This window comes from Streptomyces sp. NPDC052020 (genome assembly GCF_040680575.1).
GTDB lineage: Bacteria > Actinomycetota > Actinomycetes > Streptomycetales > Streptomycetaceae > Streptomyces.
This window is the reverse complement of sequence record NZ_JBFAWY010000034.1, coordinates 1-55,163: the sequence shown is the minus strand read 5'-3', so window position 1 is coordinate 55,163 and position 55,163 is coordinate 1. Positions and strand designations below refer to the sequence as shown.

The following is a 55,163-nucleotide window of genomic DNA, read 5'->3' as shown; positions in this document are numbered from 1 at the left end:
ACGTTCACGGGGACGTGCACCGGCGCCTGAACGACATTGCCGGACACGACACCCGGGGAGTGCACGGCGGCACCGTGGGCACCGGCGTCGGCGACGGCCATGCCCGCGCCCGTGAGAACCAGGCCACCCGTGGCAACCGCGGCAGCGACGACCTTCTTGATCATTATTCCTCCTCGTTGGCACGCGATCCCAATGTTTCGGATCACATGACGAGTAACGAAGAGGGAGTAATCGAGCTACGAGCTTATGGTCGCATTCACCCGTCCCAGTCGGGCTCCGCACGCCCGAGCGAATTGTGAAGTCTCGTTTCAGCGGGCCAAACCGGGACGGGTCGCTTCAGGACGCGTCGATGAACCGGTCCAGCACCCGCACGCCGAACTTCAGGCCCTCCACGGGAACCCGCTCGTCGACGCCGTGGAACATGCCCGCGAAGTCCAGCTCCGGCGGCAGCTTCAGCGGCGCGAAGCCGAAGCAGCGGATGCCGAGGTCGTCGAAGGACTTGGCGTCGGTGCCGCCGGAGAGCATGTACGGCACGGCCCGCGCGATGGGGTCCTCGGCGCGCAGCGCGCTCTGCATGGCGTCGACGAGCTTGCCGTCGAAGCCGGTCTCCAGCGCCTTGTCGGCGTGCACGTCCTCCCGCTTCACCCGCGGGCCGAGGATCCGGTCGAGGTCGGCGAGGAACTCCTCCTCGTAGCCGGGCAGGAAGCGGCCGTCGACATGGGCGGTGGCCTGGCCGGGGATGACGTTGACCTTGTAGCCGGCGCCGAGCATGGTGGGCGCCGCCGAGTTGCGCAGCGTGGTGCCGATCATGCGGGCGATGCCGCCGAGCTTGGCGAGGGTCTCGTCCATGTTCTCGGGGTCGAGTTCGGTGCCCAGCGCGTCGGACAGCTCGTCCAGGAAGGCCCGTACGGTCTTGGTGACCCGCACCGGCCACGTGTGGCGGCCGAGCCGGGCGACGGCGTCGCACAGCTCCGTGATCGCGTTGTCGTCGTTGGTCATCGAGCCGTGGCCGGCCGTGCCGTCGACGGTGAGCCGCATCCAGTGCATGCCCTTCTCGGCGGTCTCGACGAGGTAGAGGCGCAGTTTCTCGTTGACGGTGAAGGAGAAGCCGCCGACCTCGCCGATCGCCTCGCTCACCCCCTCGAACAGCTCCGGGTGCCGGTGCACCAGGTGCTTGGCGCCGTACGTGCCGCCCGCCTCCTCGTCCGCGAGGAAGGCCAGCACGATGTCCCGGGGCGGCTTGCGTCCGCTGCGCAGCCGGTCGCGCACGACCGCCAGGGTCATCGCGTCCATGTCCTTCATGTCGACGGCCCCGCGGCCCCACACGCACCCGTCGGCGATCTCGCCGGAGAAGGGGTGGTGGGTCCAGTCGTCCGCGTTGGCGGGGACGACGTCGGTGTGGCCGTGGATGAGCAGGGCGGGCCGGGACGGGTCCTCCCCCTCGATCCGGGCCACCGTCGAGGCGCGTCCCGGGTGGGACTCGAAGATCTGCGGTTCGAGCCCCACCTCGGCGAGCTTCTCGGCGACGTACTCCGCCGCCTTGCGCTCGCCCGGACCCGAGTGGTCGCCGTAGTTGCTGGTGTCGATCCGGATCAGCTCGCGGCAGAGGTCCACGACCTCGTCCTCGCCGGTGACGCCCCTGGCCGTGCCCGTCTCGCTCACGTGCTTCCTCCCGCTGTCACTGCTGGTGGGTCCCCCTCATCCTCCCTCTCCCGCCGGTGGGGCCCAAGACCGGTCCCGGCCCGTCACACGCCGTTCACGTCCGGACGGGGGTGATCGGACACCCCCGAAAGCCTGGTAATGTTTACGTCGTCGCCGCGGGGAACACCCCGCACGACAGACACCTTGTCCGGGTGGCGGAATGGCAGACGCGCTAGCTTGAGGTGCTAGTGCCCTTTATCGGGCGTGGGGGTTCAAGTCCCCCCTCGGACACCACGGGAAGGGCCCCTGCGACGCGGGGGCCCTTCCGCTTGTCCGGACGGCGGCCGCGAGCAGGCAGAATGGCGGCATGACCACGCGTTCCTGCCCGTGCGGGCTGCCCGAGGCGTACGAGAGGTGCTGTGGCCGCCATCACCGCGGCGCGGCGCCCGCACCGACCGCCGAGGCGCTGATGCGGTCGCGCTACAGCGCGTTCGTCAAGCGTGACGAGGCGTACCTGCTGCGCACCTGGCACCCCCGCACGCGGCCGGCGCGGGTCGACTTCGACCCGGGGACGCGGTGGACCGGGCTGGAGATCCTGGACACCGGCGGCGGATCGGCGTTCCACACCACCGGGACCGTGACCTTCCGGGCCTCGTTCCGGGGCGGCGCGCTGCACGAGCGCAGCCGGTTCGAGCGGGTCGACGGGGCGTGGGTGTACGTCGACGGGGACTTCCTGGACTGACGCTCCCCCGGCCGGTCCCCGGTCCGCCGCCCGCCCGGCCGCCGGGGCGGCGGCGCTACGGCGCCAGGATGTCGAGCTCTTGCAGCGCTCCCACGGTGATCTCCCGGGTGAGCCGTTCGGCGAGGCCGGCGTCGCCCTCGCGGACCGCCTCGGCGACCTTCACATGGAGGGTGACGGCGGACGGGTCGGGGTCGTGGAACATCACGTCGTGGTGGGTGCGGCCGGCGAGGACCTCGGCGACGACGTCGCCGAGGCGGGCGAACATCTCGTTGCCGGAGGCGTTGAGGATCACGCGGTGGAAGCCGATGTCGTGGAAGAGGTACTGCTCCAGCCGGTGACCGCGTGAGTTGGCGACCATGCCGAGCGCGCACTCGGTCAGCTTCGCGCACTGCTCGGCCGTGGCGTTGCGCGCCGCCAGGCCCGCCGCGACCGGCTCGACCGCCGAGCGCAGCACGGTCAGGGAGCGGAGCTGGTGCGGGCGGTCGGCGCCGGCCAGGCGCCAGCGGATCACCTGAGGGTCGTACACGTTCCACTCGGCCTTGGGGCGGACGGTCACGCCCACGCGGCGGCGCGATTCGACCAGATGCATCGATTCCAGGACGCGCACGGCCTCGCGCATCACGGAGCGCGACACGTCGAAACGCTGTGCCAGCTCGTCCGTCCGCAGGACGCTGCCCGGAGGGTACTCCCCCGCGGTGATCTCGGGGCCGAGGGTGTCCAGTACGCGGCCGTGCAGCCCCCGGCCCATGGTGCTCATGCACTCAGCGTACGGGGCACGTCACGGGATCAAAAAATCAGACTTATACATCACACCCTCTTGAATTTGTCCTACCTAATAGGTTTCAGTTGCGTCGACATCACGTGTCAACGAAGACAGCAGACAGCGAGAGCACGATGCATCAACCGCACACCCCCCACGTCGTCGTGGTCATGGGCGTCGCGGGCACGGGCAAGACCACCATCGGTCCTCTGCTCGCGGCCCGGCTCGGCGTCCCCTACGCCGAGGGCGACGACTTCCACCCGGCCGCCAACATCGCCAAGATGTCGGCCGGCACCCCGCTCACCGACGACGACCGCTGGCCGTGGCTGGACGCCATCGGCGCCTGGGCGCACGGGCGGGCGGGCCTCGGCGGAGTGGTGAGCAGCTCCGCGCTCAAGCGGTCGTACCGCGACCGGCTGCGGGCCGCGGCTCCCGGTCTCGTCTTCGTGCACCTCACGGGCAGCCGCGAGCTGATCGAGGACCGGATGTCCCAGCGGCAGGGGCACTTCATGCCGACCGCCCTGCTCGACTCCCAGTTCGCCACGCTCCAGCCGCTTCAGCCGGACGAGGCGGGCGTGGCCGTGGACGTCGCGGGCAGCCCCGAGGAGATCACCGAGCGTGCCGTGCGGGCGCTGAGGGCCCTCCCCGGACCCACCCGCTAGCTCTCGCCCCGGCTCCCCCCCATCCCCGTGCCGGGGCCGCACCGCGACCGGTGCCACGGCCCTGTCACCCCCCTTCCCCCCCCGACTCCCCATCACCTCTAGGAACCACCGTGACCAGACTCAGCGTCGAGATGCTGGCAGCGGAGACCGCCGAGCCCATCACCTCGGCCGGCCACGCCCAGCTGGGCGTGGCCGTGCTCTTGGGCATCGCCGTCATCGTCCTGCTCATCACCAAGTTCAAGCTGCACGCCTTCCTGGCGCTGACCATCGGGTCACTGGCCCTCGGCGCGTTCGCCGGGGCGCCGCTCGACAAGGTGATCACCAGCTTCACCAGCGGCCTCGGCTCGACCGTCGCCGGGGTGGGCGTCCTGATCGCCCTGGGCGCGATCCTCGGCAAGATGCTCGCCGACTCCGGCGGCGCGGACCAGATCGTGGACACGATCCTCGCCAGGGCGAGCAAGCGGTCGATGCCCTGGGCGATGGTGCTCATCGCCTCCGTCGTCGGTCTGCCGCTGTTCTTCGAGGTCGGCATCGTGCTGCTGATCCCGGTGGTCCTGATGGTCGCCAAGCGCGGCAACTACTCCCTGATGCGCATCGGCGTCCCGGCGCTCGCGGGTCTGTCCGTGATGCACGGCCTGGTCCCGCCGCACCCCGGCCCGCTGGTCGCCATCGACGCGGTCAAGGCCAACCTGGGCGTCACCCTGGCGCTGGGCGTGCTGGTCGCCATCCCGACGGTGGTCATCGCCGGTCCGGTGTTCTCGAAGGTCGCGGCCCGCTGGGTCGACGTCCCCGCCCCGGACCGCATGATCCCGCAGCGCGCCTCCGAGGAGCTCGAGCGGCGCCCCGGCTTCGGTGCCACCCTGGCCACCGTCCTGCTGCCGGTCGTCCTGATGCTCGCCAAGGCGCTGGTCGACATCATCGTCGACGACCCCGGCCATCTGATCCAGCGCGTCTTCGACGTCGTCGGCTCCCCGCTGATCGCCCTGCTCGCCGCGGTGATCGTGGGCATGTTCACGCTGGGCAGGCCCGCCGGGTTCAGCAAGGAGCGCCTGTCGTCGCTGGTCGAGAAGGGGCTCGCCCCGATCGCGGGCGTGCTGCTGATCGTCGGCGCGGGCGGCGGCTTCAAGCAGACGCTCGTCGACTCCGGCGTGGGCCAGATGATCCTGGAGATCTCCGACGACTGGTCGATCCCGGCGCTGCTGCTGGCCTGGCTGATCGCGGTGGCGATCCGGCTCGCGACCGGTTCGGCGACCGTGGCGACCGTCTCGGCGGCCGGTCTGGTCGCCCCGCTGGCGGCCGACATGTCCACCACGCACGCCGCCCTGCTGGTCCTGGCGATCGGCGCCGGCTCGCTGTTCTTCAGCCATGTCAACGACGCCGGTTTCTGGCTGGTGAAGGAGTACTTCGGCCTGAACGTCGGCCAGACCGTCAAGACCTGGTCGCTCATGGAGACGATCATCTCCGTGGTCGCCGGCGCCCTGGTCCTGCTGCTGTCCCTGATCATCTAGGGACTTTCCTCCGGATCAGACCGCCCCGCCGCCCCCGTCTCCCCGTGACGCCACTGGCCGTCCCGGGGAGACGGGGGCGGTCGCGTGTGGCGGACTCGTCCGGCCGTGCCCCTCCGGCCGGACGGGTGCCGCTCAGGAGCCGGTCCGGGCCGCCTTCTCCATCTGGAACGCCTCGTTGCCGAGCCCGATGCGGGCGTGCCGCTCGGGGGCGCGGGCGCGCAGGACGAGGCCCTGCGCCAGCCCGGCGACGACGGCCAGGCCGATGATGCCGGGGAGCACCCAGCTCAGGGAGGAGCCGGGACCGGCGCCGACCAGCACGTCGAAGTCCTTCACGGTGTAGCCGGCGATCACCAGCAGGGCGATGGCCGCCAGCGAGGACGTCGCGATCCGCACGGCCTGGGCCCGGGCGGCGCCGCGGCGGGCGAAGAAGACCACGACCGACACGGAGGCCGCCGCCATCAGCACGATGACCCCGAGGGCGCCGATGTTGCCGCCCCAGGTGAACAGGTGCAGGACGGGTGCGGTGGGGTCCCCCGCCGGGTTGTCGTCGGCGAGCGCGAAGCCGGTGACGACGGCCGCGGAGACGGCCGTCTGGAGCAGCGAACCGGTGCCCGGGGCGCCGCTGCCGCCGCTGGTCCGGCCGAAGGCGGCGGGCAGCAGGCCCTCGCGGCCCATGGCGAAGGCGTACCGGGCGACGACGTTGTGGAAGCTGAGCAGCGCCGCGAACATGCCGGTGACGAACAGCACGTGCAGGACGTCCGTGAAGGTGCCGCCGAGCCGGGACTCGGTGAGGAAGAACAGCAGCCCGGCGCTCTGCTCCCGCGCGGTGCCGACGATCCGGGAGGGCCCGGCGGCCACGGTCAGCGCCCAGCTGCTGAGCGCGAAGAAGACGGCCACCCCGGCCACCGCGAGGAACATCACGCGCGGCACCAGGACGTGCGGGCGGCTGGTCTCCTCGGCGTACACGGGTGCCTGCTCGAAGCCGAGGAAGGCGGCGATGCAGAAGCACAGCGCGGTGCCCACTCCCGCTCCCGACAGCGTCTGCGGGTCGAACGCGTCCAGCGACAGCCCCTGCGCGCCGGGATCGGCGACGGCGGCGATGTCGAAGAGGACGACGAGAACGACCTCGATGAGCAGCAGGACGCCGAGCACGCGGGCGTTGACGTCGATCTTCAGCCAGCCCAGCGCGCCGACGGCCAGCACGGTCAGCAGCGCCGGTATCCACCAGGCGACCTCGACGCCGGCGTAGGTGGCCAGGAGACCGGAGACCTCGAAGCCGAGGATGCCGTAGATGCCGACCTGGAGGGCGTTGTAGGCGACCAGCGCCACCAGCGCCGCGCTCGCTCCGGCGGTGCCGCCGAGCCCGCGGGAGATGTACGCGTAGAAGGCGCCGGCGTTGTGCACGTGCCGGCTCATCTCGGCGTATCCGACACTGAACAGGATCAGCACCACCCCCAGCACGACGAAGAGCAGCGGCTGGCCGACGATGCCCATCACCGCGTATGTGGTGGGCATGACACCCGCGACCACCATGAGCGGGCCGGTCGCCGCGAGGACGGACAGCAGCAGTCCCCCGGTGCCGAGGCGGTCGGCGCGCAGCGCCCGCTCCTGCCCTTTGAACGTGCTGATGGCGGCGCCGGCGGACCGGCTCGTGGGGGAACTGTCCGTGGTCATCGTCAGACCGTCCTTCTGTGGGATGCGGGGGGTCAGACCGTGCCGAGCGCCCTGGCGCGGGCGGCACGGAAGGCGGTGTGGGCGTCGCGGCCGGGGTACGACCACGGTTCGGGCGTGGCGTGGTCGCCGATCCGGTGGAACAGGGCGGCGGCCTCGGCGGACCGCCCTTCGCAGTACTTGGCGTGGGCGAGGAAATTGAGGTCGATCAGTCGGCGCGGGTGGCCGTCCTGCTCCCATTCCAGCCACCAGTCGAAGGCGGCCTTCAGCACCAGCCGGGCCCGGCGGTCCGCCCAGTGCCCCGAGGCCGCCGGGTCGGCGGACTCGTGCCCGGCGGTGGCCAGCGCGCGGTAGCGCTCGGCGTGCGCGATCACCGGCAGGATCGCCAGCGGGGAGTCGGCGGGGGCCTGCTCGGCGGCCCAGGCGGCGAAGTCGTAGACCTCGTGCAGCGGGTCCGGCCCGGCGTCCGCGCGGCGCTCGGCGAGCCGGGCGACCACCAGGTGGTGGGCGTGATGGTGGTCGGCGTACCGCGCGCGCACCTCCTCGAACAGCCGCACGACATCACGCTCCGGCCCCCGCCCCCGCTCCAGCATGAGCAGCCCTAACCAGGGCGTCGGATCGGCGGGGGCCCGCTCGGCGGCGCTCCGGCACGCCTCCCGGGCGCGCTCCGGTCTCTCCTTGCCGCGCAGCGCGCGCCGCGCCAGGGCCAGCGCGAGCAGGACCGAGGCGTCGGCGGACTCGGGCTCGGCCAGCAGCCACTCGCGGGTCCAGGCGGCGCAGGAGGGCTCCGCGGCCAGGACGGTCACCCGGTGCCCGCGCCGGTCCCAGTCGTCGCCGGTCCGGGCGAGCAGGGAACGGGCGGACTGCCATCGCCCCTGCGTGAGCGCGGTGCGGGCGGCGACGAGCTCGGTGTCGTCGAGAGCCTCGTCGAAGACCTGGGCCGCGCGTCTGCGACCACGGCCTAAAGGAGGCGGGGGTGGGGGCACCGCGGGACTTCCTCACGCGCACTCTTGGGGCCGTCGGCTGCCGGACCGCCATGAACCGATCACGCACAGCAAACCGGGAGCCAAGGCTGCGCGTCAAGGGCTTCAGTTGGCGTTACACGCTTCAACTACCCTGACTCCAGGGGCATTTGTGGCACGGCCCGGGTCCCGCCACCGCCCGTTGTGGTCCACGCCATGGCGCCACGCATCCCGTCCCCGCACCATGGCACTACGGTCACGCCGCACCGCAGGCATGGCCGCGCCGGCCGCCCGGCCGCCCCGGGCGCTCCCACGGCAGACCGGGCACCCCTGGGACCCCGCCGGCGCTCCCGCCCCACCGCCCGCCCGATCATCGAGGTACGCAGCGTGTCGGTTCTGGTTCTGGTCCTCGCGGTGAGCGCCGCGTGCTGCATGGGCCTCGGTTTCGTCCTCCAGCAGAACGCGGCCCAGCGGGCCCCGCTCGGCGACTTCCTCTCGCCCCGCCTGCTGCTGGACCTCATGCGGGTGCCGCGCTGGCTGGGCGGTACGGGGCTGGTGGTGGCCGGGATGGCGCTGGGCGCGGTCGCCCTGGGCCGGGGGGAGCTGTCCCTGGTGGAACCGCTGCTGGCGACGAACCTGCTGTTCGCGCTCGCGCTCTCCCGCAGGCAAACCGGGCGGCCGCTGGGCCGCCAGGGCTGGGCCGGTCTCGCGCTGCTCGCGGGCGGCGTGGCCGCGTTCGTGGTGGCGGGCGAACCGCGCGGCGGCACGGCGGTCACCGATCCGCTGCGGCACTGGCTGATCATCGGTCTGATGACCGGGTCCGCCCTGCTGCTCACGGCGTACGCCAGGCGCCCCCGCCTGAGCTCCGCCCCGGTCCTGCTGGGCCTGGCCGCCGGGCTGCTGTACGGGGTCCAGGACGCCCTCACCCGGGTCAGCGGCGAACGCTTCTCGGCGGGCGGCCTGACCCACCTGCTGACCTCCTGGCAGCCGTACGCCGTGCTGCTCATCGGCGTCACCGCGCTGATCCTCGTACAGAGCGCGTTCGAGACGGCTCCCCTGCGGATGTCGCTGCCCGCCCTGACCGCGGCCCAGCCGCTGGCCGGCATCGCCTGCGGCGTCGGCTTCCTCGGCGACCGGCTGCGCACCGACGCGGGCGCGCTGACCTGGGAAGCGTGCGGTCTGGCGGCCGTCGTCGGGGGCATCGTCCTGCTGGGCCTGCACCCGGCGATGCCCCGGGGCACGGCGCACCGCCCGCCGGCGCGGGACCTCCAGCCGCGCTGACCGCCCCGGCGGGCCCGGTGCTTGGATGGGCGCCATGAGCGCTGACGAGATCCTCGACATCGTCGACGAGAACGACCAGGTCATCGGGCAGTCCCCGCGCGGCGAGGCGTACGCGCGAGGCCTGCGCCACCGCTGTGTCTTCGTACTGGCCCGGGACGCCGGGGGCCGCGTCTTCGTCCACCGCCGGACCGCGACGAAGTTGGTCTTCCCCTCCCTCCACGACATGTTCGTCGGCGGTGTGGTCGGCGCGGGCGAGTCCTACGACGACGCGGCCCTGCGCGAGGCCGAGGAGGAACTGGGCGTGAGCGGGCTGCCGCGTCCGGAGTACCTGTTCACGTTCCTGTACGACGACGGCGCCGGCCGCGCCTGGTGGTCGGCGGTGTACGAGGTCCGCTGCGAGATGCCGGTGCGGCCGCAGGCCGAGGAGGTGGCGTGGTACGACTTCCTCCCCGAGGAGGAGGTCCGGCGGCGGCTCGGGGAGTGGGAGTGGGTGCCGGACGGGCTGGCGGCGTACGAGAGGCTGCGGGCGCATCGGGGGTGATGCCGCCGGGGCGCGTACGGCGGGAAGGGACGTGTCGGGGGTGTCCGCCCGCGGCGGTTGGCGCGTCGCCCCCCGGACTTCCTCGGCCGGCCGATTCCGCGCCGTTCCGAGGACGGAGACCCCCGACGCGGCCCGACCCGCCCGCGACGGGAAGGCGCCACGCGCACCCCACCGGAGCCGCCCGGGCGCCGCGGGCAGGACGGCGCACCCCCCGCCGGGCCGCACAGGCGCCGCAGCGCACCCCACCGGACCGCACACGCACGTCCCAGCGCCCCCGGCCCGGCCGCCCGGCCGAACCGCCCGGGCACAGGCGCGCACTCAGCCGTTAGGGTCGTCAACGTGATCGAATTCGCACGGACCGTCCGGCTGTGGTTCGCGCCCGCCAGGATCCGACGCGAGGGCAGCACGCCCGACTACCGCTTCTCGCTGGCGAACGAGCGCACCTTCCTGGCCTGGCTGCGCACCGCCCTCGCACTGATAGGCGGCGGTTTCGCCGTCGACCAGTTCCTCCCGGACCTCCGCTGGGGCTGGCGCGTCGGCCTCGCCCTGGCGCTGCTCGCCGCCGGTGTGCTGTGCGCCCTGCGCGCGGTGAACCACTGGGTGCGCTGCGAGCGGGCGATGCGCCGGGGCGAGGACCTTCCGGTGTCCCGGTTCCCGGCCCTGCTCAGCGTGGTGATCGCCGTCGTGGCGATCGCCATGGTCGCCGTGGTCCTCCTCGGGTGGGAGGGATGAGCTCCCCGGCCGCCCCGGACCGCGACCCCGGCCTCCAGCCCGAGCGCACCCACCTCGCCTGGCGCCGCACGACCCTGTCGGCCACCGTGGCCGCCGTACTCGCCGTCAGGACCGCGCTGCACACCGGCGCCTCCCCCGCCGGGGCCGTCGCCGCGGCCGCGTGCTGTGTGCTCTGGCTGACCTTCCTCACCCTCGCCCACCGCCGCATCCGCACCCTCGCGTCGGCGGCGAGCCCTCCGGCGCTCTCTCCGGCGCACGCCACCGCCGCGGCTCTCGGCACGGTGGCGATGGCCGTCTGCGGTGCGGTCCTCGTACTCTGACCCCGCGCCGCAGCCACCCGAGCCACCCGGCCGCCCGAGCTATCCGGGCCGTCCTTCGTCCCCGGCCACGGTCACGACGATCTTCCCCCGCGTCCGCCCCTCCTGGTTGCGCCGGTAGGCGTCCGCCGCCCGCTCCAGCGGAAACGTCTCCGACACGTGCACACCCACAACCCCCTGCTCCGCCAGCTCGGACAGCCGCAGCAGGTCCTCGGCGTCGGGGCGCACGAAGCAGTACTGCCCGCCGTACTCGACGACGTCGCCGTCGGCGATCGACGCCAGCCGCCCCTCCGGGGCCAGCAGGTTCGCCGACGTCCGCAGAGCCTCGCCGCCGACCGTGTCGAACACCGCGTCCACCCCCTCGGGCGCCAGCCCCCGCACCCGCTCGGCCAGTCCCTCCCCGTACGTCACCGGCTCGCCGCCCAGTCCCCGCACGAAGTCGTGGTTGCGTTCGCTCGCCGTGCCGATGACCCGGGCGCCCAGGTACCGCCCCAGCTGGACGGCGATCGAACCGACCCCGCCCGCCGCGGCATGCACCAGGACCGTCTCGCCCCGTTTGACCCCGAGGGCCCTGTACAGCACTTGGTAGGCGGTCAGCCCCACCAGGGGCAGTCCGGCCGCCTCCTCGAAGGACAGGTTGCGCGGCTTGCGCGCGAGGGTGCGCACGGGGGCCGCGACGTACTCGGCGAAGGTGCCCCGGGAGAGGAAGTCCTCACGGACGTATCCGATGACCTCGTCTCCCGCCCGGAACTCCGTGACGGCGGCGCCGGGCCGTACCACGACCCCCGAGACGTCCCATCCGGGCACCACCGGGAAGACGGGCTCCAGGACGGCGTCGAGGTAGCCCTCCCGGCACTTCCAGTCCACCGGATTGACGGCCGCCGCCCGTACCCGCACCAGCACCGAGTCGGGCCCGACCCTGGGTTCTCGCACCTCGCCGTACTCCAGCACCTCGGGGCCGCCGTACCGTGCGTAGCTGATCGCCTTCATGGTTCCGACCCTCTGGGGTACCCGGACGCCACGCAACCCAAATGACCCGATGTACGCCTTTCGCGTGTCACCGCCCCCCTTACACCACAACCGGCCCTTACAGACAACCCACTTTCCGACCACCTTTCCAACCCACCCCCTTCCGCTCCGGAGCCCCGGAGGTGAGCGCCATGACCACCGCCCATCAGGAGCACACCGCCCACCCGCACACCCACGGCCGGGACTGCGGGCACGCCCCGGTCCCCCACGGTGACCACACCGACTACGCGCACGACGGCCACCTGCACCGCGAGCACGCCGGGCACTGGGACGAGTGCGAGCCCACGGGCCACGCCTCCCATCAGGGCCACGACCACCAGCACGGCGAGAACTGCGGGCACGCGCGCGTGCAGCACGGCGACCACGTCGACTATCTGCACGACGGCCACCGCCACGCCGCCCACGAGGGCCACTGGGACGACCACTGACACCGGGACACCGGGATACCCACCGACCCCCGGGCCGTCGGCCCGGTCCGGTCACCCCCATCCGGACCGGCCTCCGGCCCGAAGTCGCCACCGCGCAGCTCCCCGCCGCCTCGGCCGGGGAGCTGCCGTCCTATCGTGGCGCCGATCACGTTCCGCCCCGGCACTAGACGGCATACCGACCGGTCGGCATCATGAGCGGGTACTGTCCGTTCGCCGGAAGGCACCGCAGGACCCGTAGGAGCGCCGATGAGCCCCGACCACCCGCCCGGACTCGACCTCGACCGGCTGCGCGGCCTGCTCGACCGCGAGCGTCCCGGTCTGGTGAGCGGCCCGCTGTCCGGCCGGCTGATCGAGGGCGGGCGCTCCAACCTCACGTACGCGGTCTCCGACGGCACGGCGAGGTGGGTGGTACGGCGCCCGCCGCTCGGCCATGTGCTGGCGACCGCGCACGACATGAAGCGCGAGCACCGGGTGATCAGCGCCCTGCACCCGACGGACGTGCCGGTGCCGCGCCCGGTGCTGCTGTGCGAGGACGAGGAGGTGCTCGGGGCGCCCTTCTACGTCATGGAGTTCGTCGAGGGCACGCCGTACCGCACGGCGGACCAGCTCGCCCCGCTGGGCCCCGACCGCACCCGGGGCGCCGTGCTGAATCTGGTGGACACCCTCGTCGAGCTGCACGCCGTGGACCCCGCCGAGGCGGGCCTGGCGGACTTCGGCCGCCCGGAGGGCTTCCTCGACCGGCAGCTGCGCCGCTGGGCCAAGCAGCTGGCCGCCTCCCGCACCCGTGACCTGCACGGCATCGACGAGCTGCACGCCACGCTCGGCCGGGAGCTGCCCCGCTCGGCCGCGCCGGCCGTGGTGCACGGCGACTACCGGCTGGACAACGTGCTGATCGGGCCGGACGACCGGATCAAGGCGATCCTCGACTGGGAGATGTCGACGCTCGGCGACCCGCTGACCGACCTGGGCCTGCTGGTGATGTACAGCGCGCCGCTCGGCCTGCCCGGCTCCCCCGTCTCCACCACCGCCGAGGCGCCCGGGCATCCGGCTCCGGCGGAGCTGATCGAGCGGTACGCCGCCCGCTCGGGACGGGACGTCTCGGCCGTCTCCTGGTACACGGCGTTCGCCTGGTTCAAGCTCGCCGTGATCCTGGAGGGCATCCACTACCGCTACACACAGGGCCAGACGGTGGGCCGCGGCTTCGACCGCATCGGCGACCTCGTCCCGGTCTTCATCGAGCACGGACTGACCACTCTTCACGAAGGCTCCCAGGAGGGCTGATCCGCATGGACTTCGCGTTCGACGCGCGCACCGAGGAACTGCGCGCCAGGCTCCTCGCCTTCATGGACGAGTACGTCCACCCGGCCGAGGCCGTCGCCCACGAGCAGCGGGCGCGGCTGGCGTCGCCGTGGGACACCCCGCCGGTCGTCGAGGAGCTGAAGGCCGAGGCACGCCGCCAGGGCCTGTGGAACCTCTTCCTGCCCGACGCCGAGCACGGCGCCGGCCTCACCAACCTCCAGTACGCGCCGCTCGCGGAGATCACCGGCCGCAGTCCGCAGCTCGCCCCGACCGCCACCAACTGCGCGGCGCCGGACACCGGCAACATGGAGGTGCTCGCGCAGTTCGGCGACGAGCGGCAGCGGAAGCAGTGGCTCCAGCCGCTGCTGAACGGCGAGATCCGTTCCGCGTTCGCGATGACCGAGCCGGACGTGGCCTCCTCCGATGCCACGAACATCACCACGCGCATCGAGCGGGACGGCGACGAGTACGTCATCACCGGCCGCAAGTGGTACATCTCCGGGGCGATGAACCCGGACTGCAGGATCTTCATCGTGATGGGGAAGACGGACCCGGACGGGGCGGACATCCGCCGCCAGCAGTCCATGGTCCTGGTCCCCCGCGACACCCCGGGCGTCACCGTCCAGCGCGCGATGCAGGTCTTCGGCTACGAGGACCACTGGCACGGCGGCCACGCCGAGGTCGTCTTCGACCACGCGCGCGTGCCGGTGTCGAACCTCATCGGCGAGGAGGGCGGCGGCTTCGCCATCGCCCAGGCCCGGCTGGGCCCCGGCCGCATCCACCACTGCATGCGGCTGATCGGCATGGCCGAGCGGGCGATCGAGCTGATGTGCCGGCGGGCGGTGACGCGCACGGCGTTCGGCAAGGCGCTGGCGCAGCAGGGGGTCGTCCACAACTGGATCGCGGACGCGCGGGTGGCGGTCGAGCAGCTGCGCCTGCTGGTCCTGAAGACGGCCTGGATGATGGACACCGTCGGCAACAAGGGCGCCCACACCGAGATCCAGGCCATCAAGATCGCCACGCCGCGCACGGTGGTCGGCATCCTGGACCGGGCGATCCAGCTGCACGGTGCGGGCGGGGTGAGCCAGGACTTCCCGCTGGCCGAGCTGTACGCCGGCGCCCGCACCCTGATGCTCGCCGACGGCCCGGACGAGGTGCACCAGCGGTCGCTGGCGCGCCGGGAGCTGAAGAAGTACCTCTCCTAGTGCCGCGCCAGGCAACGTTCACCCTGTCGCGGCACTGGCTCCCGAGGCTTCACGGCCCCGCGGCACACCGGCCCCGGCAGCGCCCGGAGTCAGTAGCCCCCGGAGTAGTGGTGGTCCGCGCGGGCCAGGGCGCGGACGAAGGAGACGAAACGAAGCCGGAGCGGTGGTCTGCGGTACCCACGCGGTGGTCTGCGGTTCATGCCTCCAGCCTGGACCGCGGCCCGTCCAGCGGTCCAACAGATGGTTTCGCTGGCGTCGATCTTTAAGATAGATGGATGGAGTTGCGCCAGCTCCGCCACTTCATGGCGGTCGTCACCGAGGGGGGCTTCACCGCCGCCGCCCGTGCCGAACTCATCGTCCAGTCGGCGCTCAGCACCTCGATCCGGAATCTGGAACGGGAGCTGGGGGCCGACCTGTTCGATCGCACGGGCCGCCGGGTGGTGCTCACGGAGGCGGGCCGCGCGCTGCTGCCGCAGGCCCGTGCGCTGCTGGCCGGGGCGCAGGCCGCGCGGGACGCGGTCGCGGCCGTGGCGGGCCTGGCCGCCGGCCGGGTGGCCATCGGCACGATCCAGACGCTGACCTGCGTGGACCTGCCCGCCGAGCTGGCCGCGTTCCACCGCCGGTTCCCCGGCGTCCAGGTCTCCGTGCGGGACGCGCCGGTCGGTGAGCTGACCGAGGAGCTGCGCGCGGGCGAGCTGGACCTGGCGTATCTCGCGCCGGACGCGCGGGAGCTGCCCGAGGGGCTGACCGCGTACGCCACCTGGCACGAGGAGCTGGTACTGATCACCGCGCCGGGCCACCCGCTGGCCGAGGCGGGCCGGACGCTCATCCGGGATCTCGCCGAGGAGCCGTTCGTCGACTTCCGCGCGGGGACCGGCCTGGAGACGGCGGTGCGGCGCCTGGCCGCTCACTGCGGCCTGGAGCGCCGTATCACCTGCGACGTCACCCAGATCGGGCTGCTGGTGGATCTGGTGCGCGCCGGGATCGGGGTGGCGTTCGTGCCGCGGCGGATCGGCGAGCGGGCGGGGCTGCCGTGCGTGGAGATCCGCCAGCCCGAGCCGGCCCGCACGGTCGTCCTGGCCGGGCGCGGGCCGCGGCCGCGCAATCCCGCGGCGGCGGCCCTGCTCGATCACCTCACGGGCGCAGCGCCCGCAGCAGCAGATCCGCCAGGTGGTCGGCGACTTCCCGGGGGGTGAGCGGGCCGTCGGGGCGGTACCAGGTGGACAGGTGGTGGACGGAGCCGAAGTGGTAGTCCACCACGAGATCGGCGGGGGTCGCCGTGGAGAAGACGCCGGCCCGCTGGCCCTCCTCGATCAGGGCGCGGAAACGCTCGTGGTAGCGGCGGCGCTCGGCGCGTACCTGCTTGTTCTTCTCCGGGCTGAGGTGGTGCATGGAGCGGAAGAAGATCGACGCGTCGTCGAGGTTCTCGATGGTGGTGACGACGACGTCGGCCGCCGCGTCCCGCAGCCTCTTGCCCACCGGCTCGTCGGCGTCCGCGAAGGTGTCCAGGCGTTCCTGCTGGAGGCGCAGCACGCGCGCGTACACCTCGTGCAGGAGGTCGTCCTTGGAGCCGAAGTAGTGGTAGAGCGCCCCCTTGGTGACGCCGGCCGCCTCCACGATCTCCTGCACGGAGGTGCGGTCGTAGCCCTGCTCGGCGAAGAGCCGGGTGGCGGCGGCCAGGAGCCGCTGCGGCACCGGTGTCCCGTCACCGTCCGTCGTCCTGGGCACTGCCGCCACCTGCCTTTCCGTCCGTTGTGCTGCTAGTTGCCGTGCGACCGGGAACGCAGTTCCCGACGGAGGATCTTGCCACTCGCCGTCTTCGACAGGTCGGGCAGGATCTCCACCTGGCGCGGGTATTTGTAGGCGGCCAGTCTCTCCTTGCAGTACGCGACGATCTCGCCGGGGTCCGCCTCGGCGCCCGGGCGCAGGCTGACGTACGCCTTGACGGTCTCGCCCCGGTACGCGTCGGGCACCCCGACGACCGCGGCCTCGCGCACCGCCGGGTGGGTGTACAGCACGTCCTCGACCTCGCGCGGCCAGACCTTGAAGCCGGCGGCGTTGATCATGTCCTTCTTGCGGTCGACGACGTACAGCCAGCCCCGCTCGTCCATGAAGCCGATGTCGCCGGTGCGCAGTTCGCCGCCGGGGAAGGCCTCGGCGGTGGCGTCGGGGCGGCGCCAGTAGCCGGGCACGACCTGCGGGCCGCTGACGACGATCTCGCCCTGCTCCCCGAAGGGCACCTCCTCGCCCTCGTCGTCGACGATCCGTACGACGGTCTCCGGGCCGGGCAGGCCGACGGCGAGGGTCCCGGTCGCCGGGTCGACGGGCGCCTCCAGGTGGGGCGGGACGGTGGCGCAGGGGGCGGTGCACTCGGTGAGGCCGTAGCCGTTGCGGATGTACGGCCCGAAGCGGGCCCGGAACGTCTCCACCAGGGCGGGCGGCAGCGGGGCGCCGCCGGAGGAGAGCCGGGTGAAGGACGCGAAGCGCTCTCGGGTGGCGGACGGGTGGGCGGCCAGCGCCATGTAGGCGGTGGAGGGGCCGACCGTGTAGTGCGGGCGGTGCTCGGCGAAGGCGTCCAGCACCACACCGGCCTCGAAGCGGTAGGCGAGGACGAGGGTGCCCGCGCTGTTCAGGCACGCGGCGAACTCGCAGACCATGCCGGTGATGTGGAACAGGGGCGCGAGGGCGAAGTAGACCGGGGCCTCGGGCAGGCCGAGCCCGATCCGCTGCCGCTCGGCGTTGTACATGATGTTGCGGTGGGTGTTGGTGGCGCCCTTGGGGGTGCCGCTGGTGCCGGAGGTGTAGCTGATGAGGGCGATGTCGTCGAGGGCCGGTGCGCGGTCCCCGGGGGCGGGGCGGCCCGCGCGGGCGACGGCCGTCAGGTCGTCGGCGTCGGCCGCCCCCGGGAGTCGCTCGAAGGCCAGCACGCGCGTGTCGCCGCGGGTCTGGAAGTCCAGCTCGCAGGCGGTGAGGACGATCCGCACGGGCGAGCCGGCGGCCGTCTCGCGCAGGTACGACTCCCAGGCCCGGTCGGAGCAGACGAGCGCCGCGGCCTCGCCGTCCCGCAGGACGTGGCCCACCTCCCCCGACTTGTACATGGGGTTGACGGGGATGACGATCGCGCCCGCCTTCCAGGCGCCGAGCACGGCGAGCACGAAGTGCGGGGAGTTCTGGAGCAGGACGGCGACCCGGTCGCCGGGCTCCAGGCCGCGGGCGGCGAGGTGCCCGGCGACGGAGTCGCTCAGCTCGTCCGCCTCGCGGTAGGTCAGGCGGCCGTCGAAGTAGGCCAGGCAGGTCCGGTCGGGTACCTCGGCGGCGGCCCGGCGCAGGGCGTGCACCAGGGAGCCGGCGGGCCTGACGGGGGCCTTCTGGGCATCGGTGAGCAGGGCGAGCCAGGGCTTGGCGGCGTAGTGGGAGGCGGTCAACGGGCGTTCGCCTCCTCCCACTGCCGCTGGAGCCGGTTCATGCCGCGCAGCCAGCGCTCGGGCTCGGCGGCCCGGGCCCGGTAGTACTCGGCGACCTCCGGGTGCGGCAGGATCAGGAAGCGGTCGTCCTCGATGCCCCGGAAGAGGGCCTCCGCCACGTCCTCCGGCTCGATCGCGGTGGGCCGCAGCACCAGGTCGCCCGCGCTGCCGCTGGCGGTGAGCATGTCGGTGCGCACGCCCTGCGGGCAGATGGCGTGCACCTTCACCCCGCGGTGGCGGTACGTCAGCGCCAGCCACTCGGCGAAGGCGTAGGCGCCGTGCTTGGTGACGCTGTACGGGGCGGCGCCGAGCATGGTGAGCAGCCCGGCGGCCGAGACGGTGGAGACGAACCGGCCGCCGCCGCGCGCCAGCCAGTCCGGGAGCAGCTGGTGGGCCGCGCGGACGTGGGCCATGACGTTGACGTCCCAGGCCAGCGCCCAGACGGTCTCGTCCGCCGCCTCCGAGCCGCCGGAGCCGACGCCCGCGTTGGCGCAGTAGACGTCGACCGTGCCGCCGAGCGCGGCGCGGGCCTCGTCGACGATCGCCGAGGCGTCGCCGGGGACCGCGATCCCGCCGATCTCGGCGGCGACGGCCTTCGCCTTGTCCGCGTCCAGGTCGTTGACGACGACCCGGGCGCCCTCGGCGGCGAAACGGCGGGCCAGCGCGGCTCCGATGCCGCCTCCCGCTCCGGTGACGACCACTCCGGCATCCTGCACGGCTTCCACCATCGGTCTCCTTCGACGCGACGTCCCATGACGTACGTGACGTGACGCGAACCCTCACGAACCCTCGGCTCTGCTGGAGCGCCAGACTAACCAGTCGGTATGTATGGGGGAAGGGGTCGTCGCGCGCCGGGCTCGTTCCCCCCGGCCGAACCGGGCGCTAGCGTGCGTGGGCATGTCAGCCGCCGCGCTCCCGGAGGTCACCGCATGAAGCTGTCCAGACGGACCCTGCTCGCCACCACGGCCGCGGTGGCGGCCGGCACCGGAACCGGTACCGCCCAGGCGGCCCCCGCGGGCGGCGGGCGGCTGCGCACCGGCTTCGAGCGGCTGGCCGCCGACGGCTACGCCCTGCTGGAGGGGCAGCGGGTCGGCGTCGTCACCAACCCGACCGGGGTCACCCGGGACGTGCGGCACATCGTCGACGTGATGCACGCCGACGACCGCGTGGACCTGGTCGCCGTCTTCGGGCCCGAGCACGGCTTCCGCGGCACCGCGCAGGCGGGCGGGTCCGAGGGCCGCCACGACGACCCGGCGACCGGCCTGCCGGTCTTCGACACGTACATCAAGAGCGGCCGGCCGCTCGCGGACGTCTTCACCGCGTCCGGCGTGGACACGGTCGTCTTCGACATCCAGGACGTGGGCGCCCGCTTCTACACCTACATCTGGACCCTGTACGACTGCATGGAGGCGGCGCGGCTGGCGGGCAAGCGGTTCGTCGTCCTGGACCGGCCCAACCCGGTGACCGGGCGGGCGGCGCTGGGCCCGGTGCTGCGCAAGGAGTTCGCGACCTTCGTCGGGCGGCAGCCGATCGCGCAGGCGCACGGCATGACGGTGGCGGAGCTGGCGCGGCTGTTCAACGGGGAGTACCTCACGGCGCCGGTGCCGCTGGAGACCGTACGGATGTCGGGGTGGCGGCGGTCGGACTTCTACGACGCCTCCGGGCTGCCCTGGGTGCCGCCGAGCCCGAACATGCCGACGCCCGACACCGCGCTGGTCTACCCGGGCACCTGCCTGTTCGAGGGCACGAACCTGTCCGAGGGGCGCGGGACGACCCGGCCGTTCGAACTGCTGGGCGCGGAGGGGATCGACGGCCGGTGGGCGGCGGCGGCCGGCGAGGAGGGCCTGCCCGGTGTGCGCTTCAGGGAGGCGTACTTCACGCCGTCCTTCTCCAAGTTCCAGGGGAAGACCGCCGGGGGCGTGCAGATCCATGTGCACGACCGGGCGGCGTTCGACCCCGTGCGGACCGGGATCGCGCTGCTGGTGACCGCCAAGCGGGTGTGGAGCGGCTTCGCCTGGCGGTCCGACAACTGGATCGACAAGCTCACCGGTTCCACGCGGGTGCGGACGATGATCGACGCGGGGGCCGGCACCGACGCGGTGGTGGCCGCCTGGCAGGAGGAGCTGGCGGCGTTCCGGCGGACGCGCGCGGCGTACCTGCTGTACCGGTGAGGGCGGTGCCGGGCGGGCGCCTGAGCTCCGGTGCCCGCCCGGCGTGCCGTCAGCGGCGTGAGGTGAACTCGACGACCTGCTGGTAGGTCGGCCGGTTCTGCCAGCCGATCCCCGCGTGCCTGATGCCGCCCAGGGTGCGGTGGACGATCGAGTCGGCGCACCACTGGTCGCCCGCCGAGCAGTGCTCGTCGCCGGGATAGACCTGGGCGGCCGTCTTCGCCGCCGCCTCCTTCAGGGTGCCGAGCAGGACGTCCCGGCAGGCGGCGAGGTCCCCGCCGCCGCAGTACGCGCGGGCCAGCGGTCCGCGCACCGGCTCGCCGAGCACCGCCCGGATGTCCTTGTCGACATGGCTCCACCAGCCGTACTGGAAGGCGCTGCCGGCGTGGGCGCCGGTCGGGCCGTGCGCGGCGGACGGGGCCTCGTCGACGGGCAGGTTGCGGGTGAAGGCGGTGTACAGGCCGCTGCCGAGGCCGGGCTGGAACTCGGCCCTCACCAGCAGCGGCCACCAGGCGTCCAGGACGCGGATGGCGTCGGCGTGGGCGTACTTCCTCGAACCGGCCGACGTCTCCGCGCGCTTGGCGCCGGACGTCACCCACGCGCGCAGCCGGTCGACGGCGGCCGCTGCCGCCGGGTCGGTCACCGGCGCGCTGTCGATCACCTTCAGCAGCTTCGGTACGACGCCCTCCGCCCGCAGGTCGGCCAGTCCCGCGTCCGCCATCGCCTTCACCAGCGCGGCCCGGGTCACGCCGCCCTCGGCGACCAGTTCCCGCACCCGGTCGTCGAGCAGGTCGCCGCGGTGGACGGAGCCGTTGCCCCAGGACGCGGCCGTGTAGTCCGCGGCCACCTTGTTGTTCCAGGAAACGTAGTAGTCCTGGTCGCGGGAGTGGGGGTGGGCGGAGGCCGGCGTGTACCGGGCGTCGTTCGTCGCCGGGTCCCAGTCGCGCCACTCGAACTCCGGGGCCGCCCACACCGGGAACTCGGCGTCGACTCCGGCGGCGCGCACCGGGTTGTCGCCGCTGTTGTAGTACGCGGTGTGCTCGGAGTCGGCGTAGAACCAGTTGAAGGTGTAGTTGATGTGCCGGGCCGCGCTCTGGAAGGCGTCGGGGCCCGTGAGGTAGCCGGGGTCGTTGAGCATCTGGAAGCCGATGATCGAGTCGACCTCGTGCAGAAAGGACGAGCGCAGGGTGGTGTAGGCGACCTTCTTGCCGCCGACCGTGGCGCGGGACTCCACCGGTCCGTACTTGGTGCGCCAGGCCCGCATCGTGTAGGAGCCGGCCGCGGTGCCGTCGGCGACGGTCGGCTTCCAGGCGTTCTTCTGCTCGACCTTCTCCATCGGCGTGCAGACGCCTCGGTACAGGTAGTGGTGGTCGTCCTGGCACAGTTCGACGGCGTAGGTGTCGATGACGTCCTGGCCGGAGGTGGTCGCGCTCCACGCGTAGTCCTGGCCGCGGCCGAGTTCGACGTACATGCTCAGGCCAGCGAAGGAGGCGCCCCGGGCGCTGAGGCCGGGGCCCTGGATCTCCTGGAGCATGAGCAGCTGGGGCGCGAAGTAGCCGGTCTGCGGGCCGAACACGGCGATCGGGTGGCCGCTCGCGGTGTGCTCGCCGCTGACGACGAGGGCGTTGGACATGCCGCGCCGGGCCGACCCGGCGGCGGCGCGGGCGGCCTCCTTCGCGGCGTTCCCGGCGCGGGCGGTGGCCGCGCTGCCGGTGCGGTCGAAGACCAGCGGCTCCGGGACGACCGAACCGGCGTCCGGCAGCGCCCGTCCCCGCGGCTCCTCGGGCCGCGAGGCGTACGGGAAGCTGCCGTCGCGGACGGTGAGGACGGCCTCGGGATCGTCGCGCTGGCGGAAGGACTCCCACACCTCGGTGCCCTCCGCCACGCCGTACTTCTCCTGCGCGGCCAGCAGGGACAGCGCGTTGTTCACCTCGCCGCCGCCTCCGGAGCCGAACAGGGCGCCGATGACCGAGGCGAGGGCCACCAGATCGGTGGGCTTGAAGTGTTCGATGGTGCCGGCGTTGGTGAGGGAGTCCTTGTGGCCGGTCAGGACGTACTCGCCGGGGAAGTAGCGGCCCCGGTCGGAGGCGTCGATGTAGGCGTTGATGCCGTCGATGTAGGCGTGGACGTCGGCGAGGGCCTGCCTGCCGCGCTCGCCGTTGGCCGCGACGGCGTGGTCGATCTGGGCCTGGAGGTCCGCCTCGGTGTACGGGGCGTTGCGCCAGAACTGCTGCTCCAGGCCCTGGTTGGCCGGAGCGCCGCCCGCGAAGGACGTCAGCCGGCCGCGCCCGACGTGGCGGAAGACGTCCATCAGCCACAGCCGGTCCTGGGCCGCCGCGTACCCGGCGCCGAACTCGGTGCCGTAGCGGGTGGTGCCGGTGATGTGCGGGACGCCCGTCTTCTTGTCGCGGACGATCGTCACGTCGCCGCGCCCGGCCGGACGGACGGTGGAGGCGATCTGGTCGGCCGGGACGCCGAACGAGGCGTCGTTGAAGAAGGTGTTGACGGTGTCGTTGGTGAGGGACGGGTAGCCCGTGGCGAGCTTCGCGTAGGGGCCGAGCTGGTCCTCGGCGTGCGCGGGCTGGGTGCCGAACGCCTGGTTGAGCAGGATCTGGGCGAGGGTGGCGTTGCCGTTCTGGCCGGGCGGCAGGATGTCGGAGCACCGGCCGCCGCAGTGGTCGGCGGCCGCGGCCGCCGGGGTACCCGGCGCCTCGGTGGCCGTGGTGTCCGCCGGGTCCGCGGCCACCGCCGGGGAAAGCGGTGACAGAAGACCGGCCGTCAGCACGCATACGCTGGCGGCCTTCAGGAACCCGGGGAATCCGCGGGGAGTTCTCAGTCTGTCGAAGGTGGTGCGTGACGTGCGTGGTGGCATGGCGGCTCCTCCCGACGAGGGTGTGCCGGAGGTTACCGCCGGTATCCCCGCGATTGAAGATGAACACGCGTCACTTTTCGGCGTCGGAACAACAGCACACGGTTCGCGTCGGCCGGCGCGCGGGACACCGAGGGTGGCTTATGGGGGCCATCGGAAATCGGATGGAGCCGAATCGCGTGCCGGCACGTCTCTTCGGCGACGTCCGTACGACGACGCCGCATGACCGGAGTACGCAGGTGCAGGTGTGACGGAGGTGCAGGGCGATGGCCGGTTTCCGGAGTCTGGCAAGACAGGTCCGCGACCCACGGTGCGACCTGGCGCTGCGGCGCTACTCGCTGCGCAAGTGCCTTGAGCGGTTCGCCCCTTACGGGCACAGGGCGACCTGGGACCATTTGTGCACCCGATGGGGGTTCGGTCCGGAGGACAGGTCGCCGGATCCGGCGCGGCTCGTGGCCGCGCTGGACGAGTTGGAGGAGGCGCGGTCGGTCTGGCTGGCCTACGAGGTGCAGTTCGCCGAGCGCCGCAAGAAGGAGAAGCACGACGGGCTGCGCAGGCCGGGCAGCGTGGACGACTGGCACCGGCTGACCTGGGGCGGGTTCGGCGTGGCGTGGTGCGACGACCCGCGGCTTCATCCCCGTGAGCCGCTGGCCGAGGTACTGCGCCGGCTGATCGCGGCCCTGGAGCGGGAGCCGGGCACGGTCTGCCCGGTGTGCGAGGGCGAACGGCTCGTGTGGCAGTACGGCCTGGCGCACGAACCCTCCTCGGGGCCGGTCTGCGCCGACTGCGGCATCCTGGTCCCGCGGCCCGTCCTCACGCCCGGGGCACTGGCGGACGCCAGGCGGGGACGGCAGCTCGTGCCGGCCTGAGAGCCGGGGCCGGTGACATGCGCGCCGGGGGTGCGGCCTTCGGGCACCGGAGAGGGTGCGCCGGGGACGCCGCGCCCCTTAGGGAGGCGGCCGGTACGTCCGGGCGCGGGGCCGGTTCCCGCCGCCGCGCGGGCCCCGTTGTCCGCGTGGTCCGTTGTCCCTGTGGTCCGGCATCCTCGAAGGCATGGTGCAGGTGTGTCTCAACGGCGTCCGGACGGCCGCCGACGGTGCGCTGGTCCCGCTCTCGCCGGAGGCGATGGCCGCGTCGGCGGCCGAGGCCGTGGCGGCCGGCGCCACGGACGTCCACGTCCATCCCAGAACCCCTTGCGGGAACGACAGCATGGCGCCTCGCGTGGTCGCGGCGACGCTGGAGGCGATACGGGCCCGGGTGCGGGTGCCGGTCGGCGTGACCACGGGCGCCTGGGCGGAGCCGGACCCGGCAACGCGGCTGGAGCGCGTGCGGGCGTGGACCGTCCTGCCCGACCACGCCTCGGTCAACTGGCACGAGCCGGGCGCCGAGGAACTCGCCGCCGCCCTGATCGAGCGCGGGATCGGGGTGGAGGCCGGCATCTGGTCCGGGACGGACGGCGCGGCCCGCTTCGCGTCGTCCCCGCTCGGGCCGAAGGTGCTGCGCGTGCTGGCGGAGGTCATGGACCCCGACCCGGTGACCGCGCAGGCGTCGGCGCGGGCACTGCTGACCCGCATCGGCGCCGCGCACGGCCGCCCCGTACTGCTGCACGGAGAGGACGGCGGCGCCTGGCCGGTGCTCCGACTGGCGGGCAGACGGGGCCTGGCGACCCGCGTCGGCCTGGAGGACACGCTCCTCATGCCCGACGGCAGCCGGGCGGAGTCGAACGCGCGGCTGGTCGCCGCGGGGCTGGCCGAGTGGCGTGCCGCACGAGGCACCGGGGACTGAGGCACGGGGAGGTGCCCCCGGTCCGGGCCGAAGCCGGTGACGTGACGAGCAGGCCGCCCAGGCGCGGGGCCGGCGTGGCGGCGACGGCGGCTGCGGTGCCGGGCGTGAGAAGCGGGAACACCACTCACGTCCTCAGGCCGGGCAGGTGGGCTCGTCCTCCGGGGCGGAGGGGTCCGCGGTGGGTGAGGTCGCCGTGGGGCTCGGCGAGCCCGGGGGGCAGTCCTGCGGCGTGCCGGGCCCGGCGGTCGGGGTGGCGGGACGGGTGGGGGAACTCGTGGGCGCGGGAACCGGCGTCGGGGTGTCCGACGGGGACGGGCCGGGGGTCTCGCCGGGTGGTTGGGACGGCCCGGGCCCCGTAGCGGACGGGGACGGCCCGGGCGGAGGCGAGGACGGCCCGGTCGGGGGCGAGGACGTCGCCGGAGGGGCCGGCGAGGGAGAGGAGGTGCCCGGGTCGGGGCCGATGATGATTCCGTCCGTGTCGCCTCCGCCGGCCTCGCCGCCCGCCCTCTCGCCGCCATTCCCCCCGTCGGCCGGCCTCGTCGCCGGGGTGTCGCTTCCGGCCCCCGGCGAACGCGGGACGACGCCCTTTCCGTCGGGCACGGTGTGCACACCCCGGCGGTAGAAGTCCAGCCAGCGGAGCACCAGGGCGAGGTACGAGCGCGAGTGGTTGTAACTGAGGATCGCCGCGTCCAGGTCCGCGGCGCGGTCCAGGTTCCGCTCCCCGGCGCACAGGTAGTGCCCGGCCGCCAGGGCCGCGTCGAAGATGTTGTCGGGGTCGCTCCGGCCGTCGCCGTTGCCGTCCGCGCCCCACCGCGCCCACGTGGACGGCAGGAACTGCATGGGTCCCACCGCGCGGTCGTACACGGTGTCGCCGTCGTGGACACCGCCGTCGGTGTCGAGGATCAGGGCGAAGCCGCGACCGTCGAGCGCCGGGCCCGTGATGCGGTCCAGCGTGGTGCCGGACCGGTCCACCGCGCCGCCGCGCGCCTGCCCGGACTCCACCTGGCCGATCGCCGCGAGCAGTTCCCAGGGCAGACCGCACCCGGGGTCCGTCCGCGCCACCGACGTCTGGGCGGCCCGGTAGGCACGCAGCACGGTGCCGGGTATGCCGGCCTCGGCCCGGGCCCTGGTGACCCGACCGACGCGGAGGACGGCGTCCGGGGTGTCCAGCGGCGGGAGTTCGGTGTGGTACGAACCGTCGTCCGGCGGGGCCTGCCCGGCGTACGGGAGGGCCTGGTCCGGGGACGGGGCACGCCGGTCGTCGGCGATCGGGCGGCCCGGTGACTCCTGAGGGAGGCCGGGGGCCTGGGAGGCGGTGAGCGCGGCGACCGCGGTGACGGCGGCGGCGGTGGCCCGCAGGCCCTGCCGGGTACAGGCGGGCATACGTCGGGCGCGGTGTGCGGGCATGGCTGTCACTCCCTGGTCGGATCGGGGGGCGCGTGCGGTGGTAGCCGCGGCCGCGCGGGCCTGCCGGTGGAGACTCAGCGGCCGAAGGTGTCGATGCCCGAGACGAGCCAGCGGCCGTCGCGCACCGCGAGATCGACGGCGAACATCGCCCCGGCGTACGTGCCTTGGTCCGTCGTCTGCTTCTGCTTCTGCTTCTGCTTCGTCCGGCCCTCCTCGTCGGCTCGCTCCTCCTGCCCCCGCCCCTCGCTCCGCGTGGCGCCCGTCCCGCCGCCGGCGGTGCTCACGCTGCTCTGGTCGGCGTAGACCAGGACCCGGGCGCGGTCGCCGTCGATGCGCTCGACCGCACTGTCGGTAACGGTGGTGGTGATCACGGCTTTCTGCTGGTCGGCGCGCGTGCGGAGGTCACCGAGCAGGGTGCGGTGCTGCGCGACGGCGCGTCCCGTCAGCCACTCGTTCACGGCCCGGTCGAAGGCGCCCGGGTCGGCGTGGTCGTACGAGAAGAGCTCGGCGACCGCCTTGGCCGTGCGGCCCTTGATCTCGCTGGTCCGGGCGACGTCGGTGAGGGCGGTGTTGCGTGCCGCCGGGTCGTCGCGAAGGTTCCCGGCGCGGGCGTGCGCCCAGCCGGCGAAGCCGCCGAGGGCGAGGGTCAGCAGGCACAGCAGCGCCGGCAGCCGGGGACGCGGTCGTCTCGCGGCGCGCTGCGGCTGTGGAGGCGCGTCCGCGTCCGGTCGCTCCTTCTCGTCCGTGGTTCCCGGCCGGCCGGCCGGGGTCGCGGGTGCGCTGCGCGGGGGGAGCGGGGCCTGGCCCGTGCGGGCCCCGCCCACCGGGGCCGGGGCCTCGGTGGCCTGGGCCCGCTGGGCCTCGCGGGCCTGACGGCCGCGCCGTCCGTTGATGTGGTGCCGGGTCGTCGGCATGGGGGTACTCCTCTCCTGCCACGGGGTCAGCCCGCCGGTGTGCCGCCGACGGGGGCCTGGCCCAGGGCGCTGAGCTTCCAGTGGCCGTCGGTGCGGGTCAGTTCACCGAGCAGGCGGCTGTCCTTGTCGGTGCTCGCGCCACCAGGGGACTTCACCGTCACCCGCAGGGCGACGAGCACCCGGGCGCGGCCGGCCCGGTCGTCGAGTTCGGCGAGGGCGCCGGACAGTACCCGTGCCGTGGTGATCGTCTTGGCGGTCCTGACCTGGGTGGCGAACTCCTCGCGTCCGGCGACGAGTTGCTCGTGCAGTTCGCCGGTGGTCGAGGACTCCCACAGGTCCAGACCCCGATCGAGGCTCCGGTGGTCGAGAGTGGTGAGGTTCCGTACGGCCTGCTCGCCGGCCGCCAGTGCCTCGTCGCGCTGCGCGGCGTAGGCCGCCGTGTCGTCGTGGGCCGCCTCGTACCAGCCCCGGCCCGCCCACGCCGCGAAGCCGCCCGCGATCAGGGCGAGGACGAGGAGGAGAACCGTGGTCGAGGGCGCCCGGAGCCGGGCCGGCCGTCCCGCTGCGCGCTTCCCGGGGACCTCCCTCCCTCGCTCCGCCTTCAGTGGGTCTTGATGTCGACGATCCGCCACTGGTCCTCCTCCCACTGCGCGGTGGCGGTGAGCTGGGCCGCCGCTGAGGTGGTGTCGTTCCTGCCCCGGTGGGAGATCTGGTCGAGGAAGACCAGCACCCGCGCGTGGTCCCCTTCGAGTTCGATCACTCCGGTGCGTACGGGCTGGGTGCTCAGGGTGACGCGCTGTTCGGCGAGGTCCGCGCGGACCCGGTCCATCAGGCCGGCGTACTGACGAGCCGCCCGCCCTGCGAGGACGGAGCGGGCGGACCGCTCGGTGGCTCCGACCCCTCCCGGCGAGTACGAGAAGACGCGTGCGAGGGCGTTGCCGACGTCCCCGGCCACGCGGGTAGTCGCCGCGGTGTCGGTCAGTGCCCGGTTTCCGGCGGACGGGGTGGACCGCATCTGGTGGGCCTCGTGGAAGAAGCCGCAGCCGGCGAGGACGAGCACGGTGGCGCAGGCCACCGGGAGGGCGCGGCGCACCCGTGTCCGCCCGGGGCCGTGGCCGTCCGGGTGCCGCTCCTCGGCGTCTTCGTCCTGCTCGGCCGTCGTGTCGTCCGCGCCTCGCAAGGCCGTCGTGTCGCCCGTGCCTCGCTCGGCCGATGGGGCGTCCGGGGCCTGCTCGCCGTGCCGGTCGTGGCCGGTGGCCTCGGTGCGGCTGCCGGGCGGTTGCGGGGCCGCCCCCGTGCCCTGCCGGGTGCCGGTCGCTTCGCCGGCTTCCCCGCCGGCCCCGCCGCCCGGCGGCCCGCTGTCCCGGGGGCCCGCGGCCTCGTCCCGGCCGCCGCCGGGCGGTGCGGCTCCGTCGTCACCGGCCGCGGAGTTCCGCGAGCGTCCGCTGCGCAGCAGCCGTGTCATCCGGCGTCGTCCTCCTCGGCCGTCCGCGCGAGCGGTACCGCGCTCAGCGCCTTGATCTTCCATTCGTCCTCGCCCGTGCGGGCCAGGACCGCTTCCAGGCGTTTGCGGTCGGTGGCCGACCGCTCCGCGCCCCCGGGCGTGACCTCGACGCGCACGGTCGCGATGAGCTTGGCGGTCCCGGCCCGCGTGTCGAGGGCGGTGAGCGCGGCCTCCGTGACCGTGCCCCGGGCCGAGGCACCCTTCTCGGGCCGGGTGCGTCCGAGTTCCTCCCGGAGGGGGCCGGTCGAGGCGGCACGCCAGGCCCGGATGGCTTCCCGCGCGCGTTCCCGTGAGGAGGCGTCGAGGGTGTGGAGCACGGCGAGACGGTCACGGCCGTCCGCGAGCGCTTCGTCGCGCTCCCGGCCGTAGGCGAGCCGGTCGTCACCGCGGGCCTGCGCGTAGGTCCACGCTCCGGTGCCGCAGAAGGCCAGCGACAGCGCCAGGCCCGCACCGGCGGCGATCCTGGCCCGCCTCATCGGCCGCCCTCCCGGTCGGCGCCGAGCAGTCCCGCCAGGCCCGGAGCCCGGGCGCCGCCCGCGCCCGGCAACGCGAGAGCGCCCGGGAGCGGCATGGCGGTCTTCGGCTCGGACGCCGGCGGCGTGGCGGTGCCGGAGGGGAGGGAACCGGGCCTGGCCGGTTCGGGCACGGGGCCGCCTCGGGGTGCGTTGGCGGAGCCCCGCACGTTGACCCCGCTCGCCGGCGAAGCGGTGCAGGAGGCGCCGGTGTTGAGGGCGGGAGCGGTGCCCAGGTCCAGTCCGTTGCGGTAGCGGGTGCCGCCGTATCCGGCGGTGCAGGGCAGGGGCTGGAAGAAGGTGACGGCCAGGCCGAGCTTCATCGTTCCTCCGTCGACGGCGGTGGCGCCCGCGGAGACGGCCGCCGGGTAGGTGACGAGCAGTTCCTCGATGCCGTGCTGCCGGGTGACAACGACCTCGGACGTGGTCAGCAGGTTGGCGAGGACGACGCCCAGGCTCGGGTCCAGATCCCTGAGGACTCCGCTGACCTGGGTCGCGGCCTGAGGTGTGACGGTGAGCAGACGGCGCAGGTCCGCGTCGGAGCCCTTGAGCGTGCGGGCGAGTTCCGTGGCGCCGTCGGCGAAGCCGCGGATGGCCTCGGCCTCCTCGGCCTGGGTCCGCAGCACGGTCTCGCCGTCGGTGAGCAGGCGGGTGGTGGAGGGCAGCGCCCGGTCGGCGGCCCGGACGAAGGCACTGCCGCTGTCCAGCAGGACCTGGAGGTCGTCGCCGTGTCCCTCGAAAGCCTCGCCGAACTCGTCGACGACCGTGCGCAGGTCCTCCAGCGGCACCGAGCGGACGAGCCGGTCGACACCGGTGAGGACGTCGGTGACGGGCGCCGGCACCTCCGTGTCGGACCGCTCGATGCGCGTGCCGTCGGCCAGGTAGGGGCCCGTGTCGCTCTCGGGCCGCAGGTCGATGTACTGCTCGCCGACGGCGGAGAGACCGGCGACGACGGCACGTGTGTCGGCGGGGATGGCGGGGGCCGACTTCTTGATGCGCAGGTGCGCGACCACCCCGTCGGCGGTGAGGTCGATCGGCCCGACCCGGCCCACCGAAACACCCCGGTAGGTCACGTCGGAGTGGGTGAACAGCCCGCCGGTACGGGGCAGTTCGACGTCGACGGTGTAGTAGTCCGCGACGCCGACGTACCGGCCGAGGTCGGCGTAGCGGATGCCGAGGAAGCTGAGGACGAGGACGGCGATCACCAGGAAGGCGAGGTTCTTCAGGCGTACGGCCAAAGTGATCATCCCCGGGCCCCTCCGTCCGCCGGAGGCGTCGGCACGGAGGGCAGGGGCAGGGGCGCCGACGGGACGGACCCGCTCCCGGCACCGGTACGGGAGCGCTTTCCGGTCGGCGCCTCCCCTTCGCCCGGCGGGGTGGCGGAGGGCGAGGGCGTGCTCCTCGGCACCAGCGGCGGGATGATCTGTGTGCCGGGGGCGGCCGTCATGTTCAGGTACACGTTGAGGTAGTCGCCCTTCACCCCGTTCATCACCTCGTCGGTGAAGGGGTAGGTCAGCAGGACCTGGAGGGAGTCGGGCAGGTCGGTGCCCGCGTCGGCGAGCGCTCTGAGGGTGGGCGCGAGGGCTTTGAGGTCGGCGACCATGTCGTCCTTGCTCGCTTCGACGGTGGAGACGGCGACCCCGGACAGCGTGTCCAGGGAGCGCAGCATGGTGAGCAGGGAGCCGCGCTGTTCGTGCAGGGTCTTCAGTCCGGGTGAGAGGCCGGTCAGGACGGTGCGTACGTCGTCCTCGCGGCCGGCGAGCGTCGAGGAAAGGCGGTTGACGGCGTCGAGGGCGTCGGTGATGTCGCCGCGGTGGTCGTCGAGGTTGCCCACCAGTTCCTCCACGCGTTCGAGCAGGGAGCGGATCTCGGGTTCGCGGCCGCCGAGGGCCTTGTTGAGCTCCTGGGTGATGGTCTTGAGCTGGTTGACGCCGCCGCCGTTGAGCAGCAGAGACAGGGCGCCGAACACCTCCTCGACCTCGGTGCCCCGGCCCGTGCGCGCCGCCGGGATGACGGCGCCGTCGGTGAGCCTGCCCGCGGCGGCGGACTTGGCGGGCGCGCCGAGCTGGACGTACTTCTCGCCGAGCAGGCTGGACTGTTCGAGGCGGGCGGTGGCATCGGCGGGCAGCCGTACCTGGCCGTTGATCTCCATGGTGACGCGGGCCGTCCAGTCGTCACCGTCGAGGCGGATGGCGGTGACCCGGCCGACGGCGACGTCGTTGACCTTGACCGCGGCCTGGGGTACGAGGCTGAGGACGTCGTCGAGTTCGGCGGTGACGGTGTAGGGGTGGGAGCCGAGGTCGGCTCCGCCGGGCAGGGGCAAGTCCTCGATGCCGCCGAAGCCCGGGGCCGTGGCGGAGAACGCGCCGAGGGCCAGGGCGAAGCCGAGTCCGAGGGCGAGGAGACCGCCCACTCCGGCGCCGACGGCCGTGCCGGTGGCGAGCACGCCCCGCCCGACCGTGCCGTGGCCCTCCACCCGGTCGGCCCGCGCGGTCTCCACCGGGTCCTCGCCCGTGGCCTGCGCCGGGTCGGTGCGCCTGCCCCGGCGCCCTGGGACACGCTTCACCGGGTCCCCTCCCCCGAGGTCGCCGAGCCTCCGGCCGCGGGCAGGGGCAGCAGCGGGCCGCCCAGGCTGATCTCGTTGAGGTTGGCGCGGCCGTGGAGCATGCCGGTGCCGGGATCGTAGGCGCGCACGACGTTGCCCGCGGCCAGCGGTGCGACGTCGAGGGTCTCGGCCAGCGAGGCGCGCTGCCGGACCAGGGTCTCGGTGATCGGCACCAGTGCGTCGACGTTCTTCTTCAGCTCGCCCCGGTTGTCCTCGATGAAGGTCTTGACCCGGGCGAGCGCGGTGCCCAGTTCCTCCAGGGCGCCGGCCAGGTCGTCCTTGTTGTCGGCGAAGAAGCCGACGACCGTGTCCAGGCGTTCCTGGGCGGCGCGGACGTCGGTGTCCTTGTCCGCGAGCATGGTGGTGAAGGTCTGGAGGCTGCCGAGGGTGGCGAAGAGGTCGTCGCTGGAGCCGTCGAGGGTCTTGGCGGCCCTGCCGAACTCCGCCACGGCGTCACCGATGGCCTCGCCGTTGCCGTCGAGGTTGGCGGCGCCGGTCCTCAGCAGTTCGGACAGGGCACCGGAGGAGTTGGCGCCGTCGGGTCCCAGGGCCTTGCTGAGGTCCGTGATCGACGCGTAGAGCTGGTCGATCTCGACCGGGGTGCGATTGCGGGAGGCGGGGAGCACGGCCCCGTCGTCCAGGGTGCGTCCCGAGCGGTAGGCCGGGGTGAGCTGCACGTAGCGGTCGGCGACGACGCTGGGTGCCACGACCACGGCGCGGGCCGCGGCGGGGACCTGTACGCCCTCGTCGAGGGCGAGCTCGACCCGCACCCGGGTGCCCTGTGGTCGCACGGTCTCCACCTCGCCGACGCGGACGCCGAGGACGCGCAGGTCGGAACCGGCGTAGATGCCGACGGCACGGTCGAAGTAGGCGGTGACGCGGATACCGCCGTCATCGAGGGCCCGTACCGTGGCGAGGCCGGCGGCGACCACGGCGAGGGCGATCGCCGCCGCGAGGAGTCTTCTGCGTCTGTTCATCGTTCACCGCTCCCCCGGGCCGCCTGCTGCTTCGGAGGCATGCACCCGTTCGTGGGCTGGGACTGTGCGGGCAGGTAGTCGCGGGGCACGACCCCGCAGAGGTAGCTGTCGAACCAGCGGCCGTTGCCGAGGGTGTTGCCGACGAGGCGGTAGTAGGGGCCGGCCAGGGCGAGGGTCCGGTCCAGCCGGGCGCCGTTCTTCTCCAGGACGCTCGTGACCCGGCCCAGTGCCTCCAGGGTGGGACCCAGGTGCCTGTCGTTCTCCTCGACCAGCCCCTTCAGCTCGGTGCCGAGGTCGCGGCTGCCCTCCAGCAGGGCGTTGATGGCGTCCCGGCGGTCCCGCAGTTCGCCGAGGAGCGGGCCCGCGTCCTCGATGAGGGTCTCGAAGCCGGCCTTCTTCATCTCCAGCGTCTTGGTGAACCGGGCGCTGGCCTTGAGGAGTTCGGACAGTTCGCGGTCGCGCTTCGAGACGGTCCTCGACAGCTCGGACAGGCCGGTGGCGGCCTCGCGGACGTGCGGCGGTGACTTCTCGAAGGTCGTGGCGATGGTCTCGAAGCTCTCGGCGAGCCGCCGGGTGTCGAGGGCGTCGACGGTGCCGCTGAGGTCCTGGAACGCCTGCGTGACGTCGTACGGGGACGTGGTGCGGTGCCGCGGGATGCGGTCGCCGGGGTCCTGCCGGGCCGAGCCGAGGGGATCGAGGGCCAGGTACTTGTCGCCGAGCAGCGTCTTGATGGCGATGGCGGCGGTGGTCCGGTCGCCGATCCAGGCGTCCTCGACCTCGAAGGTCACCTTCACCCGGTCGCCGTCGAGGGCGACGGACGTGACCTCGCCGACCTTGACGCCGGCGACGCGCACCTCGTCGCCGTCACCGAGGCCGGCCGCCTCGGTGAAGTCGGCGGTGTAGGTGGTGCCGCCGCCGCTCAGGGAGAGCCGGTCGGCGTTGTAGGCGAAGACGGTGAGCAGGGCCAGCAGGAGGAGACCGACGATCGCGACGGCGACCGGGTCGCGGTCCTTGACCGGCTTCAGGCGGGGTGCGCTTTGGCGGCGGGGCGCGGGCGCGGTCCCGGCGCGGCGTCCGGGTCGCGGCAGGCTCATGCTCCGCACCTCGCCTCGGTGACCGCGACGCCGGTGGGCGGTTCGGAGCCCGTGGACGTGGTGACCGGGCCCACACGCGCCTCGCAGAGGTAGAGGTTGAACCAGGAGCCGTACGAGGACAGGCGGCCCAGCGCGGTCATCTTGGCGGGCGTCCGGGCGAGGAAGTCCTCGATCTGCGGGGTGGCGTCGCCGAGGTTGCCGGCGAGCCGGCCCAGTTCGCGGATGTCCTGCTTGAGCGGGGCGCGTCCTTCCTCCAGGAGGTCGGCGGTCACCGTGGTCAGATCACCCATGGCAGCCACGGCCCTGCCGAGGGGTTCGCGGTCGTCCTTGAAGCCGGTGACGAGCTTGCGCAGGGTGTCGACGAGGTCCTCGAACTCGGCCTCGCGGTCGTTGAGGGTCCTCAGGACCGTGTTGAGGTTCTTCACCACCTCGCCCACCACCTTGTCCTTGGCGGCGACCGTCGTGCTGACGGAGCCGATGTGCCGGATGAGGCTGTCGACGGTGCCGCCCTCGCCCTGGAGCACCTGGACGATGGAGCCGGCGAGTTCGTTGACGTCCTTCGGGGACAGACCCTCGAAGAGCGGCTTGAACCCGTTGAACAGCAGCGTGAGGTCGAGGGCGGGCGTGGTGCGGTCCAGGGGGATGGTGTCGCCGGCGTCGAGGGCTCCGGTGAGGTCGCCGCTGCCCCGGTCGAGGGCGATGTAGCGCTGTCCGACCATGTTGAGGTACTTCACGGCGGCGGTGGTCGAGCGGGGCAGGGTGCGGTCGTCGCGGACGCTGAAGGTGACCTGGGCGGTGCGCCGGTCGACGACACGGACGTCCGTGACCTCGCCGACCTCGACGCCGGAGATGCGCACGCTGTCGCCGTCGGTGACGCCGGTGGCGTCGGTGAACAGCGCCTTGTACGAGACGCTGTCGTCGCCGACGCCGGTGCCGGCGACGCTCAGTCCGAGGACGGTCGTGGCCAGCGCGGTGACCACCACGAAGGCGAGGGATTTCAGCAGCGGTCCGGTCAGCGGGCGGCGCCGGGTGGGTGCGGTGCGGCGGGGCGTCATCGCAGGGTCACCTCCGTGCCGCGCAGCGCCGGGCCCGCGAGGAGGCTGCTCCACTCGGGAAGGTCGGCGGCGGCCTTGCCGGCGGCGGGCGCGAGGAGTTCGTTGACGAGGTCGTTCTCCTGCGGGGAGTTGGCCGGGCCGAGGGCCTGGCCCGCCGAGGCCGGCACCTGTACGGCGGGTTTCGCCGAGACCCCGAGATAGGGCACGGGGTAGCAGCGGGGGCCGCCGCCGGCGCCGTAGGAGGGGGTGTCGCTGCCGGGGCGGTAGGCGCCGCGGGAGGTGACGGTGGTGACGTCGACGCGCAGGCCCGGCCGGTCGGTGCCCTTGCCGAGGGCCTTGTCCATGGCCGGGACGAAGTCGGCGAGGGTGCGCAGGGTGCAGGGGAAGGCCGAGGAGTACTCGGCGAGGAGCTGGAGGGTCGGCCGGGAGGTGGCGGAGAGCCGGATGATGTTGTCGCGGTTCTTCCGCAGGAAGGCGGTGACGTCCTCGGCCGTGCCGGTGGTGGCGCCGAAGGTGCCGGCCAGCTCGCTCTCCTTCTCGGCGAGGGTGCCGCTGGTGGTGGTGAAGTCGGTGAGGGCCGTGAGGATGCCGGGCGCGGAGTCGGCGTACACGTGGCTGACCTTCACGAGTTCTCTCAGATCGCGGTTGAGGGTGGGCAGGTGCGGGTTGAGCTCGCGCAGGTGGGATTCGAGGAGGGTGAGGGTGTCCCCGAGCCGGTCGCCGCGTCCCTCCAGGGCCTGGGAGACGGCGGAGAGGGTGGCGGAGAGCTTCTGCGGCTGGACGGCGGTGAGCATGGGCAGGACGTTGTCCAGCACCTGCTGGAGTTCGACGGCGCTCGCCGAGCGGTCCTGCGGGATGACGGCACCGGCGGCCAGCGTCCGGGACGAGGGTGACGCGGACGGCACGAGGGCGACGAAACGCTCGCCGAACAGGGTGGTCGGCAGCATCTGGGCGCGCACGTCGGCCGGGATGTCGTCGAGGGCGCCGGGCCGCAGGGCGAGGGTGAGCCGGGCGCCGTCGTCGGTGGCGTCGATCTCGCGGACCTCGCCGACGACGACGCCGCGCAGCTTGACCTCGGCGCCCAGGTGCATCTCGTTGCCGACGCTCGCCGCCTCCACCACCACGGGGGCGAAGTCGGTGAACCTCTTGTCGTAGACGGCGATCGCGAGCCACACCAGCAGGACGGGGACCACCAGGAAGACCACTCCGGCGAGCCGGCGCCGCACGGTCGCACCGCGTGCCGTGTCCACTGCGGTCATGTCAGCCCGCCACCTTCACGGTCGTGGTGGCGCCCCACAGGGCCAGCGACAGGAAGAAGTCGGTGACGCTGATCAGCACGATGGCGTTGCGCACCGACCGGCCGACGGCGACGCCGACGCCCGCCGGGCCGCCGTGGGCGCGGTAACCGTGGTAACAGTGGGCGAGGATCACCATCACGCTGAAGATCAGCACCTTCAGGACGGAGAGCAGCACGTCCGTGGGTGACAGGAACAGGTTGAAGTAGTGGTCGTAGGTGCCCCGGGACTGGCCGTTGAAGAGGACCGTGACGTAGCGGGAGGCCAGGTAGGAGGAGAGCAGGCCGATCGCGTAGAGGGGGACGATGGCGACGACGCCGGCGATGACGCGGGTGGTGACCAGGTAGGGCAGGGAGCGGATGCCCATGCCTTCGAGCGCGTCGACCTCCTCGTTGATGCGCATGGCGCCGAGCTGGGCGGTGAAGCCGGCGCCCACGGTCGCGGAGAGGGCGAGTCCGGCGACGAGCGGGGCGATCTCCCGGGTGTTGAAGTACGCGGAGACGAAGCCGGTGAAGGCCGCGGTACCGATCTGGTCGAGCGCCGCGTATCCCTGGAGCCCGACGACGGTGCCGGTGAACAGGGTCATCGCGATCATCACGCCGATGGTGCCGCCGATGACCCCGAGGCCGCCGGTGCCGAAGGCGACCTCGGCGAGCAGCCGCTGCACCTCTCTGCGGTAGCGGTGCAGGGTGCGCGGGGTCCAGAGCAGACAGCGGACGTAGAACAGGAGTTGGTCGCCGGAGCGGTCGAGCCAGACGAGCGGGGAGGCCACGGCCTCAGCCTCCCTTCGGGGGAACGAGTTGGAGGTAGACGGCCGTCATCACCATGTTCACGAAGAAGAGCAGCAGGAAGGTGATGACGACGGACTGGTTGACCGCGTCGCCGACGCCCTTGGGGCCGCCGCGCGGGTTCAGGCCCCGGTAGGCGGCGACGACGCCCGCGATGAACCCGAAGACCAGGGCCTTGAGTTCGCTGATGTAGAGGTCGGGCAGCTGGGCGAGGGCGGAGAAGCTGGAGAGGTAGGCGCCGGGGGTGCCGTCCTGGAGGAAGACGTTGAAGACGTAGCCGCCGAGGATGCCGACCACGGAGACCAGCCCGTTGAGCAGCACCGCGACACCCATGGTGGCCAGGACGCGGGGGACGACCAGGCGTTGCACGGGTGAGACGCCCATGACCTCCATGGCGTCCAGTTCCTCGCGGATGGTGCGCGAGCCGAGGTCGGCGCAGATGGCGGAGCCGGCCGCGCCCGCGATCAGCAGGGCGACGATGAGGGGGCTGGCCTGCTGGACGACGGCCAGCACGCTGGCGCCGCCGGTGAAGGACTGGGCACCGAGCTGCTGGGTGAGGGAGCCGACCTGGAGGGCGATCACGGCGCCGAAGGGGATCGAGACGAGGGCCGCGGGCAGGATCGTGACGCCGGCGATGAACCAGAACTGCTCGACGAACTCCCGGAACTGGAAGGGCCGCCGGAAGACCGCACGGGCCACCTCCGCGGCGAGCGCGAAGAGCCGGCCGGTCTGCCGCAGGGCACCGGTGATCATGCGCCGCTCCCGGTGGCCGGCGTCCGCGGCGCCGGGGCGGGCGTGCCCGGGGCGCCGGGAGCACCGTGCCCGGCGTCCGCGGTGCCGGCGGGGCGGGCGTAGGTGCGCTCGATGGCGGCGCGGGCGGGCGGCGGCAGCCGGTCGAGCATGCCCAGGACCCGCTCTCGGCGCCGGATGACCGCACGGCGCGCCGGAAGACCGGGGGACGGCTCCAGTTGCGGGGTGATCTCCCTCGGGCCGTCCGCGCCGCGCGACCCTGCCGCCTCGGCGGCGAGGGTGGCGGCGTCCTTTTCCTCCGACATCCCGATGGGTCCCTCGCGGCGGCCGGCCAGGAACTGGGCCACCACCGGCTCCTCGCTGGTGAGCAGCACCTCGCGCGGCCCGAAGGTGACCAGTTCGCGCCGGAAGAGCATGCCCATGTTGTCGGGGACCGTGGCGGCGATGTCGAGGTTGTGGGTGACGATCAGCATCGTCGCGTCGATCTGGGCGTTGAGGTCGATCAGCAACTGGGAGAGGTAGGCGGTGCGGACGGGGTCCAGCCCGGAGTCGGGTTCGTCGCACAGGATGATCTGCGGGTCCAGCACCAGCGCGCGGGCGAGTCCGGCCCGCTTGCGCATGCCACCGCTGATCTCCCCCGGCAGTTTGCCCTCGGCGCCCAGCAGACCGACGACCTCGATCCGCTCCATGACGATGCGGCGGATCTCCGACTCCTTCTTCCGGGTGTGCTCGCGCAGCGGAAAGGCGATGTTGTCGAAGAGGGACATGGACCCGAAAAGGGCGCCGTCCTGGAACATGAGCCCGAATTTTTTCCGGGTTTCATAGATGTCCCGTTCCGGACTGTTCACCATGTCCACTCCGTCGATCAGAACGCGACCGCGTTCCGGTTTCAGCAGACCGATGAGCGACTTGAGGAATACCGTCTTTCCGGTGCCGGACGGCCCGAGCATGACGCTCACCTCCCCGGCCGGCAGGGTGAGGCTCACGTCCTGCCAGATCTTCTGCTTGCCGAATGACTTGGTAAGGCCCTCGACCACCACTTCGATTCCCATATCACCTCCAAAGCGGCTGGGGTCGGCGTGCGTCGCCGGGCCCACGCCCAGCCGGTGCACGGTTCGCTGACAACGGGTCGGGCGCCGGCCTCCTCGTTCTTTGTCATCACGCAGACAAACCGCATCGACGCTTTGTCCCGCCGGGTGCGGGGCAGGGTCGCGCGGTCCGGGAGGGGAGGGCTCCGCGCGGCCCCGCCAACGGATGTCCGCCCCTGAAGGACGGCAAGGCCGGGCTGTGTCCCTCGCGCCTTCCCGGTATGGCGGGGGCCTCACCAGGAGATCAGCGCCGTGCCCGGCACGCTACGACTGAGTAACCTACGCGGGCAAGAGGCGAATACGAGTTTCCCGAAGGTTTCGGCCGAGCCGCCGCGCGTTTGTCACCACGGCGACAATCGGCCGCTCGTTTTTTGTCATCCGGTGAGCAAGGTGCGGCCGGCCGGGAGCCCGGGGAGCGTCTCCCACCTCCTTTGGAGCCAACCGGAACCGGCCCCGATGGCGGCGCCTTGCTTAGCAGCGGATGACTATGCCGGGCTCCGGACCACTCACCGGGGGGACAGATGTCTCCAGTTCTCCAAAAAATCATGACCGGCGCCATTGTTCGCCTAAGTTTCCCGCAAGTAACGTCATGGCTCGCGGTCAGTGATTTCCGGGCCGCACTCCGTCCGGTCCCCACTCCACAGGCACGGGCGCGTTCCCTCTCCGCCGGCCAATCCACAAAGGAGTCCCCACCTCATGAAGACAACCCTGACAAGATTCGCCGTCGTGGCGGGCGCGGGCACCGCCGCCTTCGCCATGGCGGTCGCCCCGGCTTCGGCGGTACCGTCCACGGTCTGGACCGTCACCCCGTCGCCGACCGGCTTCTCGGCGGTCAACAGCGGGAACATCGTGCTGACCGCCAACATCCCGATGACGTGTACGACGTCCAGCGCCTCGGGCACCATGGCCAGCGCCACCGGCAACCCCGCGGCGGTGGCCAGCATCACCGCCATCAACTTCGGCACCAGTTCCTCGCCGTGCACCAGCGTCCTGGGCAACGTCACGACCGTTCCCACCACCCCCTGGGCCGTCGTCGCCCAGGACTACAACGCCTCGACCGGCGTGACCACGGGCTATGTCAACAACGTCAAGGCGAAGGTGACCGCCGGCGCCTGCGTGTTCAACGTGCAGGGCAAGGCCACCGCCACCTACACCAACGCCACCGGCATACTCGCGGTCGCCAGCGTCAGCGGCGAGCTGGTCGTCACCTCGGCCTCCGGCTGCGGCACCGTGGTCACCACCGCCACCAAGCCCACCTTCAAGGGCAACTACGCGGTCAAGGTCTCGGGCACCACCACCATCCCGAAGATCGTCGGGTCCAACCCGTAAGCAGGGCGTGGCTCGCCGTCCGGCCGGTGACCCCGGCCGGACGTGAGGGCCGCCGGCACGCCGCGACCGCCACCGGCCGCCCGGACCGTGGAACGACTCGAGTGGAGTGACAGATGACAGGCCCCCGCACCACCGTCCGCCGGACCGTCGGCAGCCGCGCCCGCGGCGCGGCGATCGCCGCGTTCGTCGTGCTGGCGGCCACCGTTCCCGCGGCGGCGGGGGCGGCGGGTACGCAGGAGATCGACGCCGCGCTGCCGTACACGTGCCTGTTCCCCTCCGGTCGGCAGCCGGCGACGGTACGCGTCTCGGCAGCCTTCCCGGAGCAGGTGGCGGCCGGTGAGCCGATCGAGCCGTCGGACGTGACCACGGCCGTCGAGTTGCCGGAACCCGCGGTGGCGGACCTCGCGGCGCTGGGCGCGACCGGTGTCCGGGCGGCGACCCGGCTCTCCGTCGGGGTGACGCAGGGCGAGGCCGCCGCCGAGGCGACCTGGCGCGGCACCGCGGAGACGACGGAGCTGTCCGGCTCCGGACCGCTGACGCTGACCGCGACGGGGGACGTGCCCTCGGTGACCGGGCGAGGGGCGGGCGCACTGGTCATGACGGCCGGCGGCTTCGCCCTGGACCTGGCTCTGAGCACCGCGGACGGCGGCCCCGCCGAGCCCGGCCCGGTGACCGTCGACTGCGCCCTCGCCGAGGGGGCCCCGGACGGCGGCCGGCTGGCCACGGTCCGGGTCGGCACCGGCGAGGAGGGCGGCACACCCGCCCCGAGCGGATCACCGTCCGGGGCGCCCTCCGCCTCCGGGACGCCGGGACAGCCGCGGGACGAACCGGCCGGCCGGCAGGGCGAGCGGGCCCCGGAGGCCGCGGAGCCCGCGCCGGGAGGTGCCGCCGTCGAGCGGGACGCGCCGATCTGCAAGTACGACGAGAAGTACCCGGCCGGGCCGATGTCGCTGAACGCGTACATCACCGGTTACTCCAACGTGAACAAGCTCGACGGGGCCGTCCTCGTCCCGCCGTTCTGCACGCTCATCACCCAGGGCGAGCCCCAGTTCGAGTTCTTCCCGGACTTCAGCGGCGCCACCATCACCCAGCACTCCACCGCCGACCTCTGGTACCGGCAGCGCAAACAGACCCCGCCCTTCGAAGGGACCTTCCTGACCTTCGACTTCACACCGGTCACGGCCACGATGGTGCTGGAGCAGACGGGTCCGATGACCATCGACTCGCACGGCACCACCGACTTCGCGTTCACCAGCACCGACACGTACGTCCGCGCGCCGGTCGTGCTCCGCGTGACGTCCCTGGAGGTCAACGGCACTCCGCTGGACGTGGGGTCGACGTGCCGGACGAGGACGTCCCTCGCCTCCCCGGACCCGGAGCCGGCGAAGTACCCCGGTGACCATCTGGTCCTGCACGGCAGGGGCGAGCAGGTCACCGGCGAACCCGCCACCGGCTACCTGCTGCTGTCCGGGGGGCCGCTCACCGGCGAGGTGGCCATCCCCGCCTTCACGGGCTGCGGCACGGCCGGGGGCGAGAACCTCGACCGCCTGCTCACGGCCTCCGTGTCCGGCCCCGGCAACTACGTCAAGCAGATCCAGGGGCAGGTCTGCTTCGTCTCGGCCGAGGTGCCCAACCCCGACGAGTGCACCCCCGACCTCCAGCCCCTGGAGGTCCCGGTGGCCGAACGCTGAACCGCGCCGCCCGCACCACCAGCCCCCTGCTCCGTCCCCTCCCCGACCCGGAAGGCCACATCATGCGGTTTCCCTTCGGCGCCAGAGTCGCCACCACCGCCACCGCCCTCGGTACCGCGCTCGGTGCCTTCGCCACCATGGGCACCGCGACCGCGGCGGCCAGCGTGCCCAACGGCGAGTGGGCACCCTTCACCCGGTGTCCCGTGGACGCCCCGGCGATGCTGGCCGCCGACGGCCTGGCCCGCACCCCGCAGTGCGTGGTCTCCACCTCGCCGAGCGGCACCATCAAGCTGGGCAAGACCACCGTGACCACGGGCAGGACCAACCTCCAGATCGGTGTCGTGCAGAACTCCGACGGGACCAGCTCCGTGGTGGCCCCGGCGGGCGGGGCCCTCGTCGCCGACTCCGCGACCGTCCCCGGCGGACTGCTGGGCCTGATGTGCCCGAGCGACATCCCCGCGATCACGGGCATCTGCGAACAGCTCGGCAACAGCACCCTGAACAAGATCACAGCGACGGTGGAGTCCGTCGGCGCCCCCTACGACTTCGACCAGACCGCCGGAATCCTCACCGACCAGCCGATCGTGGCCATACCGGTCCGCATCCACCTGGAGAACCCGTTCCTCGGCAGCAAGTGCTACATCGGCACCGCGGCCGACCCCATCGTGCTCCGTCCGGAGAACCGGCAGTTCCCCGAGTTCGGCTTGTCCTTCTTCCGCGGTGACGGCACGGTCGCCGACGACGGCGAGATGAGCCGCATCAACCTCACCGGGGCGACGCAGAACGACAGTTCCTTCGCCGTGCCCGGCGCCAGCGGGTGCGGGCTGGGCATGTTCGGCCTGATCGACGCGGCGGTCAACGCCAAGACCGGGCTGCCCTCCGCCGCCGGCAACAACAGCCTGACGCTCAACAGCGCCCAGACCCACCTCGCCGGCCTGAACGCCCCGGGCACGGTGGCCCCCGACGCGGGCAAGCGCCTGGCGGAGAACTGGCACTCGGCGGTCGGATAAGAGCCGCGCGACGGCGATTCCCAGCCGTACCGGTCGGCGCACCGCGTCCCACCGCGTCGAAATGTGCACGGACTGTGTACGGCCTCCCCGCACTTGATTTAGCTTCAGCAGCCCAGACACACACGCCGATCCGGTCGTGTGCCGCCCCTGTGAAGGACCGGGGGCACACGACCGGTACACCGTGGGCACCGGAGAGCAAGGGACGGCACTCATGCCTTCACACACGCGGCCGCCGGAAGGCGGTGAACCGCTGGAACCACTGCCCAAGGAGTTCGCCGCCTTCATGCGGCCCGAGTTACCCGGCCTCATGAAGGAGATCGGCGCCGAGGTCACCCGTGCCTACCCCGTGTACGGGCGGCTGCTCAACGGGCCCAACGCCGACGCGTTCCGCCAGGGCGTCGAACAGGCCCTGTACGCCTTCGTGGACCGCGTCACCGATCCCGGCAAGAACGCCGCGCTCCGTGACGAACTGCTGCGCAGGTTCGGCCGCATGGAAGCCTACGAGGGACGCGAACTGGCCACGCTCCAAGGGGCGTACCGGCTCGGGGCGCGTATCGCGCTGCGCCGTACAAGGGCTCTGGGCCGACAGTACCAGCTCTCCCCCGCCACGATACTCGCCTTCGCCGACGCCCTGTTCGCCTACGTCGAGGAACTGGAGCAGATCTCCCGCGAGGGCTACACCGAGGTGCAGTCGCGGGCCTCCTCCGAAGTCCCGGCCCAACGCAGACGGTTGCTCCACCTCATCCTGGCCGGTCCTCCCCTGCCCCAGGCGCTGTCCGGGCTCTGTGAGGCCGCCGCCTGGCCCCTGCCCTCCGACGTCACCATGGTCGCCCTGCGCTCACCGATCCCCGAGTACGTGCAGGCCGGGCTGGCCGACGACGTCCTCTTCGACCTCGACGTCCCACAGCCGCATCTGCTGGTGCCCGGAGCCCTCACTCCGGAGCGTCTGACGATGCTCGACGCGGCCCTGGCGGGCTCGCACGCCGTGGTGGGGCTGACCGTGCCGCTGGCCCAGGCGGCCGACTCCGTACGCTGGGCCCGGCGGGTGCTGGGGCTGATCGACGAGGGGGTCGTGGCCGACGCTTCCCTGGTCCGCTGCGAGGACCATCTGCTGACGCTGTGGCTCCTGTCGGACCCGGCACTCGTCACCCATCTCGCGGCCAGGGAGCTGGCGCCCGTGGACGGTCTGCCGGCCAGCCGCCGCGACCGGCTCCTGGAGACCTTGCGCGCGCACGTCTCGACCCGGGCGCCGGCGGAGCAGGTGGGCGAGATGCTGGGCGTGCACGCCCAGACGGTGCGCTACCGCCTGCGCAGCCTGGACGCCCTGCTGGGCGACCGCCTCGCGGACCCCGATCACCGCTTCGCCCTGGAGGCCACGCTGCGCGCCCTGCACCTGCTCCCCAGCGAGGCCGGGAAGCGGACGAGGTAGCGACGAACCCCTGCCCGATCTCGGCGCCACGGCGCGCGACCAGGTCCGCGTCCGGCTCAAGGATCTCCGGCGCGAGGCCCGCGTCGAACGCCGCACGAGTCGAGTACGAACTCAGCCTCGGCGACCCGCGAGTTCCGCCGGGAGCCGGGTATGCCCCGCACACGGCGAGAACAACCCGCTCACCCGGCCCGGGCACCGCCTGCCGTAGCCGGCGGCGGTCCGGCCGGGAGCCCGCCGCACGGGCGCCTACCGGGGCCGCGCGCCTGCACGGCCCCGGTGCGCGCCCGTTCAGGCGCGCGGCCCACCGCGGCGCCGGGCCGCGGCGGCGCCGCCCGGGTCCGCCATCAGACGGGAGCCGGTGAGCCGTTCGCCGAAGACGTCGTCCGGGTTGGACAGCACACAGGTGTCCAGGGACAGGCAACCGCAGCCGATGCAGTCGGCCAGATGGTCGCGCAGCCGGTTCAGCTGCTGGATGCGCTCTTCCAGTTCGGAGCGCCAGGCTTCGGAGAGGCGGGCCCAGTCCTCCCGGGTGGGCGTGCGCTCCTCCGGCAGCTCGGCCAGCGCCTCGCGGATGGTGGCGAGCGGGATGCCGACGCGCTGCGCGGCGCGGATGAAGGCGACCCGGCGCAGGGTGTCACGGCTGAAGCGGCGCTGGTTGCCCGCGGTGCGGCGGCTGGTGATCAGGCCCTTGGACTCGTAGAAGTGCAGGGCGGAGACGGCGGCGCCGCTGCGCGCGGCAAGCTGGCCGACCGTGAGCTCGTGGACCTTACATGGAATCTGGGGCACTCTTCGAACCCTACCGACCCCGCAACCCGCCCCTTCCGTTGACACCGTCCGCACCGCCGGAGCATGCTAAGCAGTCGCTTAGATTAGTGGCGCGAGAACGACACGAGCACCAGAACCAAGGGCAACGACCCTGTGACACGGGAGGCCGGGACATGGCAGAGCCGAGGATCTTCACCTCCGTCGACGAGCTGAAGGCGGCCGTGGGCGAGCGGCTGGGACACACCGACTGGCTGGAGATCGACCAGAAGCGGATCGACCTGTTCGCGGAGGCGACCGGTGACCACCAGTGGATCCACGTGGATCCCGAGAAGGCCGCCCGGGGACCGTTCGGCACCACCATCGCCCACGGCTACCTGACCCTCTCCCTGCTGCCCCTCTTCGGGCCGCAGCTGATCCGGGTCGAGGGCGTGAAGATGGGTGTCAACTACGGCACCAACAAGGTCCGTTTCCCCTCCCCCGTCCCCGTCGGCTCGCGGCTGCGCGCCACGGCGGCGATCTCGGCGGTCGAGGAGGTGAAGGACGCGGTCCAGGTGACCCTCGCCTTCACCGTGGAGCGCGAGGGCGGCGAGAAGCCGGTGTGCGTCGCGGAGTCCGTCTCGCGCTACTACCTCTGAGCCGCCCCCGGGCGTACCTCCGAGCTGCCTCCTGGCGTACCTCCGAGCTACCCCCGGGCGGCGCCGGGGTGCTTGGCCCCCACCATCCGCAGCACGAGGTCGGCGTAGAGCGCGCCGACCTCGTCCGGCGTCCGGGGGCCCTCGATGTTGAACCAGCGGGCGACGTCGATGCACAGCGAGAGCACGGCGAGCGTGGTGCCCTTGACGTCGGTCACGTCGAACTCGCCCGCCGCCACGCCGTCCTCGATGATGCCGCGCACCTCGGCGTCGACCTGGCGGCGCAGCGCGAGGATCTCGGCGCGGGCGTCCGGGCCGAGCGCGTCCAGCTCGTACTGGACGACGCGTGCGGTGGTGCGCCGTCCCGCGTGCCAGCGCACGAAGGAGCTCACCGCGCCGGCGAGCCGCTCGGCGGCGCTCCCCTCGCCCCCGGCCGCCGTGCGCAGGATGTCCAGCGCCTTGTCGTGGCCGATCCGGCTGATGCGGTGGAGCAGCTCTTCCTTGGTCTTGTAGTGGATGTAGAGCGCGGCCGGGCTCATGCCGGCGCGGCCCGCGATGTCGCGGGTCGTCGTCGCGTGGTAGCCGCGCTCGGCGAAGGCCTCCACGGCGGCGACCAGCAGCCGCCGGGCCGCGTCCGGGGTGACCTCGCCCCACGGCTCCGCCTCGCCGCCCGCCGTCTGCTCCGCCGTACTCATCGCTCGCTCGCCCCTCTCGGTGACAGGAGCTCCCACCATACCGCCGAAGGTGAGCGGGCGCTTAGGCTGCTCGTGCGGCCGGGTGACCGGGGGCCGGGCGGCTCACAGCTTCTCGAAGGGGTCGTGCTCGGCGAGCAGCTTCTCCAGCCGCGCCTGCTCGACCCGGCTCACGATCTGTCCGGCCTCCTGGCGGTCGCGGATGACCTTGGACAGGGTGAAGGCGGAGGTGACCAGGTACAGGACGGCGATGCCGAGGAAGGCGCGGACCCAGGCGTCGGCACGGAGGTTGAAGATGCCGAGCGCCGTGGCGGCCAGGGCGACCGCGAAGGACGCGACGGCCTGCCCGTAGAAGGCGGCCGTGGTCTGCTGCTTGACCGGAGTGTCGCTCATGGGCACAAGGATCGGCGGACGCGGGGCGCGCCACATCCGCCGGGATACTCAGAAGGTACTCAGAAGGCCGAGACCCCGGTCAGCGCCCGCCCGATGACGAGCTTCTGGATCTGGCTGGTGCCCTCGTAGAGGGTCATCACCCGGGCGTCGCGCAGCAGCTTGCCCGCCGGGTACTCGTCGATGTAGCCGTAGCCGCCGAAGACTTGCAGGGCGTTGTTGGCGGCGCGGACGGCCGCCTCGGAGGCGAACAGCTTGGCCTTGGAGGACTCGACGGCGAAGGGCTGCCCGCGGTCGATCAGGTCGGCGACCCGCCAGGTCAGCAGCCGGGCGGCGTCGACGTCGACGGCGATGTCGCTGAGCAGCTCCTGGACGAGCTGGTGGTGGGCGATGGCCTTCCCGAACTGCTCGCGCTCGCCCGCGTACCGCACGGCCGCGTCCAGGGCGGCCTGGGCTATGCCGACACAGCCCGCCGCGACCGACATCCGGCCCTTGGCGAGGGCGGACATGGCGACCGAGAAGCCCTTGCCCTCCGGCGCCAGCATGGCGGACGCGGGGACGCGCACGTCCTCCAGCACCAGCTCGGCGGTGGCCTGGCCGCGCAGGCCGAGCTTGCCGTGGATGGTGCGCCGGGTCAGGCCGGGGGTGTCGGCCGGGACGAGGAAGGCGGAGACGCCCTTGTGGCCGGGGGCGTCGGTGGAGCGGGCGAAGAGCAGCACGACGTCGGCCCAGGTGCCGTTGGTGATGAACATCTTCGCGCCGTTGATGACGTACGTGTCGCCGTCGCGGACCGCGCGGGTGGACAGGTTGCCGGCGTCGGAGCCGGTGCCCGGCTCGGTGAGCCCGAAGCAGCCGACGTACTCCCCGGAGGTGAGCCCCGGCAGCCAGCGCCGCTTCTGCTCCTCGCTCCCCCAGGCGGCGATGGTCTTGGCGACCAGCCCGAGCGAGACGGAGACGATGCCGCGCACGGAGGAGTCCCCGCGGCCGAGTTCCTCGGTCACCAGGCAGTAGGCGAGGTGGTCGCCGCCCGAGCCGCCGTACTCCTCGTCGATGGTCAGGCCGAGGAAGCCGACCTCGCCCAGCTTCCTGACGATGCCGCGGTCGACCTCCTCCGCGCGGTCCCAGGCGACGACGTGGGGGGTGATCTCCCGCTCGACGAAGTCCCGGGCGAGCCGCCGGACGGCGGTCTGTTCCTCGCTGAGCTCCAGGTTCATGCCGAGTCACCCCACAGAAGACGGATGGCGCAAGCCGTAGCTTGAAAGCCGGACCTTTAAATTAGCACTGCTAGTTTCTGGTCGCAGCCCTACTATGTGCGCCATGGCCCGACCGCGCAAGCCCCTGCTCAGCACCGACCGCATCGTGGAAGCGGCCCGTGCCCTGGTCGACGCGGAGGGCCTCGCGGCCGTCTCCACGCGCCGGCTCGCCGCCGAGCTGGGGGTCAGCGGACCCTCGCTCTACAACCACTTCCGCACCAAGGACGAGATCCTGGAGGCGGTCGCCGACTCGGTGAGCGCCCAGGTCGACCTGTCGATGTTCGAGGACGGGCGGGACTGGCGGACCGCGCTGCACGACTGGGCGGTCTCCTACCGGGCCGCCCTGCGCGACCACCCGAACATCGTGCCGGTCCTGGCCCGCGGCCCCGGCCGCCGCCCGGCCGCGCTGCGCCTGGCGGACGCCGTCTACGGCGCGATGGTCGACGCGGGCTGGTCCCCGGCGCAGGCCACGTCCATCGGCGCGCTGATGCGGTACTTCATCATGGGCTCGGCGCTCGGCTCCTTCGCCGGGGGCTTCGTGGACGACGCGAGCGCCTACGACCCCGCCGACTACCCGCACCTCGGCCAGGCCCACCTGCTGGCCGAGCAGCAGGAGAAGATCGACGAGCGGGCGTTCGAGACCGGGCTGACCGCGCTGCTGGACGGCCTGGCACGGCAGTACGAACAGGTCGAGCGGTCCGCCTAGGGTCTTTCGTTCGGATCGGCGGCGGATCGCCGAGCGCCTGTCCGGAGCGATCCGCCCCGAGGTGTGGGTGATCGACGGCTGCGGGGAGGGGGCCGCCGCCGGCCCGGATTCACCGGGCGACGGTGAACAGGGCCAGGCCGCTGGACCAGGTGAGGCCGACAGAGCGTACGTCGTCGAGGGAGACCAGACCGTCGACCATGCCGGCGGCCAGCGGGTAGTGGTCGGCGGGCCAGTCGTCCTGGGGCAGCATGTCGTCGACCGCGTAGATGCCTCCCGGCTTCAGCAGCGCGAGGGTCTCGCGTACCAGCTCGTACTTACCGGGAACCGTGTCGGCGAAGATCAGGTCGTAGGTGCCGGGGCGCTGCCCGCGCAGGAACTCGGCACCGTCGCCGGTGACGAACGTCAGACGTTCGTCGGCACCAAGGTGTTTGCGCGCCACGGCGATCAGGCTGTCGTCGAGTTCGACGGACGTCAGCGTCGAGGTGGCGTCCATGCCGGACCGCAGCCAGGCCGTACCCACTCCGGTGCCCGTGCCGATCTCCAGGAAGCGGCCGCCGGGCTTGGTGGAGACGAGGAGGCGCAGCAACTGGCCGGCTCCGTCGAAGCAGGACATATCGAAGCCCAGGGCGGTGGTGTCCGCCACGATGGCGTCGAGTTCGGCGGGGACGAAGGTGTTGAAGCGCTCGAGGTCGAAGACCTCGGGGCGCACGGACTGCGGGACCTCGGGGCGGGAGGTGGTCACGGCTGGGGCTCCTCACTGATGGTGAACAGGCTGTCTTCCCGCTGCCATTGCCGTACGGCGCGGGCATCGCTCTCGACGACGGAGCGGTCCGGGTGAAGGAAGTAGGCGTACCCGGGGGTGCCGAGCGTGTCGACGGTCTCGGTCACCGGAGTGCCCGGCTCGGGCACTCCGACGAAGCTGTGGAACGAGGGCAGCGCCTTGATCCGGGCACGTCCCGGGAAGCCGGTAAGCGTCCCGGAACGGCTGAACAGGAAGGAAGCCTCGGCGAGATGCTCGCGGAGCGTGTAGGGGTCCGCGTCGAGGCGCTGCCGGAAGCGCTCCGGGTCGGTGTACGCCTCGGCCAGCAGTCCGGTCTGGGTGTGTCCCAGGGCGCGGGTGAAGGATTCCGTGTCGATGGACGCGCCCATCAGCCTGGCGTTCGCCTCGACCAGCACGGGACCGGACGCGGTCCACATGACCTCGCAGTGCGCGGCGCCGTAGGCGAACCCGAGGGCGTCGAGGGCGGCCTCGACGTAGGTGCGCAGCGCGGACTCGACCAGCCCCTCGGCGGGCTGTAGCGTCATGCTCTCGAACAAGTACGCCCCGCCAGGCCTGCGGCGCCGGTCCAGCCGCCAGATGTCACTGGTCAGATGGGCGCCGGCCCAGCTGACGGTGTTGACGAAGTACTGGGTTCCCTCGAGGAACTCCTGGCCGAGGACCTCGTTGTTGACGCGGCCCAGGCGGTTGCGCTGGCCGATCAGCGCGTCGAAGGCGGCCAGGGCCTGCGCGGCGTCCTCACAGACCTGGACGCCGTCGCTGCACGAGCTGTCCACGGGCTTGACCACGACTGGGTAACGGCCGTGCCCGTCCAGCCAGCCGGCCAGGGCCGCGCGGTCGGCGGTGCGGATCTGCCGGGCGTGTGGAACCCCGGCCTCGCGCAGCCGCTCGTGCATGGCGTACTTGTCCCGTCTCCACGGCGTCGTCGCGGCCGCGTTCGTCTCGCGGATGCCGAGGGCGGTGCCGAGTCGGTCGGCGAGTTCCACCCCGGGTTCGCTGCCGGCGACGACGAAGCGGGGGCCCCAGAGCCTCAGTTCGCGGACGAGCCGCTCGAACGACTCCTCGCCGCCCGAGTCGTCGAGAGCGAACTCGGCCGAGTACAGGTCTCGTCCGGCGGGCGTGCGCGGGACGCCGAGGTAAGCCGGGGCACTTGCGACATGGCCGCAGTCAACACCGCGTGCCCGCAGCTCCCTGGCGAGGTGGAGTCCGGTGGAGATGCCGTCGACCACGCAGATGCGCGACGGCGCCGGCGCCCGGTGGACTTCCGTGTCTTCTCCGGGGTGTGTCACGTGTTGTTCCTCGCAACCGTACGGGACCGCATCAGGTCGGCGCAGATTTGCCGGGCGACGTGTGCGGAGTTGGAGACGATCAGCTCGATGTTGTTGATGTAGGGGTGGCTGCCGCTGGTGGGATGTCCCACGGCGTGCAGGGCGGGCACGGGCCGGCCGTCCCGGTCCAGCAGGTTTCCGCCGGGGAAGGTGACCCGGGCCCCGCCGGTGGGCAGCTCGCGCAGCTGTCCCTCGTGGAGGAGGTGCGCGTAGAGGTTTCGCGAGCCCGGGGACACCAGATACTTGCTGGGACCCATGGCGTTGATCACGTGGTCGACGGTGAGGTCCGCCCCGCCCCGGAAGGAGAGCCGGAAGCCGCCCTCCTCGCCCGGCCTGATGGTGTGCAGGCCGCCGTGCACGCGCAGCCGGTCGGCGCGCAGCAGGGCGAGCAGCTTGCGTGCGTTGATGAGCGGAATGGCGGCGTTCTTGTGAAGAAGCGGGGCGTACTGCGTGCGCATGAATGCGAGCAGTTCTTCCTCGTCCAGTTGCGGCCACACCTGGTCCATACCGAGATGCGCGGAATAGCGCTGGGCGAAATTCCCGTCCGTTGGGTGCTTGGCCTGGCGCACGCTTTCGGCGAATTGCTGGACGGGATCGCCCTGGTTCGATTCCGCAGTGTTTCGGTGTGAGCTCAGAAAGCGCTGGAAAACGGCCAGCGCCGATTCCAGCGAGGCGGGTTTCCCGGCGTTTTCGCCGTCGGCCCCGCTGGCCTCGTTGTAGATTTCCTGCTGCACGGTGTACTCGGCCTTCACCTCGGGGAGAAGCCCGCGCCGCGAGACCATATGGACGGGAGCGCGGTGCCCGGTGTGGTGCAGGGTCAGCGCGACGTCGACCGCGGACAGGGAGCTGCCGAGGATCACCACCGGGGAATCCCGCGGTATGCCCCTGAGGCGCGCGGAGGCCGGGTACGGGTGCTCTACGTAGCCGGGTGTGCCGGTGAGGCCGTAGACGTCCTCGGGCCGGTTCGGGCCGGTGGCGAGGACGGTCTTGCGTGCCTCGAGTGCCCGGCCTGACGAAAGCCGCAGGCGAGAGCCCGACTCGTGCGGCGTGAGTCGTTCCACCCAGTCGTCCACCACCTCGACCTCCAGGCCCGGCGGAGGTGAGTCGAGCAGGTCGTGGAAACGCTCGCGCAAATACTCGCCGTACAGGGCGCGCGACACATGGGCGTGTTCGACGGGTTCCTCGCCGCGGTGGCCGCCCCGCGCGAGGAGCCAGCGCATGAAGTCCGCTCCGTCCCAGGAACGGATCGACAGGGCGTGCGCCGGAGTGTTCATGAGCAGCCATGGGTGATCGGGTCCGTAGACCCGTCCGTGGCCGCGCCGGAGATCCCGGTCGATGATGACGATGGAAAGGCGGTCCAGGCGTTCTATCTGAAATGAATGAACTAGTTCCGAAAATATCGCGGTTCCTGATGCCCCGGCACCGATGATAGCCACGTCTGCTGGCTGCATTTCTAACTCCCGGTGCGAATCGGCTCAGCCGGATCGATCTTGATCGAAGAGATCGCTGGGCGTCTATGACGAAGAGCACACCAGAGCCGGATGTGGCGCAGGTCACTCCAGGTCATGCCACTTTTGATTCCGAATTCAACTACAGGTATATGCTGCTGCCATTGATGTGTAAAACTACTCTCGCTTGACCCCTACGGCCGGACTCTCTGGGCCGGATTTTCTGAAGGGCGGGGAGCTACATGCAGGACGTGGACGAGCGGGCGTCGGACTCCGCGCTCGGCGAGCAGACCGCCGGGGGCACCCTCTCCAGGCCCTACCGCCGGCTCACCATCGGCGTGGTGTCCGTAGTGGCGCTGATCGCCTTCGAGGCGACGGCGGTGGCCACCGCCATGCCGGCCGCCGCCCGCGGGCTGCACGGAGTGGACCTCTACGCCTTCGCGTTCTCCGCCTACTTCACCACCAGCCTCGCCGCGATGGTGCTGTCCGGGCAGTGGTGCGACCGGCGCGGCCCGCTGGCGCCGCTCACCGCCGGTCTGGCCCTCTTCACCGCTGGACTGCTGCTCGCCGGGGCGGCACCCGCCATGGGGGTGTTCCTGCTCGGGCGGGCCACACAGGGACTGGGCGGCGGACTCGTCATCGTCGCGCTGTACGTCGTGGTCAACCGCGCCTACCCCGAGCGGCTGCGGCCCGCGGTCATGGCCGCCTTCTCCGCCTCCTGGGTGGTGCCCGGCATCGTCGGGCCGCTCGTCGCCGGGCTCATCACTCAGCACGCCGGCTGGCGTTGGGTCTTCCTCGCGGTGCCGGCCGCCATGGTGCCCGCCCTGTTCCTAGCGCTCCCCGCCGTGCGTCATACCGCATCCGGCCCGGTGGACGGCGCCCTGGCGGAACCTGATCCGCGGCGCGTCCGGCTGGCCTTCGTCGTCTCTGCGGGCGCCGCTCTGCTGCAGTACGCGGGGCAGCGACTGGACCCGCTCGCCCTGCTGCCGGCAGCGGTCGGTGCCGCGCTGCTTCTCCCGGCCGTGCGCGCGCTGATGCCGCTCGGGACTTTCCGGGCCGCCCGGGGACTCCCCGCGGTGATCCTGCTGCGTGGGGTGGCCGCCGGGTCGTTCATAGCGGCGGAGAGCTTCCTGCCGCTGATGCTGGTCAGTCGACGGCACATGTCCGTCACCCTCGCCGGGCTCTCCCTCGCCGGTGGCGGGTTGACCTGGGCACTCGGCTCGTACCTGCAGAGCCGCCCGGCGCTCCAGCAGCACCGGCAGAGGCTGTGCCAGGCGGGCATGGTGCTGGTCGCGGCTGCGATCGCCGGGGCCGCGCTGCCGCTGGCGCACGGCATCCCCGCGTGGGCCACCGCGCTCGCCTGGTGCGTGGGCGGCTTCGGCATGGGCATCGTGGTCTCGTCGGTGGGCGTGCTGTTGATGGAGCTTTCGGAGCCGGCCGAGGCCGGTGGCAACTCGGCCGCGCTGCAATTGTCCGACAGCCTGTCCAACGTCCTGCTGCTTGCCGTGTGCGGCGTGGTCTTCGCCGCGCTGGGCGGCGGCTCGGCCGGCGGCGGGCCGGGCCAGGGCCCGATACCGGCCGGGGCGTTCCTCGCCGTCTTCCTCCTGCTCTCGCTCGTAGCCCTCGCCGGGGTCCTGGTGGCCGGACGCTTCCGGACGCCCGGCTCGGCCCGAACCCCGCAGAACGCGCCCATGTGATACTGCGTCTGGCTCAATGCCCAGGTCATGCCGGTCGCACCGCCTGTCCACGACCACGCCGCCGCACGAAACGGAACCCACATGCCCTCGGTCCCCCCGCTCACTTCCCTGGTACACCAGCACCTCGCGGACGCTCTCTCGGCCACCCTGTCCGAGGCCGCGGACCCGCTGCTGCGACGAAGCGACCGGGCCGACTTCCAGGCCAACGGGATCCTGGCGCTGGCCAAGAAGGCAAAGGTGAACCCGCGCGAGCTGGCCCAGCAGGTCGTCTCCCGGATCGTCACGGGTGAGGTGATCGGGGACGTGGAAGTCTCCGGCCCGGGTTTCCTGAACATCACCGTCACCGACCGGGCGATCACCGAGAACCTCGCGGCGCGCGCCGCGGACGGCGATCGGCTCGGCGTGCCGTTCGTCGACGCCCCCGGCACGACGGTGATCGACTACGCGCAGCCGAACGTGGCGAAGGAGATGCACGTCGGTCATCTGCGCAACACCGTCATCGGCGACTCGGTCACCAGGCTTCTGGAGTTCACCGGCGAGAACGTGATCCGGCGCCATCACATCGGCGACTGGGGCACCCAGTTCGGCATGCTCATCCAGTACCTCTTGGAACACCCGGACGAGCTGGCGCACAAGGGCGGGCAGGCGGCCGGCGAGGAAGCCATGTCCAACCTCAACCGGGTTTACAAGGCCGCGCGCAAGCTGTTCGACTCCGACGAGGAGTTCAAGACGCGCGCCCGCCGCCGGGTGGTCGACCTCCAGGCCGGCGATGCCGAGACGCGCGCCATCTGGCAGCGGCTCGTGGACGAGTCGAAGATCTACTTCTACTCCGTCTTCGACAAGCTCGACGTCGAGATCCGTGAGGCGGACATCGTCGGCGAGTCCGGGTACAACGACATGCTGGCCGAGACCTGCCGCCTGCTGGAGGAGTCCGGCGTCGCGGTCCGCTCCGAGGGCGCCCT

At 72.5% G+C, this 55,163-nt stretch carries 52 protein-coding genes, 1 tRNA gene and 1 pseudogene (1 of these 54 running past the window's edge); 23 read left to right on the top strand and 31 right to left on the bottom strand.

What is annotated here, in order from left to right; all coding sequences use genetic code 11:
* Both chpH and AB0L74_RS27830 read right to left on the bottom strand, forming a co-directional pair.
* A protein-coding gene (gene chpH / locus AB0L74_RS27835) for a chaplin ChpH (protein ID WP_365658025.1) crosses the window boundary here: on the bottom strand, nt 1-164 show its 5' portion. 70 nt of this gene lie to the left of the window's left edge; 164 of the gene's 234 nt are visible here — the first part of the coding sequence; its start codon is at nt 162-164; its stop codon lies off the left edge, out of view.
* Between the two features lie 172 nt (nt 165-336).
* Nucleotides 337-1,662 carry a M20/M25/M40 family metallo-hydrolase gene (locus tag AB0L74_RS27830; RefSeq protein WP_365658022.1) on the bottom strand — a complete coding sequence of 442 codons (1,326 nt, stop codon included), beginning with the start codon at nt 1,660-1,662 and terminating at the stop codon, nt 337-339.
* 185 nt (nt 1,663-1,847) lie between these two features.
* Between AB0L74_RS27830 and AB0L74_RS27825 the strand changes: the two genes are divergently transcribed.
* Together AB0L74_RS27825 and AB0L74_RS27820 are read left to right on the top strand one after the other, a co-directional pair.
* Nucleotides 1,848-1,935, top strand: a tRNA-Leu gene (locus AB0L74_RS27825).
* Between the two features lie 73 nt (nt 1,936-2,008).
* The gene (locus AB0L74_RS27820) at nt 2,009-2,383 is read left to right on the top strand and encodes a YchJ family metal-binding protein (protein ID WP_365658020.1); all 375 of its coding nucleotides are present in this window, start codon (nt 2,009-2,011) and stop codon (nt 2,381-2,383) included.
* A gap of 55 nt (nt 2,384-2,438) precedes the next feature.
* Here the strand turns inward: AB0L74_RS27820 and AB0L74_RS27815 are convergent, their stop codons facing one another.
* A complete protein-coding gene (locus AB0L74_RS27815) occupies nt 2,439-3,140 on the bottom strand; it encodes a FadR/GntR family transcriptional regulator (RefSeq protein WP_365658017.1) in 702 nt (233 codons plus the stop codon).
* A gap of 137 nt (nt 3,141-3,277) precedes the next feature.
* Between AB0L74_RS27815 and AB0L74_RS27810 the strand changes: the two genes are divergently transcribed.
* Both AB0L74_RS27810 and AB0L74_RS27805 read left to right on the top strand, forming a co-directional pair.
* Nucleotides 3,278-3,805: a gluconokinase gene (locus AB0L74_RS27810; RefSeq protein WP_365658014.1), complete on the top strand. Its 528-nt coding sequence runs from the start codon at nt 3,278-3,280 to the stop codon at nt 3,803-3,805.
* Between the two features lie 110 nt (nt 3,806-3,915).
* Nucleotides 3,916-5,313 (top strand): gluconate:H+ symporter, encoded by a 1,398-nt coding sequence (locus AB0L74_RS27805; RefSeq protein WP_365658011.1) that lies wholly within the window; start codon nt 3,916-3,918, stop codon nt 5,311-5,313.
* A 132-nt stretch (nt 5,314-5,445) separates the two neighbouring features.
* Here the strand turns inward: AB0L74_RS27805 and AB0L74_RS27800 are convergent, their stop codons facing one another.
* Nucleotides 5,446-6,987 (bottom strand): APC family permease, encoded by a 1,542-nt coding sequence (locus tag AB0L74_RS27800; protein ID WP_365658008.1) that lies wholly within the window; start codon nt 6,985-6,987, stop codon nt 5,446-5,448.
* Between the two features lie 32 nt (nt 6,988-7,019).
* Nucleotides 7,020-7,970 (bottom strand): hypothetical protein, encoded by a 951-nt coding sequence (locus AB0L74_RS27795; protein WP_365658005.1) that lies wholly within the window; start codon nt 7,968-7,970, stop codon nt 7,020-7,022.
* Between the two features lie 363 nt (nt 7,971-8,333).
* Here AB0L74_RS27795 and AB0L74_RS27790 point away from each other — a divergent pair, with 363 nt between their 5' ends.
* From AB0L74_RS27790 to AB0L74_RS27775, 4 genes are all read left to right on the top strand, one after another.
* Nucleotides 8,334-9,227, top strand: coding sequence for a DMT family transporter (locus AB0L74_RS27790; RefSeq protein WP_365658002.1), 894 nt, complete (start codon nt 8,334-8,336; stop codon nt 9,225-9,227).
* 34 nt (nt 9,228-9,261) lie between these two features.
* Complete coding sequence (locus tag AB0L74_RS27785; RefSeq protein WP_365657999.1) at nt 9,262-9,768, top strand: NUDIX domain-containing protein; 507 nt, start codon at nt 9,262-9,264, stop codon at nt 9,766-9,768.
* Between the two features lie 339 nt (nt 9,769-10,107).
* Nucleotides 10,108-10,500, top strand: coding sequence for a DUF202 domain-containing protein (locus AB0L74_RS27780; protein ID WP_365657996.1), 393 nt, complete (start codon nt 10,108-10,110; stop codon nt 10,498-10,500).
* Nucleotides 10,497-10,820: a DUF202 domain-containing protein gene (locus AB0L74_RS27775; protein ID WP_365657993.1), complete on the top strand. Its 324-nt coding sequence runs from the start codon at nt 10,497-10,499 to the stop codon at nt 10,818-10,820. Before AB0L74_RS27780 ends, AB0L74_RS27775 begins: the two co-directional genes overlap by 4 nt.
* 39 nt (nt 10,821-10,859) lie before the next feature.
* Here AB0L74_RS27775 and AB0L74_RS27770 read toward each other — a convergent pair whose 3' ends face one another.
* Nucleotides 10,860-11,807: an NADP-dependent oxidoreductase gene (locus AB0L74_RS27770; RefSeq protein ID WP_365657990.1), complete on the bottom strand. Its 948-nt coding sequence runs from the start codon at nt 11,805-11,807 to the stop codon at nt 10,860-10,862.
* 170 nt (nt 11,808-11,977) lie between these two features.
* On the opposite strand from AB0L74_RS27770, the gene AB0L74_RS27765 reads away from it, so the two are divergent.
* The 4 genes from AB0L74_RS27765 (at nt 11,978) to AB0L74_RS27750 (ending at nt 15,974) form a co-directional block, all read left to right on the top strand.
* Complete coding sequence (locus AB0L74_RS27765; RefSeq protein WP_365657987.1) at nt 11,978-12,274, top strand: hypothetical protein; 297 nt, start codon at nt 11,978-11,980, stop codon at nt 12,272-12,274.
* Nucleotides 12,275-12,520: 246 nt separating this feature from the next.
* The gene (locus tag AB0L74_RS27760) at nt 12,521-13,555 is read left to right on the top strand and encodes a phosphotransferase family protein (RefSeq protein ID WP_365657984.1); all 1,035 of its coding nucleotides are present in this window, start codon (nt 12,521-12,523) and stop codon (nt 13,553-13,555) included.
* Between the two features lie 5 nt (nt 13,556-13,560).
* The gene (locus tag AB0L74_RS27755) at nt 13,561-14,778 is read left to right on the top strand and encodes an acyl-CoA dehydrogenase family protein (protein ID WP_365657981.1); all 1,218 of its coding nucleotides are present in this window, start codon (nt 13,561-13,563) and stop codon (nt 14,776-14,778) included.
* A 275-nt stretch (nt 14,779-15,053) separates the two neighbouring features.
* Nucleotides 15,054-15,974, top strand: a complete 921-nt coding sequence (locus AB0L74_RS27750; RefSeq protein WP_365657979.1) for a LysR family transcriptional regulator — start codon at nt 15,054-15,056, stop codon at nt 15,972-15,974.
* On the opposite strand, the gene AB0L74_RS27745 is transcribed toward AB0L74_RS27750, so the two are convergent.
* From AB0L74_RS27745 to AB0L74_RS27735, 3 genes are read right to left on the bottom strand one after another with little or no spacing between them, the layout of a single operon-like run.
* Nucleotides 15,913-16,506, bottom strand: a complete 594-nt coding sequence (locus tag AB0L74_RS27745) for a TetR/AcrR family transcriptional regulator (protein ID WP_365657976.1) — start codon at nt 16,504-16,506, stop codon at nt 15,913-15,915. The two genes, AB0L74_RS27750 and AB0L74_RS27745, sit on opposite strands and share 62 nt — an antisense overlap.
* 32 nt (nt 16,507-16,538) lie before the next feature.
* Nucleotides 16,539-18,203, bottom strand: coding sequence for an AMP-binding protein (locus tag AB0L74_RS27740; RefSeq protein ID WP_365657973.1), 1,665 nt, complete (start codon nt 18,201-18,203; stop codon nt 16,539-16,541).
* Nucleotides 18,200-18,970 carry an SDR family oxidoreductase gene (locus tag AB0L74_RS27735; RefSeq protein ID WP_365657970.1) on the bottom strand — a complete coding sequence of 257 codons (771 nt, stop codon included), beginning with the start codon at nt 18,968-18,970 and terminating at the stop codon, nt 18,200-18,202. The genes AB0L74_RS27740 and AB0L74_RS27735 overlap by 4 nt, the downstream gene beginning before the upstream one ends.
* Before the next feature lie 201 nt (nt 18,971-19,171).
* Between AB0L74_RS27735 and AB0L74_RS27730 the strand changes: the two genes are divergently transcribed.
* Nucleotides 19,172-20,413, top strand: a complete 1,242-nt coding sequence (locus AB0L74_RS27730) for a DUF1343 domain-containing protein (protein ID WP_365657967.1) — start codon at nt 19,172-19,174, stop codon at nt 20,411-20,413.
* 49 nt (nt 20,414-20,462) lie between these two features.
* Here the strand turns inward: AB0L74_RS27730 and AB0L74_RS27725 are convergent, their stop codons facing one another.
* Nucleotides 20,463-23,282, bottom strand: coding sequence for a penicillin acylase family protein (locus AB0L74_RS27725; protein WP_365657965.1), 2,820 nt, complete (start codon nt 23,280-23,282; stop codon nt 20,463-20,465).
* Nucleotides 23,283-23,545: 263 nt separating this feature from the next.
* On the opposite strand from AB0L74_RS27725, the gene AB0L74_RS27720 reads away from it, so the two are divergent.
* The gene (locus tag AB0L74_RS27720; protein WP_365657962.1) at nt 23,546-24,148 is read left to right on the top strand and encodes a hypothetical protein; all 603 of its coding nucleotides are present in this window, start codon (nt 23,546-23,548) and stop codon (nt 24,146-24,148) included.
* Between the two features lie 184 nt (nt 24,149-24,332).
* Nucleotides 24,333-25,064, top strand: coding sequence for a 3-keto-5-aminohexanoate cleavage protein (locus AB0L74_RS27715; RefSeq protein WP_365657959.1), 732 nt, complete (start codon nt 24,333-24,335; stop codon nt 25,062-25,064).
* A gap of 132 nt (nt 25,065-25,196) precedes the next feature.
* Here AB0L74_RS27715 and AB0L74_RS27710 read toward each other — a convergent pair whose 3' ends face one another.
* The 14 genes and pseudogenes from AB0L74_RS27710 to AB0L74_RS27645 all read right to left on the bottom strand — a co-directional run bounded on the left by AB0L74_RS27710 (nt 25,197) and on the right by AB0L74_RS27645 (nt 39,017).
* Complete coding sequence (locus tag AB0L74_RS27710) at nt 25,197-26,471, bottom strand: lytic murein transglycosylase (RefSeq protein WP_365657956.1); 1,275 nt, start codon at nt 26,469-26,471, stop codon at nt 25,197-25,199.
* A 74-nt stretch (nt 26,472-26,545) separates the two neighbouring features.
* Nucleotides 26,546-27,385 (bottom strand): hypothetical protein, encoded by an 840-nt coding sequence (locus tag AB0L74_RS27705; protein ID WP_365657953.1) that lies wholly within the window; start codon nt 27,383-27,385, stop codon nt 26,546-26,548.
* Nucleotides 27,386-27,411: 26 nt separating this feature from the next.
* Entirely contained in the window at nt 27,412-27,888 is a 477-nt protein-coding gene (locus AB0L74_RS27700) for a nuclear transport factor 2 family protein (RefSeq protein WP_365658064.1), read from the bottom strand.
* A 98-nt stretch (nt 27,889-27,986) separates the two neighbouring features.
* Nucleotides 27,987-28,496: pseudogene (locus AB0L74_RS27695) on the bottom strand (hypothetical protein); the annotation flags it as partial.
* 350 nt (nt 28,497-28,846) lie between these two features.
* Nucleotides 28,847-29,365, bottom strand: a complete 519-nt coding sequence (locus tag AB0L74_RS27690; RefSeq protein WP_365657950.1) for a hypothetical protein — start codon at nt 29,363-29,365, stop codon at nt 28,847-28,849.
* The gene (locus AB0L74_RS27685) at nt 29,362-30,648 is read right to left on the bottom strand and encodes an MlaD family protein (protein WP_365657947.1); all 1,287 of its coding nucleotides are present in this window, start codon (nt 30,646-30,648) and stop codon (nt 29,362-29,364) included. The genes AB0L74_RS27690 and AB0L74_RS27685 overlap by 4 nt, the downstream gene beginning before the upstream one ends.
* Nucleotides 30,645-31,847, bottom strand: a complete 1,203-nt coding sequence (locus AB0L74_RS27680; protein WP_365658061.1) for an MCE family protein — start codon at nt 31,845-31,847, stop codon at nt 30,645-30,647. Before AB0L74_RS27680 ends, AB0L74_RS27685 begins: the two co-directional genes overlap by 4 nt.
* A gap of 116 nt (nt 31,848-31,963) precedes the next feature.
* Complete coding sequence (locus tag AB0L74_RS27675; RefSeq protein ID WP_365657945.1) at nt 31,964-32,983, bottom strand: MCE family protein; 1,020 nt, start codon at nt 32,981-32,983, stop codon at nt 31,964-31,966.
* Complete coding sequence (locus AB0L74_RS27670) at nt 32,980-34,077, bottom strand: MCE family protein (protein WP_365657942.1); 1,098 nt, start codon at nt 34,075-34,077, stop codon at nt 32,980-32,982. Before AB0L74_RS27670 ends, AB0L74_RS27675 begins: the two co-directional genes overlap by 4 nt.
* Nucleotides 34,074-35,132 (bottom strand): MlaD family protein, encoded by a 1,059-nt coding sequence (locus AB0L74_RS27665; RefSeq protein WP_365657939.1) that lies wholly within the window; start codon nt 35,130-35,132, stop codon nt 34,074-34,076. Before AB0L74_RS27665 ends, AB0L74_RS27670 begins: the two co-directional genes overlap by 4 nt.
* Nucleotides 35,129-36,391: an MCE family protein gene (locus AB0L74_RS27660; RefSeq protein ID WP_365657936.1), complete on the bottom strand. Its 1,263-nt coding sequence runs from the start codon at nt 36,389-36,391 to the stop codon at nt 35,129-35,131. Before AB0L74_RS27660 ends, AB0L74_RS27665 begins: the two co-directional genes overlap by 4 nt.
* A 1-nt stretch (nt 36,392) precedes the next feature.
* Nucleotides 36,393-37,199: an ABC transporter permease gene (locus AB0L74_RS27655; RefSeq protein WP_365657933.1), complete on the bottom strand. Its 807-nt coding sequence runs from the start codon at nt 37,197-37,199 to the stop codon at nt 36,393-36,395.
* A gap of 4 nt (nt 37,200-37,203) precedes the next feature.
* Nucleotides 37,204-37,968 carry an ABC transporter permease gene (locus AB0L74_RS27650; RefSeq protein WP_365657930.1) on the bottom strand — a complete coding sequence of 255 codons (765 nt, stop codon included), beginning with the start codon at nt 37,966-37,968 and terminating at the stop codon, nt 37,204-37,206.
* The gene (locus AB0L74_RS27645; RefSeq protein ID WP_365657927.1) at nt 37,965-39,017 is read right to left on the bottom strand and encodes an ATP-binding cassette domain-containing protein; all 1,053 of its coding nucleotides are present in this window, start codon (nt 39,015-39,017) and stop codon (nt 37,965-37,967) included. Before AB0L74_RS27645 ends, AB0L74_RS27650 begins: the two co-directional genes overlap by 4 nt.
* A 732-nt stretch (nt 39,018-39,749) precedes the next feature.
* Here AB0L74_RS27645 and AB0L74_RS27640 point away from each other — a divergent pair.
* From AB0L74_RS27640 to AB0L74_RS27625, 4 genes are all read left to right on the top strand, one after another.
* Nucleotides 39,750-40,382 carry a hypothetical protein gene (locus AB0L74_RS27640; RefSeq protein ID WP_365657924.1) on the top strand — a complete coding sequence of 211 codons (633 nt, stop codon included), beginning with the start codon at nt 39,750-39,752 and terminating at the stop codon, nt 40,380-40,382.
* A 113-nt stretch (nt 40,383-40,495) separates the two neighbouring features.
* Nucleotides 40,496-42,073 carry a DUF6801 domain-containing protein gene (locus AB0L74_RS27635; RefSeq protein ID WP_365657921.1) on the top strand — a complete coding sequence of 526 codons (1,578 nt, stop codon included), beginning with the start codon at nt 40,496-40,498 and terminating at the stop codon, nt 42,071-42,073.
* Nucleotides 42,074-42,135: 62 nt separating this feature from the next.
* Nucleotides 42,136-43,083: a hypothetical protein gene (locus tag AB0L74_RS27630; protein WP_365657916.1), complete on the top strand. Its 948-nt coding sequence runs from the start codon at nt 42,136-42,138 to the stop codon at nt 43,081-43,083.
* 211 nt (nt 43,084-43,294) lie between these two features.
* Nucleotides 43,295-44,512, top strand: a complete 1,218-nt coding sequence (locus AB0L74_RS27625; RefSeq protein ID WP_365657913.1) for a helix-turn-helix domain-containing protein — start codon at nt 43,295-43,297, stop codon at nt 44,510-44,512.
* Nucleotides 44,513-44,800: 288 nt separating this feature from the next.
* Here the strand turns inward: AB0L74_RS27625 and soxR are convergent, their stop codons facing one another.
* Nucleotides 44,801-45,298: a redox-sensitive transcriptional activator SoxR gene (soxR, locus tag AB0L74_RS27620; protein WP_365657910.1), complete on the bottom strand. Its 498-nt coding sequence runs from the start codon at nt 45,296-45,298 to the stop codon at nt 44,801-44,803.
* A 152-nt stretch (nt 45,299-45,450) separates the two neighbouring features.
* On the opposite strand from soxR, the gene AB0L74_RS27615 reads away from it, so the two are divergent.
* The gene (locus tag AB0L74_RS27615; protein WP_365657907.1) at nt 45,451-45,912 is read left to right on the top strand and encodes a MaoC family dehydratase; all 462 of its coding nucleotides are present in this window, start codon (nt 45,451-45,453) and stop codon (nt 45,910-45,912) included.
* Nucleotides 45,913-45,959: 47 nt separating this feature from the next.
* On the opposite strand, the gene AB0L74_RS27610 is transcribed toward AB0L74_RS27615, so the two are convergent.
* From AB0L74_RS27610 to AB0L74_RS27600, 3 genes are all read right to left on the bottom strand, one after another.
* The gene (locus AB0L74_RS27610) at nt 45,960-46,604 is read right to left on the bottom strand and encodes a TetR/AcrR family transcriptional regulator (RefSeq protein ID WP_365657905.1); all 645 of its coding nucleotides are present in this window, start codon (nt 46,602-46,604) and stop codon (nt 45,960-45,962) included.
* 102 nt (nt 46,605-46,706) lie between these two features.
* A complete protein-coding gene (locus AB0L74_RS27605) occupies nt 46,707-46,994 on the bottom strand; it encodes a YiaA/YiaB family inner membrane protein (RefSeq protein WP_365657902.1) in 288 nt (95 codons plus the stop codon).
* A 59-nt stretch (nt 46,995-47,053) separates the two neighbouring features.
* Nucleotides 47,054-48,205, bottom strand: coding sequence for an acyl-CoA dehydrogenase family protein (locus AB0L74_RS27600; protein WP_365657899.1), 1,152 nt, complete (start codon nt 48,203-48,205; stop codon nt 47,054-47,056).
* Between the two features lie 103 nt (nt 48,206-48,308).
* Here AB0L74_RS27600 and AB0L74_RS27595 point away from each other — a divergent pair, with 103 nt between their 5' ends.
* Nucleotides 48,309-48,950, top strand: a complete 642-nt coding sequence (locus AB0L74_RS27595; RefSeq protein ID WP_365657896.1) for a TetR/AcrR family transcriptional regulator — start codon at nt 48,309-48,311, stop codon at nt 48,948-48,950.
* A 109-nt stretch (nt 48,951-49,059) separates the two neighbouring features.
* Here AB0L74_RS27595 and AB0L74_RS27590 read toward each other — a convergent pair whose 3' ends face one another.
* Genes AB0L74_RS27590 through AB0L74_RS27580 form a run of 3 tightly spaced genes read right to left on the bottom strand, consistent with a single transcriptional unit; the run spans nt 49,060 to nt 52,507 of the window.
* Nucleotides 49,060-49,692 carry a class I SAM-dependent methyltransferase gene (locus tag AB0L74_RS27590; protein ID WP_365657893.1) on the bottom strand — a complete coding sequence of 211 codons (633 nt, stop codon included), beginning with the start codon at nt 49,690-49,692 and terminating at the stop codon, nt 49,060-49,062.
* Entirely contained in the window at nt 49,689-51,017 is a 1,329-nt protein-coding gene (locus AB0L74_RS27585) for an ATP-grasp domain-containing protein (protein ID WP_365657891.1), read from the bottom strand. Before AB0L74_RS27585 ends, AB0L74_RS27590 begins: the two co-directional genes overlap by 4 nt.
* Nucleotides 51,014-52,507 carry an FAD/NAD(P)-binding protein gene (locus AB0L74_RS27580; RefSeq protein ID WP_365657888.1) on the bottom strand — a complete coding sequence of 498 codons (1,494 nt, stop codon included), beginning with the start codon at nt 52,505-52,507 and terminating at the stop codon, nt 51,014-51,016. The genes AB0L74_RS27585 and AB0L74_RS27580 overlap by 4 nt, the downstream gene beginning before the upstream one ends.
* Nucleotides 52,508-52,746: 239 nt before the next feature.
* On the opposite strand from AB0L74_RS27580, the gene AB0L74_RS27575 reads away from it, so the two are divergent.
* Together AB0L74_RS27575 and argS are read left to right on the top strand one after the other, a co-directional pair.
* Nucleotides 52,747-54,201 carry an MFS transporter gene (locus AB0L74_RS27575; protein WP_365657885.1) on the top strand — a complete coding sequence of 485 codons (1,455 nt, stop codon included), beginning with the start codon at nt 52,747-52,749 and terminating at the stop codon, nt 54,199-54,201.
* 81 nt (nt 54,202-54,282) lie between these two features.
* On the top strand, nt 54,283-55,163 hold an 881-nt coding region (gene argS, locus AB0L74_RS27570), incomplete at its 3' end, for an arginine--tRNA ligase (RefSeq protein ID WP_365657882.1).

Excerpts from the sequence above, each read along its gene's own strand:
- AB0L74_RS27630 (WP_365657916.1), top strand. The coding sequence starts at position 42,136 with ATGCGGTTTCCCTTCGGCGCCAGAGTCGCCACCACCGCCACCGCCCTC.
- AB0L74_RS27650 (WP_365657930.1), bottom strand. The coding sequence starts at position 37,968 with ATGATCACCGGTGCCCTGCGGCAGACCGGCCGGCTCTTCGCGCTCGCC.
- AB0L74_RS27580 (WP_365657888.1), bottom strand. The coding sequence starts at position 52,507 with ATGCAGCCAGCAGACGTGGCTATCATCGGTGCCGGGGCATCAGGAACC.
- AB0L74_RS27735 (WP_365657970.1), bottom strand. The coding sequence starts at position 18,970 with ATGGTGGAAGCCGTGCAGGATGCCGGAGTGGTCGTCACCGGAGCGGGA.
- AB0L74_RS27595 (WP_365657896.1), top strand. The coding sequence starts at position 48,309 with ATGGCCCGACCGCGCAAGCCCCTGCTCAGCACCGACCGCATCGTGGAA.
- AB0L74_RS27705 (WP_365657953.1), bottom strand. The coding sequence starts at position 27,385 with ATGCCGACGACCCGGCACCACATCAACGGACGGCGCGGCCGTCAGGCC.
- AB0L74_RS27665 (WP_365657939.1), bottom strand. The coding sequence starts at position 35,132 with ATGACGCCCCGCCGCACCGCACCCACCCGGCGCCGCCCGCTGACCGGA.
- AB0L74_RS27575 (WP_365657885.1), top strand. The coding sequence starts at position 52,747 with ATGCAGGACGTGGACGAGCGGGCGTCGGACTCCGCGCTCGGCGAGCAG.
- AB0L74_RS27750 (WP_365657979.1), top strand. The coding sequence starts at position 15,054 with ATGGAGTTGCGCCAGCTCCGCCACTTCATGGCGGTCGTCACCGAGGGG.
- AB0L74_RS27645 (WP_365657927.1), bottom strand. The coding sequence starts at position 39,017 with ATGGGAATCGAAGTGGTGGTCGAGGGCCTTACCAAGTCATTCGGCAAG.
- AB0L74_RS27775 (WP_365657993.1), top strand. The coding sequence starts at position 10,497 with ATGAGCTCCCCGGCCGCCCCGGACCGCGACCCCGGCCTCCAGCCCGAG.
- AB0L74_RS27710 (WP_365657956.1), bottom strand. The coding sequence starts at position 26,471 with ATGCCCGCACACCGCGCCCGACGTATGCCCGCCTGTACCCGGCAGGGC.
- AB0L74_RS27690 (WP_365657950.1), bottom strand. The coding sequence starts at position 29,365 with ATGAGGCGGGCCAGGATCGCCGCCGGTGCGGGCCTGGCGCTGTCGCTG.
- AB0L74_RS27675 (WP_365657945.1), bottom strand. The coding sequence starts at position 32,983 with ATGAACAGACGCAGAAGACTCCTCGCGGCGGCGATCGCCCTCGCCGTG.
- AB0L74_RS27720 (WP_365657962.1), top strand. The coding sequence starts at position 23,546 with ATGGCCGGTTTCCGGAGTCTGGCAAGACAGGTCCGCGACCCACGGTGC.
- AB0L74_RS27815 (WP_365658017.1), bottom strand. The coding sequence starts at position 3,140 with ATGAGCACCATGGGCCGGGGGCTGCACGGCCGCGTACTGGACACCCTC.
- AB0L74_RS27640 (WP_365657924.1), top strand. The coding sequence starts at position 39,750 with ATGAAGACAACCCTGACAAGATTCGCCGTCGTGGCGGGCGCGGGCACC.
- AB0L74_RS27755 (WP_365657981.1), top strand. The coding sequence starts at position 13,561 with ATGGACTTCGCGTTCGACGCGCGCACCGAGGAACTGCGCGCCAGGCTC.
- AB0L74_RS27635 (WP_365657921.1), top strand. The coding sequence starts at position 40,496 with ATGACAGGCCCCCGCACCACCGTCCGCCGGACCGTCGGCAGCCGCGCC.
- AB0L74_RS27625 (WP_365657913.1), top strand. The coding sequence starts at position 43,295 with ATGCCTTCACACACGCGGCCGCCGGAAGGCGGTGAACCGCTGGAACCA.
- AB0L74_RS27730 (WP_365657967.1), top strand. The coding sequence starts at position 19,172 with ATGAAGCTGTCCAGACGGACCCTGCTCGCCACCACGGCCGCGGTGGCG.
- AB0L74_RS27725 (WP_365657965.1), bottom strand. The coding sequence starts at position 23,282 with ATGCCACCACGCACGTCACGCACCACCTTCGACAGACTGAGAACTCCC.
- AB0L74_RS27670 (WP_365657942.1), bottom strand. The coding sequence starts at position 34,077 with ATGAGCCTGCCGCGACCCGGACGCCGCGCCGGGACCGCGCCCGCGCCC.
- AB0L74_RS27810 (WP_365658014.1), top strand. The coding sequence starts at position 3,278 with ATGCATCAACCGCACACCCCCCACGTCGTCGTGGTCATGGGCGTCGCG.
- AB0L74_RS27715 (WP_365657959.1), top strand. The coding sequence starts at position 24,333 with ATGGTGCAGGTGTGTCTCAACGGCGTCCGGACGGCCGCCGACGGTGCG.
- AB0L74_RS27785 (WP_365657999.1), top strand. The coding sequence starts at position 9,262 with ATGAGCGCTGACGAGATCCTCGACATCGTCGACGAGAACGACCAGGTC.
- AB0L74_RS27800 (WP_365658008.1), bottom strand. The coding sequence starts at position 6,987 with ATGACCACGGACAGTTCCCCCACGAGCCGGTCCGCCGGCGCCGCCATC.
- AB0L74_RS27600 (WP_365657899.1), bottom strand. The coding sequence starts at position 48,205 with ATGAACCTGGAGCTCAGCGAGGAACAGACCGCCGTCCGGCGGCTCGCC.
- AB0L74_RS27605 (WP_365657902.1), bottom strand. The coding sequence starts at position 46,994 with ATGAGCGACACTCCGGTCAAGCAGCAGACCACGGCCGCCTTCTACGGG.
- AB0L74_RS27610 (WP_365657905.1), bottom strand. The coding sequence starts at position 46,604 with ATGAGTACGGCGGAGCAGACGGCGGGCGGCGAGGCGGAGCCGTGGGGC.
- AB0L74_RS27770 (WP_365657990.1), bottom strand. The coding sequence starts at position 11,807 with ATGAAGGCGATCAGCTACGCACGGTACGGCGGCCCCGAGGTGCTGGAG.
- AB0L74_RS27615 (WP_365657907.1), top strand. The coding sequence starts at position 45,451 with ATGGCAGAGCCGAGGATCTTCACCTCCGTCGACGAGCTGAAGGCGGCC.
- AB0L74_RS27820 (WP_365658020.1), top strand. The coding sequence starts at position 2,009 with ATGACCACGCGTTCCTGCCCGTGCGGGCTGCCCGAGGCGTACGAGAGG.
- AB0L74_RS27765 (WP_365657987.1), top strand. The coding sequence starts at position 11,978 with ATGACCACCGCCCATCAGGAGCACACCGCCCACCCGCACACCCACGGC.
- AB0L74_RS27660 (WP_365657936.1), bottom strand. The coding sequence starts at position 36,391 with ATGACCGCAGTGGACACGGCACGCGGTGCGACCGTGCGGCGCCGGCTC.
- AB0L74_RS27760 (WP_365657984.1), top strand. The coding sequence starts at position 12,521 with ATGAGCCCCGACCACCCGCCCGGACTCGACCTCGACCGGCTGCGCGGC.
- AB0L74_RS27685 (WP_365657947.1), bottom strand. The coding sequence starts at position 30,648 with ATGATCACTTTGGCCGTACGCCTGAAGAACCTCGCCTTCCTGGTGATC.